The 56361-nt window shown below is 60.9% G+C and carries 59 protein-coding genes (1 of these 59 only partly in view); 38 read left to right on the plus strand and 21 right to left on the minus strand.

The window, feature by feature from the left end:
* Positions 1-149: 149 nt before the first annotated feature.
* The 4 genes from ACGLWX_RS12205 to flgA form a co-directional block, all read right to left on the minus strand.
* Positions 150-890, minus strand: coding sequence for an SDR family NAD(P)-dependent oxidoreductase (locus ACGLWX_RS12205; protein WP_396240060.1), 741 nt, complete (start codon positions 888-890; stop codon positions 150-152).
* A gap of 113 nt (positions 891-1003) precedes the next feature.
* Positions 1004-1453 carry a flagella synthesis protein FlgN gene (locus tag ACGLWX_RS12210; RefSeq protein ID WP_396240062.1) on the minus strand — a complete coding sequence of 150 codons (450 nt, stop codon included), beginning with the start codon at positions 1451-1453 and terminating at the stop codon, positions 1004-1006.
* A 6-nt stretch (positions 1454-1459) separates the two neighbouring features.
* Positions 1460-1723 carry a flagellar biosynthesis anti-sigma factor FlgM gene (flgM, locus tag ACGLWX_RS12215; RefSeq protein ID WP_252105771.1) on the minus strand — a complete coding sequence of 88 codons (264 nt, stop codon included), beginning with the start codon at positions 1721-1723 and terminating at the stop codon, positions 1460-1462.
* 102 nt (positions 1724-1825) lie between these two features.
* Positions 1826-2542: a flagellar basal body P-ring formation chaperone FlgA gene (gene flgA / locus ACGLWX_RS12220; RefSeq protein ID WP_396240064.1), complete on the minus strand. Its 717-nt coding sequence runs from the start codon at positions 2540-2542 to the stop codon at positions 1826-1828.
* Positions 2543-2743: 201 nt separating this feature from the next.
* Here flgA and flgB point away from each other — a divergent pair, with 201 nt between their 5' ends.
* From flgB to flgL, 11 genes are read left to right on the plus strand one after another with little or no spacing between them, the layout of a single operon-like run.
* Complete coding sequence (gene flgB, locus ACGLWX_RS12225) at positions 2744-3169, plus strand: flagellar basal body rod protein FlgB (RefSeq protein ID WP_252105773.1); 426 nt, start codon at positions 2744-2746, stop codon at positions 3167-3169.
* A 26-nt stretch (positions 3170-3195) separates the two neighbouring features.
* A complete protein-coding gene (flgC, locus tag ACGLWX_RS12230) occupies positions 3196-3606 on the plus strand; it encodes a flagellar basal body rod protein FlgC (protein ID WP_252105774.1) in 411 nt (136 codons plus the stop codon).
* 2 nt (positions 3607-3608) lie between these two features.
* The gene (locus tag ACGLWX_RS12235) at positions 3609-4307 is read left to right on the plus strand and encodes a flagellar hook assembly protein FlgD (RefSeq protein ID WP_396240066.1); all 699 of its coding nucleotides are present in this window, start codon (positions 3609-3611) and stop codon (positions 4305-4307) included.
* A 36-nt stretch (positions 4308-4343) separates the two neighbouring features.
* A complete protein-coding gene (flgE, locus tag ACGLWX_RS12240) occupies positions 4344-5582 on the plus strand; it encodes a flagellar hook protein FlgE (protein ID WP_252105776.1) in 1239 nt (412 codons plus the stop codon).
* A gap of 29 nt (positions 5583-5611) precedes the next feature.
* Complete coding sequence (locus ACGLWX_RS12245) at positions 5612-6370, plus strand: flagellar basal body rod protein FlgF (RefSeq protein WP_396240068.1); 759 nt, start codon at positions 5612-5614, stop codon at positions 6368-6370.
* A 30-nt stretch (positions 6371-6400) separates the two neighbouring features.
* Positions 6401-7183 carry a flagellar basal-body rod protein FlgG gene (gene flgG / locus ACGLWX_RS12250; protein WP_252105778.1) on the plus strand — a complete coding sequence of 261 codons (783 nt, stop codon included), beginning with the start codon at positions 6401-6403 and terminating at the stop codon, positions 7181-7183.
* 34 nt (positions 7184-7217) lie between these two features.
* The gene (locus tag ACGLWX_RS12255; protein ID WP_252105779.1) at positions 7218-7907 is read left to right on the plus strand and encodes a flagellar basal body L-ring protein FlgH; all 690 of its coding nucleotides are present in this window, start codon (positions 7218-7220) and stop codon (positions 7905-7907) included.
* 21 nt (positions 7908-7928) lie between these two features.
* Positions 7929-9047 (plus strand): flagellar basal body P-ring protein FlgI, encoded by a 1119-nt coding sequence (locus ACGLWX_RS12260; protein WP_396240070.1) that lies wholly within the window; start codon positions 7929-7931, stop codon positions 9045-9047.
* On the plus strand, positions 9047-10084 hold the full coding sequence (flgJ, locus tag ACGLWX_RS12265; protein WP_396240072.1) for a flagellar assembly peptidoglycan hydrolase FlgJ: 1038 nt from the start codon (positions 9047-9049) through the stop codon (positions 10082-10084). The genes ACGLWX_RS12260 and flgJ overlap by 1 nt, the downstream gene beginning before the upstream one ends.
* A gap of 60 nt (positions 10085-10144) precedes the next feature.
* On the plus strand, positions 10145-11767 hold the full coding sequence (flgK, locus tag ACGLWX_RS12270) for a flagellar hook-associated protein FlgK (protein WP_396240074.1): 1623 nt from the start codon (positions 10145-10147) through the stop codon (positions 11765-11767).
* Between the two features lie 14 nt (positions 11768-11781).
* Positions 11782-13041: a flagellar hook-associated protein FlgL gene (gene flgL / locus ACGLWX_RS12275; protein ID WP_396240076.1), complete on the plus strand. Its 1260-nt coding sequence runs from the start codon at positions 11782-11784 to the stop codon at positions 13039-13041.
* Positions 13042-13106: 65 nt separating this feature from the next.
* Here the strand turns inward: flgL and fliR are convergent, their stop codons facing one another.
* The 13 genes from fliR to fliF all read right to left on the minus strand — a co-directional run bounded on the left by fliR (position 13107) and on the right by fliF (position 24441).
* Complete coding sequence (fliR, locus tag ACGLWX_RS12280; protein WP_396240078.1) at positions 13107-13895, minus strand: flagellar biosynthetic protein FliR; 789 nt, start codon at positions 13893-13895, stop codon at positions 13107-13109.
* A gap of 1 nt (position 13896) precedes the next feature.
* Entirely contained in the window at positions 13897-14166 is a 270-nt protein-coding gene (fliQ, locus tag ACGLWX_RS12285) for a flagellar biosynthesis protein FliQ (protein ID WP_252105785.1), read from the minus strand.
* Positions 14167-14200: 34 nt separating this feature from the next.
* Positions 14201-14989: a flagellar type III secretion system pore protein FliP gene (gene fliP, locus ACGLWX_RS12290; RefSeq protein ID WP_252105786.1), complete on the minus strand. Its 789-nt coding sequence runs from the start codon at positions 14987-14989 to the stop codon at positions 14201-14203.
* 8 nt (positions 14990-14997) lie between these two features.
* Positions 14998-15420 (minus strand): flagellar biosynthetic protein FliO, encoded by a 423-nt coding sequence (gene fliO, locus ACGLWX_RS12295; protein WP_396240080.1) that lies wholly within the window; start codon positions 15418-15420, stop codon positions 14998-15000.
* The gene (fliN, locus tag ACGLWX_RS12300) at positions 15417-15923 is read right to left on the minus strand and encodes a flagellar motor switch protein FliN (RefSeq protein ID WP_252105788.1); all 507 of its coding nucleotides are present in this window, start codon (positions 15921-15923) and stop codon (positions 15417-15419) included. The genes fliO and fliN overlap by 4 nt, the downstream gene beginning before the upstream one ends.
* On the minus strand, positions 15916-16977 hold the full coding sequence (gene fliM / locus ACGLWX_RS12305; protein WP_252105789.1) for a flagellar motor switch protein FliM: 1062 nt from the start codon (positions 16975-16977) through the stop codon (positions 15916-15918). The genes fliN and fliM overlap by 8 nt, the downstream gene beginning before the upstream one ends.
* A gap of 21 nt (positions 16978-16998) precedes the next feature.
* On the minus strand, positions 16999-17472 hold the full coding sequence (gene fliL / locus ACGLWX_RS12310; protein WP_396240082.1) for a flagellar basal body-associated protein FliL: 474 nt from the start codon (positions 17470-17472) through the stop codon (positions 16999-17001).
* 148 nt (positions 17473-17620) lie between these two features.
* Positions 17621-19024 carry a flagellar hook-length control protein FliK gene (locus ACGLWX_RS12315; protein ID WP_396240084.1) on the minus strand — a complete coding sequence of 468 codons (1404 nt, stop codon included), beginning with the start codon at positions 19022-19024 and terminating at the stop codon, positions 17621-17623.
* Between the two features lie 45 nt (positions 19025-19069).
* Positions 19070-19522, minus strand: a complete 453-nt coding sequence (gene fliJ / locus ACGLWX_RS12320) for a flagellar export protein FliJ (RefSeq protein WP_396240086.1) — start codon at positions 19520-19522, stop codon at positions 19070-19072.
* Between the two features lies 1 nt (position 19523).
* Entirely contained in the window at positions 19524-20912 is a 1389-nt protein-coding gene (fliI, locus tag ACGLWX_RS12325; RefSeq protein ID WP_286086800.1) for a flagellar protein export ATPase FliI, read from the minus strand.
* Positions 20909-21676, minus strand: a complete 768-nt coding sequence (locus ACGLWX_RS12330; RefSeq protein WP_396240088.1) for a flagellar assembly protein FliH — start codon at positions 21674-21676, stop codon at positions 20909-20911. The genes fliI and ACGLWX_RS12330 overlap by 4 nt, the downstream gene beginning before the upstream one ends.
* A complete protein-coding gene (gene fliG / locus ACGLWX_RS12335; RefSeq protein WP_252105794.1) occupies positions 21669-22676 on the minus strand; it encodes a flagellar motor switch protein FliG in 1008 nt (335 codons plus the stop codon). The genes ACGLWX_RS12330 and fliG overlap by 8 nt, the downstream gene beginning before the upstream one ends.
* Positions 22669-24441: a flagellar basal-body MS-ring/collar protein FliF gene (fliF, locus tag ACGLWX_RS12340; protein ID WP_396240090.1), complete on the minus strand. Its 1773-nt coding sequence runs from the start codon at positions 24439-24441 to the stop codon at positions 22669-22671. Before fliF ends, fliG begins: the two co-directional genes overlap by 8 nt.
* Positions 24442-24714: 273 nt before the next feature.
* Between fliF and fliE the strand changes: the two genes are divergently transcribed.
* A complete protein-coding gene (fliE, locus tag ACGLWX_RS12345) occupies positions 24715-25050 on the plus strand; it encodes a flagellar hook-basal body complex protein FliE (protein ID WP_396240092.1) in 336 nt (111 codons plus the stop codon).
* Positions 25051-25183: 133 nt separating this feature from the next.
* Here fliE and ACGLWX_RS12350 read toward each other — a convergent pair whose 3' ends face one another.
* Positions 25184-25534 (minus strand): flagellar protein FlaG, encoded by a 351-nt coding sequence (locus tag ACGLWX_RS12350; protein ID WP_396240094.1) that lies wholly within the window; start codon positions 25532-25534, stop codon positions 25184-25186.
* A 271-nt stretch (positions 25535-25805) separates the two neighbouring features.
* Here ACGLWX_RS12350 and ACGLWX_RS12355 point away from each other — a divergent pair, with 271 nt between their 5' ends.
* From ACGLWX_RS12355 to ACGLWX_RS12480, 26 genes are all read left to right on the plus strand, one after another.
* Positions 25806-27500 (plus strand): HD domain-containing phosphohydrolase, encoded by a 1695-nt coding sequence (locus tag ACGLWX_RS12355; RefSeq protein ID WP_396240096.1) that lies wholly within the window; start codon positions 25806-25808, stop codon positions 27498-27500.
* 144 nt (positions 27501-27644) lie between these two features.
* The gene (gene fliS, locus ACGLWX_RS12360) at positions 27645-28061 is read left to right on the plus strand and encodes a flagellar export chaperone FliS (protein WP_252105799.1); all 417 of its coding nucleotides are present in this window, start codon (positions 27645-27647) and stop codon (positions 28059-28061) included.
* A gap of 7 nt (positions 28062-28068) precedes the next feature.
* Positions 28069-28455: a flagellar protein FliT gene (fliT, locus tag ACGLWX_RS12365; protein ID WP_252105800.1), complete on the plus strand. Its 387-nt coding sequence runs from the start codon at positions 28069-28071 to the stop codon at positions 28453-28455.
* Positions 28452-29756, plus strand: coding sequence for a flagellar hook-length control protein FliK (locus ACGLWX_RS12370; protein WP_396240098.1), 1305 nt, complete (start codon positions 28452-28454; stop codon positions 29754-29756). The genes fliT and ACGLWX_RS12370 overlap by 4 nt, the downstream gene beginning before the upstream one ends.
* Positions 29756-30049, plus strand: coding sequence for an EscU/YscU/HrcU family type III secretion system export apparatus switch protein (locus ACGLWX_RS12375; RefSeq protein ID WP_252105802.1), 294 nt, complete (start codon positions 29756-29758; stop codon positions 30047-30049). The genes ACGLWX_RS12370 and ACGLWX_RS12375 overlap by 1 nt, the downstream gene beginning before the upstream one ends.
* 102 nt (positions 30050-30151) lie before the next feature.
* Positions 30152-30484, plus strand: coding sequence for a flagellar transcriptional regulator FlhD (gene flhD, locus ACGLWX_RS12380; protein ID WP_252106723.1), 333 nt, complete (start codon positions 30152-30154; stop codon positions 30482-30484).
* Positions 30481-31005, plus strand: a complete 525-nt coding sequence (gene flhC, locus ACGLWX_RS12385) for a flagellar transcriptional regulator FlhC (RefSeq protein ID WP_252105803.1) — start codon at positions 30481-30483, stop codon at positions 31003-31005. Before flhD ends, flhC begins: the two co-directional genes overlap by 4 nt.
* A gap of 212 nt (positions 31006-31217) precedes the next feature.
* Positions 31218-32087, plus strand: coding sequence for a flagellar motor stator protein MotA (gene motA / locus ACGLWX_RS12390; protein ID WP_252105804.1), 870 nt, complete (start codon positions 31218-31220; stop codon positions 32085-32087).
* Positions 32084-33001, plus strand: coding sequence for a flagellar motor protein MotB (gene motB, locus ACGLWX_RS12395; protein ID WP_396240100.1), 918 nt, complete (start codon positions 32084-32086; stop codon positions 32999-33001). Before motA ends, motB begins: the two co-directional genes overlap by 4 nt.
* Before the next feature lie 44 nt (positions 33002-33045).
* Positions 33046-35160 (plus strand): chemotaxis protein CheA, encoded by a 2115-nt coding sequence (cheA, locus tag ACGLWX_RS12400; RefSeq protein ID WP_396240102.1) that lies wholly within the window; start codon positions 33046-33048, stop codon positions 35158-35160.
* Positions 35157-35657 (plus strand): chemotaxis protein CheW, encoded by a 501-nt coding sequence (gene cheW / locus ACGLWX_RS12405; RefSeq protein WP_252105807.1) that lies wholly within the window; start codon positions 35157-35159, stop codon positions 35655-35657. The genes cheA and cheW overlap by 4 nt, the downstream gene beginning before the upstream one ends.
* 90 nt (positions 35658-35747) lie before the next feature.
* Positions 35748-37028, plus strand: coding sequence for a methyl-accepting chemotaxis protein (locus tag ACGLWX_RS12410; RefSeq protein ID WP_396240104.1), 1281 nt, complete (start codon positions 35748-35750; stop codon positions 37026-37028).
* A gap of 96 nt (positions 37029-37124) precedes the next feature.
* Positions 37125-39287, plus strand: coding sequence for a methyl-accepting chemotaxis protein (locus ACGLWX_RS12415; RefSeq protein ID WP_396240106.1), 2163 nt, complete (start codon positions 37125-37127; stop codon positions 39285-39287).
* Positions 39284-40156, plus strand: coding sequence for a CheR family methyltransferase (locus ACGLWX_RS12420; RefSeq protein ID WP_396240108.1), 873 nt, complete (start codon positions 39284-39286; stop codon positions 40154-40156). Before ACGLWX_RS12415 ends, ACGLWX_RS12420 begins: the two co-directional genes overlap by 4 nt.
* A 63-nt stretch (positions 40157-40219) precedes the next feature.
* A complete protein-coding gene (locus ACGLWX_RS12425; RefSeq protein ID WP_252105811.1) occupies positions 40220-41278 on the plus strand; it encodes a chemotaxis response regulator protein-glutamate methylesterase in 1059 nt (352 codons plus the stop codon).
* 30 nt (positions 41279-41308) lie between these two features.
* Positions 41309-43009, plus strand: coding sequence for a methyl-accepting chemotaxis protein (locus ACGLWX_RS12430; RefSeq protein WP_396240110.1), 1701 nt, complete (start codon positions 41309-41311; stop codon positions 43007-43009).
* Positions 43010-43066: 57 nt separating this feature from the next.
* Entirely contained in the window at positions 43067-43456 is a 390-nt protein-coding gene (cheY, locus tag ACGLWX_RS12435) for a chemotaxis response regulator CheY (protein ID WP_252105813.1), read from the plus strand.
* Between the two features lie 39 nt (positions 43457-43495).
* Positions 43496-44188 carry a protein phosphatase CheZ gene (gene cheZ, locus ACGLWX_RS12440; protein ID WP_252105814.1) on the plus strand — a complete coding sequence of 231 codons (693 nt, stop codon included), beginning with the start codon at positions 43496-43498 and terminating at the stop codon, positions 44186-44188.
* Positions 44189-44303: 115 nt separating this feature from the next.
* Positions 44304-45470, plus strand: coding sequence for a flagellar biosynthesis protein FlhB (flhB, locus tag ACGLWX_RS12445; protein WP_396240111.1), 1167 nt, complete (start codon positions 44304-44306; stop codon positions 45468-45470).
* Entirely contained in the window at positions 45467-47551 is a 2085-nt protein-coding gene (flhA, locus tag ACGLWX_RS12450; protein ID WP_252105816.1) for a flagellar biosynthesis protein FlhA, read from the plus strand. The genes flhB and flhA overlap by 4 nt, the downstream gene beginning before the upstream one ends.
* Positions 47552-47591: 40 nt before the next feature.
* Positions 47592-49832: a flagellar biosynthesis protein FlhF gene (flhF, locus tag ACGLWX_RS12455; RefSeq protein WP_396240113.1), complete on the plus strand. Its 2241-nt coding sequence runs from the start codon at positions 47592-47594 to the stop codon at positions 49830-49832.
* Positions 49829-50410 carry a hypothetical protein gene (locus tag ACGLWX_RS12460; RefSeq protein WP_396240115.1) on the plus strand — a complete coding sequence of 194 codons (582 nt, stop codon included), beginning with the start codon at positions 49829-49831 and terminating at the stop codon, positions 50408-50410. The genes flhF and ACGLWX_RS12460 overlap by 4 nt, the downstream gene beginning before the upstream one ends.
* A 37-nt stretch (positions 50411-50447) precedes the next feature.
* Positions 50448-50852, plus strand: a complete 405-nt coding sequence (locus ACGLWX_RS12465) for a flagellar protein FlhE (RefSeq protein WP_396240117.1) — start codon at positions 50448-50450, stop codon at positions 50850-50852.
* A gap of 25 nt (positions 50853-50877) precedes the next feature.
* Positions 50878-51576: an RNA polymerase sigma factor FliA gene (locus ACGLWX_RS12470; protein ID WP_396240119.1), complete on the plus strand. Its 699-nt coding sequence runs from the start codon at positions 50878-50880 to the stop codon at positions 51574-51576.
* A gap of 40 nt (positions 51577-51616) precedes the next feature.
* Positions 51617-52432 carry a motility protein A gene (locus ACGLWX_RS12475; protein ID WP_396240120.1) on the plus strand — a complete coding sequence of 272 codons (816 nt, stop codon included), beginning with the start codon at positions 51617-51619 and terminating at the stop codon, positions 52430-52432.
* Positions 52433-52436: 4 nt separating this feature from the next.
* The gene (locus tag ACGLWX_RS12480; RefSeq protein ID WP_396240122.1) at positions 52437-53099 is read left to right on the plus strand and encodes a flagellar motor protein MotB; all 663 of its coding nucleotides are present in this window, start codon (positions 52437-52439) and stop codon (positions 53097-53099) included.
* On the opposite strand, the gene ACGLWX_RS12485 is transcribed toward ACGLWX_RS12480, so the two are convergent.
* The 3 genes from ACGLWX_RS12485 to uvrA all read right to left on the minus strand — a co-directional run.
* A complete protein-coding gene (locus ACGLWX_RS12485; protein WP_396240124.1) occupies positions 53096-53644 on the minus strand; it encodes a hypothetical protein in 549 nt (182 codons plus the stop codon). The two genes, ACGLWX_RS12480 and ACGLWX_RS12485, sit on opposite strands and share 4 nt — an antisense overlap.
* 41 nt (positions 53645-53685) lie before the next feature.
* On the minus strand, positions 53686-54429 hold the full coding sequence (locus ACGLWX_RS12490; RefSeq protein ID WP_396240126.1) for a Crp/Fnr family transcriptional regulator: 744 nt from the start codon (positions 54427-54429) through the stop codon (positions 53686-53688).
* A gap of 119 nt (positions 54430-54548) precedes the next feature.
* Positions 54549-56361 carry the 3' portion of an excinuclease ABC subunit UvrA gene (uvrA, locus tag ACGLWX_RS12495; RefSeq protein ID WP_396240128.1) on the minus strand. Its footprint extends 1019 nt past the window's final position, so the window shows 1813 of its 2832 coding nt (coding positions 1020-2832); its start codon lies beyond the right edge, outside the window; the stop codon is at positions 54549-54551.

A 56361-nucleotide genomic window follows, 5' to 3' on the forward strand; every position in this document is an offset into this window, starting at 1 on the left:
ATGGAAAAAAGCAAGGAAAAGGCCCGGCAGGCAGGGTGCCTGCCGCCCCACCCAAGCGACGCGGTGCGCCGCGTCGCTGGCTGACGCCTGCTCCTACGGAGACGGGTCACAGCATGTACGCTTAAAGTCCTGCCGTTAATTTACCTCCACTACCACTCGATGGGTTCTCCGGCCCAATCCCAAAAGCTGCCGGTATCTTCGGGCGTGCGCTGATCGATGACCTTCAAAAGGCTTTCGGCAACGAAGGTGGGCGTAAAGAGCTTATCCTGGGGAACACGCGCCTGAAACGGCTCGGAAAGCGACGTATCGGTCGTACCCGGATGCAGGCATAGAACGATTGCCTGCTTGTTGAGTCGGCCCAGTTCGATGGAGGCGGTTTTCATCAGCATGTTGTGCGCGGCCTTGCTGGCACGATAGCTGTACCAGCCGCCGAAGCCGTTATCGCCAATCGAGCCGACTCGCGCCGAAAGGCTGGCCACGATGGTAGGGTGTGAACCTTTGAGTGAGTCGTTGAGTACCGACAATAATCGTAGCGGAGTCGCGGCGTTTACGTGCATGACGTGAGCGAAAGCATCGACATCGAACTGCTCCAACCGCTTTTCCGGCTGAACGCCGTGCTCGTCATCGTGCAGTATGCCAACCGTATTGAAGAGAAGATGAAGCGGACGCCCTTCTGTCTCGGCGGCCAGCGCATCGAGTCCGGATTGCGTCGTGATATCCGCGGCAAGTGAGGTAACGCGCGCATCGTCTAAAGCGATATCGCGACGGCTAACGGCAATGACCCTGCCGATATGGGTCGAATCGAGAAGCGCTTTGACTAGGGCATGACCAATCCCACCATTGGCGCCGGTGACGACCGCGGTAAACTTTTCGGGTAGATGGTCGAGCATTCGACACTTCCTTGTAGAATATGAGTATTCTTATTGAAGCGTCTTGTACAGGATTTGTCTATTTATGGGCGCGTAGAAGAGGATGGCTTGCAAACAGAAGTGTAGAAGAAGCGTCAGGCAGAGGTATTGAGGCGGCTCGACTGTGCCTGATTGCGTCCGTTGGGCTGATAAAGCGTTTTCTCGGCAATTTGCTGAATGTAGTTCAACATATCCTGGTTGTGTTTCATGCGCACCGAGAGCATTTGCCCCGTCAGCGCGTTCATGCGGCCAGCGCGCTCGCTTTTATCCAAAAAGCGCTCCCAGTTTTCCTGACAGCCGGCATCAGACGCAGCCTTGAAGGCACCGCTGGCATCATCATCGTAGCCCAAACGATTCTGAGTAGTGCGCCGTAAGGTTTCCATTCGCTCCAACGCGCCCAACACCGTTTGCTTCGTCTCGGCGAGCGTGGCGAGAGCCTCACCGTCGATATCCCCTTGTGTCAGCAGCTGCTGCTCTTTGGCGAGTAGCTCAAGGAGTTCGTCCAAACGCTGATGCTGGTCGAAAAGCAAACGGGAAAGACTCATAAGCGATTACTCTTTGAGCTGAGCGATCAGGCCATCGGCGATACGGTCGGCGCGAATCTCGAGACGCCCTTCGCGAATAGCGTCGCGAATTTCATCCACTCGAGCCATATCGATGTCTTGGGAGTCGTCCATGTGCATCTGGCTCAAGCGCGTGGACTCGCGAGTGGTACTGCCTTCTGGCGATGACTGTGTGCCGCCGACTTTTTGCGTATCGTCACGCTGTTGCGTCTGATTAGTGCGCAGCAGCGGATTCAGGTTATCAATTTTCACGTTGTGTGACCCTCATCGTCAACGTTGAAGCGCTCTAAACGCCATGGCTTTATGCCGTTATAAAGAGTATCGGCGCTCTTTGAGAGGACTTTAGACGTTGACTCAAAAATCTACGGTGACAGTGCCATCGCCGGTAATACGGGCGGTCACGAGTTCACGCGTATCAAAGCGCACGCGTATCCGTGCATTCAAGGCGCCACCTTCGAGCGCCTCGCCTTCACGTGAAATACGAAACCCCGAGCCTTGAGCTATGACCGTTACGCGCTCGCCGCGTTCCACCATTTCCGGTGCCTTGAGAGCGTGCGCCTGAAAGGCGTCGCCGCTGCGGATAGGGCGCTGCGTTACCATGCCAATGATAGCATTTTCGTCGGTCAATGCGTTGCCTGCAAGATCTCCGAGGCTGCCTTGGCGCTGTGTCACCATGGCGGGCGTAATTATCGTATTGCGCGCGATATCCTGAGAGGCCACCGTGTAGCTTCCCATGACGTCTACCTGAGCCTGCATGTAGCGCACCTGCCGGCGCGCTTCGCCGCAGCGTACGCCTACCGATACGCGCCCTAAAGGCGCTTGGCTTGCATTGGGCAGAAAGGGCTCTGGCGCAACGCAGGTCGCCAAATGAGGCGAGGGCGGGGCAACCTCGATCACGACTTCCTGACCAAGCGATTGCGCCTGCTGATAGAGAAAGTTCTGCACCGTTTCGACCAGCGTTGGGTCCTCCGCTCTGGCTGATACTCCCCAAGCCATGGAAAGAACGACAGTCAAGCAAAGCGCTAGCGCACGAACCCAATTGGGGCGCACCTGAAACAGCGAATAGGGCATGTAAGTTATCGCTTGAGCAAAAGGATGGTTGGAACTTTAAACATTAACCAGTGAGCAAAAGCTTAATGCAATAGCTCATAGTGAATAATGCGAAATGATGGGTTAAAAGGCACTTGTTCCATGCTTTAGGCTGATGTGGCCTTCCCTATTATGCATCCTCAGAAATGCCCGAATTATCTTTGCCTCGCCAATGGGGGATGCATGTTCGATCAGCTGGAGTCTGCCTTCAACTTTCATCAGCGTGCGCTTGGCCTTCGTCAAGCGCGCCACGATGTGCTGGCGGCCAACATCGCCAACGCCGACACGCCCAACTTCAAGGCGCGTGATATCGACTTCGCCAGCGAGCTTAAAAAGGCCGTTAGCGCTGGAGCACCCGCCCAACAAGGCGGCGGGGTATCGCTTGCACGTACCTCCGAGCGCCATATCGAATCGCAGGGGCGCGCCTGGCAGAGTACCAGTACGGACCTTCTTTACCGGGTGCCCGACCAGCCGAGCCTCGATGGCAATACCGTCGATATGGACCGGGAGCGTTCACAGTTCACTGACAACGCCCTTCGCTATCAGGCGGGGCTGACGATCATGAACCGCCGCATTCAGGGCCTCAAAAACGCGATGCAGCCGGAATAATCCGGCGCAAGGAGAGATAACCCACGATGTCGATGTTCTCAGCCTTTGATATCGCAAGCTCAGCGCTTAGCGCCCAGGCCCAGCGGATGAACGTAACCGCCAGCAACATGGCCAACGCCGACAGTATCGCCGGCCCGGACGGTGAAACCTACCGCGCCAAGCAGGTGATGTTCGAAACCCAGGCCCAAAACAACCGTTATGGTGTGGGCGGTGTACGCGTCACCGAGGTCGTCGAAGACGAGTCGCCGCTGCGCCTCGAGTACATGCCCGGTCATCCGGCGGCGGATGAGGAGGGCTATGTGGCCAAGCCCAACGTCGAGCCGGTTCACGAAATGGTCAACATGATCTCCGCTTCGCGCTCGTATCAGGCCAATGTCGAGGTCTTCAATACGACCAAACAGATGATGATTCAGACACTCTCGCTCGGTGAGGGCTAAACATGAATATCGATTCAAGCGTGATTAATAGCATCAATGGCGCTAACGGCAGCGGCAGGCCCAATCTCTCCGCCAGCCAGTCCCAGGAAATGCGTGATAGCTTCATGACGCTGTTGATTACTCAGCTGCAAAATCAGGACCCGATGAATCCAATGGATAACTCGGAGATGACGTCCCAGCTGGCTCAGATCAATACCGTCAGCGGGATAGAGCAGCTCAACGATACGTTGAACGGCATTACCCAGCAGATGGATGCCGGGCGCGCACTTCAGGCGGCAGGGCTGATCGACAAAGCGGTGCTGGTGCCTGGCAATAACGTCATGGTCAGCTCCGATACGGAAAACGGCAGCTACGCCACACCGTTTGGGATCGAGCTCGATAAACCCGCCGAGCAGGTGGTGGCCACCGTCACCGGCCAGTCTGGCGAGGTCGTTTACACCCGCGAGCTGGGGCCGGTGAAGGCAGGCGTCGAGTCCTTTAGTTGGGGTGGGCTGACCAACGAGGGCGTGGCGGTACCGGCGGGCGCCTACAAAGTGAATTTCAGAGCGACCGATGCCGAAGGCGAGCTTCTCGAGTCGCGTGCGCTGAACTATGCGCTGGTGCTAGGCGTATCGCCCGGTAATGGCGGCAGTGACGTTCGCCTGGATCTTGGCGCTATTTATGGCCAGGTAGGACTCGACCAGATCAAACAGATTCTTTGATCGTTCGCTCAATACTCATATTAGCAGGAGAGCATCATGAGCTTTTCTCAAGCACTTAGCGGTTTGAACGCACAGCGCGAAAAGCTGGGCGCTATTGGTAACAATATCGCCAACTCGCAAACCGTAGGGTTCAAGAGTTCCAGCGTACAATTTGCCGATGTCTACGCGCAATCGCGTATTGGACTTGGGGTACGTACGGCGGGAGTCTTACAGGATTTTAGCCAAGGTAGTGTCGAATCTTCTTCACGCAACATGGACTTGGCGATTTCCGGCGAAGGGTTTTTTCGCTTCCAACAGCCCAGTGGTGATGTTGGCTACTCGCGCAACGGACAGCTTACCATGACGCCTACAGGCGAACTGGTAAATGCTCAAGGCGCGCAGATCATGGGCTACCCCGCAGACGCCTTGGGCAATGTCCTTGCCGGCGGCAACGTGGCGCCTCTGAGCGTGGACCCGGGTGATTTGGAAGCGAGTGCCACCAGCGAGCTTGGCTTGACACTGAACTTGAATAGTGGCCAGCCAGTTATCGGTGGCGCCGGACCGACTGAGCAAGAGCTAATTGACGGTATTGGTGCTGATAGCTACACCTTCTCCTCCAACCCAACGGTTTTCGACTCTCAGGGCAACGCACGTAATTTGACACTTTACTTCACTAAGACCGATGCCAACGAATGGAGAGTGGATGGCCGCTTATCCGGTGGCCCCGGCGGTGCTCAAACCTATGGATTGCCCAACCTGACAACACTTACATTCAATGAGAACGGTACGCTTGTCGGTGGTGGAGACGCGGGTTTGACTATCAATAATGGAGAGTTCGACGGCAACAATTTGGCGAACCTGGACATTGACCTCGCCTTTGCCGGTACTACCCAGTTTGCTAATACGTCGACAGTGAATGACATTACTCAGAATGGCTACACCTCGGGTTCTCTAGTAGGCATTAGCATCCAGCAGGACGGTACTGTGATGCGCAATTACTCCAATGAACAGTCGCGTGCGGCAGGCCAGATTTCGCTGGTAAGTTTCCGTAATCCGGAAGGCTTGCAGCCGATAGGTGACAACCTTTGGAGTGCGACATCCTCGTCAGGTCAAGAGCTCGTTGGCGCACCTGGCACGGGCCTTCGTGGTTTGATTCAACCCGGTGCCACTGAAAACTCTAACGTCGATTTGGCTCAGGAGCTGGTCGATATGATCGTTGCCCAGCGCGCCTACCAGGCGAACTCGCAGACCATCAGTACCCAGGATGAGCTCCTGCAGACCATTATCAACTTGTAATAGTGGGGCCGACTAGAGAGGAGTAGCGCGTGGATAGAATGCTGTATACCGCCATGAGCGGTGCCAAGAACGCGATGGATCAGCAGTCGGTAGTGAGCAACAACCTCTCCAACGTGTCGACGGCGGGGTTTCGCGCTCAGCTGCAGGCGGCGCGCTCGGTGCCCGTACTGGGCGCGGGCGCGCTCGAAACGCGCGTCTCGGCGGTGACCACCACGCCGGGCAGCGACTTTTCTCAAGGGCCTATCGAGCAGACCGGTCGCGGGCTGGACGTGGCCATGCAGGACGGTGCCTGGCTTGCGGTGCTGGCCGACGACGGTACCGAAGCCTACACCCGGCGCGGTGATCTGCAGGTGGATAGCGACGGCGTGCTGCTCAACATGGGGCGCCCGGTGATGGGCGACGGCGGGCCGATCGCGCTGCCCCAGGGCGCGCAGATCTCCATCGGCGCTGACGGCACCATTAGTGCCATTCCCCAAGGGGAAGGGCCGAATGCGCTGGTCGATGTAGGACGCATCAAGCTGGTGACGCCGGACGAGCCGACGCTGACCCGCGGTGACGACGGCCTGTTTCGTGCTCCGCTCAATGAAGAGGGTGTGCCCGGCGTGCTGCCTGGCGACGAGACCGCACGCTTGGTGAGCGGCGCGCTCGAGGGCAGTAACGTCAGCGCGGTGGACGCCATGGTGACGATGATCGATGTACAGCGTCGCTACGACATGCAGATGCGCGTGCTCAGCAATGCCGACGAGAACGCCCAGCGCGCCAACAGCATGCTTTCACTCCAGGGCTGACCCCAACCGCCCGATTAAAGGACAAACCTCATGATCAAATCGTTGTGGACGGCAAAGACGGGGCTCGAGTCGCAGCAGACCAAGCTCGACGTGATCTCCAACAACTTGGCCAACGTGAGCACCAACGGCTTCAAGCGTTCGCGCCCGGTATTCGAGGATTTGCTGTACCAAAACATGCGACAGCCCGGCGCTCAGAACAATATTCAGGATCGACTGCCCTCGGGTATGCAGGTGGGTACCGGCGTGCGCGCCGTGGCCACCGAGCGCTTGCATACTCAGGGCGGGCTGGAGCGCACCGATAACTCGCGCGACTTGGCCATCAGCGGCGACGGCTTTTTTCAGGTGCTGCTACCCGACGGTACGATCGGGTATACCCGCGATGGCGGCTTTCAGCTCAACGAAAACGGCCAGATGGTGACCGCCAACGGCTATCCGCTGGAACCGGCGATCTTCGTGCCACCCAATGCCCTGTCGATCGGTATCGGCGAAGACGGCACGGTGAGCGTACGTCAGCCCGGGGTCGCCCAGGATGCGGATATCGGCCAGATTACCGTAGCTTCCTTCATCAACCCGACGGGGCTCGAGAGCATCGGTGGCAACCTTTATTTGGAAACCGGGGCGTCCGGCGCGCCGAACCAGGATATTCCCGGCAACAACGGCGCCGGCCGGCTCTTCCAAGGCTACGTGGAGACCTCCAACGTCAACGTAGTGGAGGAGATGGTCAATATGATCCAGACCCAGCGCGCCTACGAAATCAACAGCCGTGCGGTCTCCACCAGCGACGAAATGCTGGCGCGGTTGAGCCAGCTGTAATCGCAGGAGTTCGGTCTTGAACACAGGGCGTTCGATGCACAAACAAACCGCGCTTTTTCGCCGTTTTGCGCAGCTAGCCGTGGCGCTGTTGATTCTTCTAATCGCCGGGTGCGCGCAGATTCCGCGTGCGTCGGTGGTCGGCGAGCAGGAGCAGATCAACATCATCGATCGGCCGCCGGCGGTGGCCAACGGCTCGATCTATCAATCGCGCCGCGGCTACCACCCGCTGTTCGAGGACCGCCGCCCGCGGGCGATTGGCGACATTTTGACCATCGTGCTCAACGAGCAGGTCAGCGCGAGCCAGAACTCGCAGTCGAGTGCCAACCGCAGCGGCTCTGGCTCGCTCGATATCGCCCAGATTCCCGAGATCATCGACTTTCTGGAAGATTACGGCTTCGATGTTGCTGGCGACAACGTCTTTGCCGGCAGCGGCACCACCCAGGCCAACAACACCATGACCGGCACGATCACCGTCTCGGTATTGGAAGTGCTCAACAACGGCTATCTTCGCGTGCGCGGCGAAAAGCAGATCGCGATCAACCAGGGCACCGAGTTCATCCGCTTCTCCGGCGTGGTCAATCCGCAAACGGTGACGGCGGCCAATACCGTTCCCTCCAATCAGGTCGCCGATGCGCGCATCGAGTACGTAGGCGATGGCTACATCAACGAAGCGCAGCACATGGGCTGGCTGCAGCGCTTTTTCCTCAACGTGTCGCCGTTCTAGGCGCTCGAGAAGAGAGTGATGATGACTTCATTGAACCTCAAGCGCCGGATTCAGACCGTTGTGCTGGTCGCGTTTTGCGTGCTGGCAGGCAGCGCCCAAGCTGAAAGCGTGCGCGAACTGGCCAACTTTGCCGGCGTGCGCGACAACCAGCTCGTAGGTTACGGCCTGGTGGTCGGCCTCGACAGCACTGGTGACCAAACGACCCAGGCACCGTTCACGAGCCAGAGCCTGACCAATATGCTCTCACAGCTTGGCGTCAGCGTACCGCCGGGCACCAATTTGCAGCTGCGTAACGTTGCCGCCGTTATGGTGACGGCGGATCTGCCGCCGTTTGCCCGGCCGGGGCAGCGTCTCGATATTGTCGTCTCCTCGATTGCCAACGCTCGGAGCCTGCGCGGCGGTACGCTGCTGATGACCCCGCTCAAGGGCGCCGACGGCGATACCTACGCCATCGCCCAAGGCAATATGCTGGTCGGTGGCGCCGGCGCCCAGGCTGGCGGTAGCAGCGTGCAGATCAACCAGCAGGCCGCTGGGCGTATTCCGGGCGGAGCACTGGTAGAGCGTGAGGTCGCGCTCAATTTGGGCGGCAACGGCGGTTTGCTCGAGCTTCAGCTCAACCAGGCGGATTTTGGCACCGCTCAGCGGATGGTGAGCGCGATCAACAGCGAATTCGGGCAATCGGTCGCCTACGCGCGTAATGGCGGTGTCATCGCTCTCGACGGGCCGATGGATGCGAACCAGCGGGTCAGTTTCATGGCGCGGGTCGAAAACGTACAGCTCACTCCGATGGAGGCCCCGGCGCGCGTGGTGCTCAATTCGCGTACCGGCTCCGTGGTCATGAACAGCGCCGTCACGCTACGCCAGGCCGCGGTCGCCCACGGCAACCTGTCGATCGTCATCGATAGCCAGTTCGGCGTCAGCCAGCCGGCGCCGTTGGGCCAAGGCGAAACCGTGGTGGTGCCCAATGCCGATATCGACATCAATCAGCGCGAGGCTTTCCTGCAGATCGTCGAAGGCGCTCAGCTCAACGAGGTGGTCAACGCCTTGAACGCACTGGGCGCCACGCCCCAGGATTTGATGTCGATTCTCGAAGCGCTCAAGGCTTCCGGGTCGCTGCGCGCCGAGCTCGAGGTGATTTGATGAGCATGACCAGCATGTCCAACCAGCTCGCCTTTGACATGAGCGGCTTTCAGCGCTTGCAGCACAATGCCCGCGTTGATCCGGAGGCCGGCGCTCAGGGCGCTGCCCAGCAGTTCGAGGCGCTGTTCGTGCAGATGATGATGAAGAGCATGCGCGACGCAACCCCCACCGGCGGGTTGTTGAACAGCAGCGCCGGCGACACCTACCAGCAGATGCTGGATCAGCAGTGGTCCCAGGTGATCGCCGAGAAGGGCGTAGGGCTTGCCGACGTGCTGGTCGAGCAGCTCACTCGCCAGGGGGCGATCAAGGGTAGCGCGCAAAACGACGATGACATTCAGGCGCTGATTGCCGGCATTCCCCGCGGCACGCCACGAGTACTCGACGACCCGTTACAGCCCCCGGGCCCCGGTAGTCAGGAGAGCGGGCGTTTCCTTAGAGAGCTCGAAGCGATCCGCCAGGGCCGAGCCGCATCGGAGCAGAATAGCGTTGAACACACGCAGACGCCGGCTGCCCTCGCCGCCGCGCCCCTCATCAATCCCAACGCACCGGATCACGTGAAGCGATTTATGGCCACGCTTGCTGGCCCTGCCCAAGCAGCCAGCCAAGCAAGTGGCGTGCCCGCCGAGCTGATTTTGGCCCAAGCGGCGCTGGAGACCGGCTGGGGACGACACGAAATCGCCACCCACGAAGGTCGGAATAGCCATAACCTTTTTGGCATTAAAGCGGGCAGCCATTGGCAGGGCGACACTACTGACATCACGACTCATGAGTATCTGAACGGTCAGCGTACCCAAATGGTGGATACTTTTAGGGTCTATGACTCCTTCGAACACGCCTTCACCGACTACGCCAACCTGATCGGTCAGAACCCGCGCTACGCCGGGGTAGTCGAGGCGCAAAACGCCGAGCAGGCCGCGCGCGCGTTGCAAAGCGGCGGCTACGCGACCGACCCGCGCTATGCCGAGAAGCTCGTCGCCATCATGAAGACCATGGGGCCGCTACCGGCCGGGCAGGAATTTTTGGCCGACGCGCGCTAACGCCGTTAAAGCTTTTTAACGAGCCGCCGATAATAAAAGCATCGGCTTGAGGACTGAACCATGAGCATGTTTTCAACGGGCCTTAGCGGCCTGAACGCGGCGCAAAACGCGCTGAGCGCGACCAGCAACAACATCAGCAACCTGTTTACGCCCGGCTATAACCGCGAACTGCCCAAACTAAGTGAAGCGGGCGTAGGCGGCGGCGTGCGCGTGGATACTATCGAGCGTCAGTTTAATACTTACGTGGCTAACCAGCTTAACAACGCCAAAACACAGTCGAGCGCGCTGGAAACCTACAACAACCAGATCGCCCAGATCGACAATTTGTTGGCGGATCGTGAGGCAGGGCTTTCGCCGCTCATCCAGGACTTCTTTTCCTCGCTGGACGCGCTGGCAAGCTCACCCTCGGACCCGGCGGCTCGTCAGGGTGTGCTCGGCGCGGCGGACACGCTAAGCGCACAGTTTCGCTCTTTCGACGGCTATCTGCAGGACATGCAGAACAACGTCAATAGCCAGATTCGTGACGAAGTCACTCAGATCAATAACACCCTCGGACAAATCGCCGATTTCAACCGCGAAATCTCCCTGGCCCGTGCGCGTACCGGCGAGGCGCCCAATGGTCTGCTCAATCAGCGCGACCAATTGGTCTCCGAACTCAATGAGCGCATGGACCTGCGCCTAAACGTTCAGGACGGCAAGACGTATAACGTCAGCCTGCCCAACGGCCAGCCGCTGGTCACCGGTACATCGAGTTTCAAACTGGAAGCTGTGCAAGCCGACAATGATCCTCAGCGCACCGTGGTGGGATATCGCGATGGAGGCAACAATCTCATCAAGCTCGACGAGTCCACCATTAAGGGCGGCTCGCTGGGCGGGTTGATGAGCTTCCGCGCCGAAACGCTGGATAAGACCCAGAACCAGATCGGCCAGTTGGCAGTGTCGTTATCGGTCGCTTTCAACGAACAGCACAAGCAAGGCATCGATCTTAATGGCGAAGACGGTCAGGACTTTTTCAACATCGGCCAACCGCAGGCGTACAGCTATCCCAACAACGGCGCCGAGGTGACGTCCATCGCCTTTGATGTTGAGGCTATTGATGAGCTTCGTGCAACGGATTATACCGTCAGATTTGGCGAAAGCGGCGAGCCTAGCGTTACCCGTAAGGACAATGGCCAAGCGGTCGATGTGAGTGAAGGTTGGGATAGCGCCACGAACACGCTCGCCTTCGGCGGCGTACGAATGGAGTTTAGTGCCCAGCCCGCTAACGGCGACCGTTTCGACGTTCAGCCGGTTCGCCGCGCCGGGGCCGGTATGGAAACCGCCTTCAATGATCTGGATAAAATTGCGGCGGGTGAAGAAGCCGCGACCGGCGACAACCGCAACGCGCGCAAACTGCAGGACCTGCAGGGAGAAAATATCGTGGGTGGGCGCGCCTCCCTGAGCGGCGCCTACGGGGCGCTGGTGTCGGATGTTGGTAACCGCACCAATATTACTCAGGTGAATCTTGAAGCTCGTCAAGGGCTTACAGAACAGCTTCGCGCCGTGCAGCAATCCGAATCTGGCGTCAATCTGGACGAAGAAGCGGCCAACCTGATTCGCTATCAGCAGTATTATGCGGCCAACGCGCGCGTGATCGACACGGCGGGCAGCCTGCTGGACACTATCTTGAATCTGCGTAGTTAAGGGAGGCATCTACCATGCGTATCAGTAGCGTCACCATGTACGAGCAGAGCTCTGCGTCCATCAATCGTCAGCAGGGCGACTTATTAAAGATTGGCCAACAGCTCTCCAGCGGGCGAAAGGTAGTCAACCCTTCGGACAACCCTCAGGCTGCCTCGCAGGCGGTAGGGGTTTCCCAATCCATGGCGATGTCCGAACAGTACGGCAACTCGCGTGTATCGGCGCGCACGTCTCTCGCGCAGAGCGAGAGCGTACTGAACAGCGTCAGCGATTCTATCACCAGCGCCAAAACGCTGCTGATCCAGGCCTCCAGCGATACGCTCAGCAACGCCGATCGCGAGTCAATTGCCAGTGAGCTAAAAGGTGTCTATCAGACTCTGATTGGTCAGGCCAACACCGCCGACGGCAACGGCCGCTATCTATTTGGTGGTCAAATCGATAACGCGCCGCCCTATGTGGCCAACGAACAGGGCGCCATGAAATATAACGGCAGTGACATCGTGCGTGAGCAGCGTATCGATAGTTCTCGCAACATGCCGGTGGCCGAAAGCGGTCGCGCGATTTTCCAGAAGGTGCCCAGCGGCGCAGGCTATATCGGTGAAGCAGTGCGTTCAGACGGCGTACGTAACGCCGGTAGCGTGATTCTTAGCGGCCCGCAGGTAAGCGATGTCAATGGCGAAGGCTATGGCGACGATTATCGAATCACTTTCGGGGGGGATACCGAAACGCCGACGCTAAGCGTTCAGCGGCTGACCCAAGACCAAGGCTGGCAGCCGGTCCCTGATATGACAGACATTGCCTACACTGGCGGTGACGCGCCTCAACGTCTCGTGTTCGGCGGGCTTAGTGTGTCGCTAAGCGGTGCCTCCGAGGCGGCTGACGAAGTCAACATCAGTCAGGCCAAAAACGCCCAGCGCGAGCCCGATCTGTTCAAGGCCATGGAGGAAGCTATTCGCGTGCTCGAAAACCCGGCATCAAGCGATGTCGAAAAGGCCGACCTTCGCAATACGCTGAATACTTCAATGCGCGATTTGGACAACGCGCTGGACAACGTGCTGACCGTACGCGCTTCGGCAGGCGCCAGACTTAACGAGCTGGACGTGATCGACTCCATCGCCAGCAACCGCATGATGAGCTATACCCAAACGATGTCTGATCTTGTCGATCTGGACTATGTAGAAGCTATCTCCGAGTACAGCTTACGCCAAGTTGGCATGCAGGCCTCTCAGCAAACCTTCATGAACATGAAGGGCATGTCGCTGTTCGACTACATGTAAGCCGTCCAGCCCCTTTTTTCATTACCATTTGGCCACCGCTCGCGGTGGCCTTTTTTATGGCGAACTCAATTATCCGCCATCGTTTCGATTAGGCTTTGCATAAAGCCAAGTCCTTGGCTAAAAAGCGGCTGCAAGAAGCGCCCGATATCGGTGACCAGCACCATTAAGAGCACCAGCCCGACGGTGAGTGAGGCGGGAAAGCCGATGTTGAACACGGTGAGCTGAGGTGCCGAGCGATTCAAAATGCCTAACGACAGGCTAATGATGAGAAGCGAGGCGACCAGCGGCAGGGCCAGCAAAAGCCCAGAGGCGAAGATGGTGCCGGCGTAGCGGGCCAGCAGTTCGAAGGCGTTGGGATTGATGCCGGCGAACCCCACCGGCAGGGTTTGAAAGCTCATGACCAGGGTTTCCATCACCATTAGATGGCCGTTGAGCGCGAGAAACATCAACAGCGTGATCATGTAGAGAATGCGCGAAAGCACCATGATGTTGGTGCCGCTGGAAGGGTCGAAAAAGCTGGCGAAGGCAAGCCCCATCTGCAGGCCGATGAACTCGCCCGCCGCCTGCACCACGGCAAAAACGATGTGCATAACAAGCCCGATGGCCAATCCGATCAGAAGCTGTTCGACCATGATGCCAAGGCTCGCCCAGGAGAGCATGGGCACCGCCGGCATGACGGGTAAAATCGGCGCGATGGCCACCACGATGAGCACCGCCAGCCCCACCTTGGCCTGATTGGGAATGCTCGAGTGCCCCCAAAGCGGCGCTACTGCCATGAAAGCGGTAATGCGCACGAAGGGCCAGAAAAACGCCACTAGCCAGGTTTGAAGCTGGTCGAAGGTGACCTCGACCACGCTACATCACCATTTGCGGAATATTGACGAATAGTCGGTGGGTGAAGTCGGTAATCAGGCCGATCAGCCAAGGGCCGGCGAGCACCAGCACGGCGAAGACCGCCAGAATCTTGGGAATGAAGGTCAGCGTCATCTCGTTGATCTGGGTCGCCGCTTGGAAAAGGCTCACGATCAAACCGGTGAATAGCGCCGCCAGTAGTACCGGCGCGCCCATGAACAGGGTCAGACGCATGCCTTGGTAGGCGATGCTCATTACGGTCTCGGGGGTCATGATCGCTCCTGTCGCCGAGGGTTACTCAGACGGCCTATAGCATGTAGAAGCTTTCGGCCAGTGAGCCGATCAAAAGCTGCCAGCCGTCGACCAGCACGAATAGCATCAGCTTGAAGGGCAGCGAAATGGTCACCGGCGGTACCATCATCATACCCAGCGCCATGAGTGTGCTGGCGACCACCAAATCGATGATCAAAAACGGAATGAAAATGGTAAAACCGATCTGGAACGCAGTCTTGAGCTCGCTGGTGACAAACGAGGGCAGCAGCACGCGCATCGGCAGATCCTCCGGACCCTGCATCGGGCCGATGTCCGCCAAGCGCGCGAACATGGCCAGATCCGGCTCGCGGGTTTGCGCCAGCATGAACTCACGAAACGGGATCTGAGCGCGTACCAGAAACTCCTCGAAGTTGATCGTCTCGTTTGATAGCGGCTGCCAGGCGGTCTCGTAGACCTGGGAGATCACCGGCGACATGATGAAAAACGTCATGAACAGCGCAATCCCCAGCAGTACCTGGTTGGGCGGCGTGGCCTGGGTGCCCATGGCCGTTCTCAAAAGGCTGAGCACGATGATGATGCGCGTAAAGCTAGTCATCATCAAAAGCATCGCGGGTAAAAACGCCAGCGAGCTCAATAGCAGCAGCGTTTGTAGCGACAGGGACCACTGCTGGCCGCCGCCTTCCATTGGCTGCGATATGAGCCCGGGTGGCAGCTGCTGCGCTTGGGCCGGCGCAATGAGGCCGATAAATACCAGCGCCACCAGCGTCAGTAGAACAAGTGTCGAAGGCAACCGCTCGCGAAAGGGGAGCCGATAGCAGGGCATGGCATCTCTCATGACGATGAAGGAGGCTCGGAAGTAGGGGCCGAGCGTTTCGACAGCGCCTTCGCCAGGCGTTTCGAGAAGCCAGCGGAGACGCTTACTTCGGGCGTTGGGCGGTCGAGCGGGGCAGCGCGCTCGTGCAGCTTGGTAATTCGCCCGCCGCCCACGCCCACCACCAGCCAGGTATCCTCGAGCTCCACCACCACGATACGCTCGCGCGCGCCTACTGCGGTGGAGCCGACAACCTTGAGACGCGCGCCGCTATCGAAGCGCTTTTGCTGAACGCGCTTTAAAAGCGCCGTGCAGAGCAAAATGATGGCGATGACCAGCGCTAACGCCGCGGCGGTCTTGCCTAGGGTGGCCATGCCCATCAAGGCATCCGAGCCCAGCGCGTCGATCGAGCCGGTCTGGTTAGTGGAAGCGGCGACACTCATCGGTTGAGCTTATGGATGCGCTCGGAGGGCGTGATGATCTCGGTAATACGAATACCGTACTTGTCTTCCACCACGACGACCTCGCCCTGGGCGATCAGGTAGCCGTTGATCAGAATGTCCATCGGCTCGCCGGCAAGCCCTTCGAGCTCGATGACCGACCCTTGGGCAAGCTCAAGGAGCTGCTTGATGGTCAGCTTTGCGCGGCCGAGCTCGACGGTGAGCTTGACCGGAATGTCCATGATCATTTCCAGGTCGCGCGAGACATTACCACCACTTTCACTGCTGAGCGGACGGAAAATATCGTCGCTCGCCGCTTTGGTAGGAGGCGGCGTGGGCGCCGGCGTCTCGTCGGCATCTGCCTGCTCGGAGGCTTCCTGTTCGGCCATGGCCGCCGCCCAAGGGTCGTCGTCACCGGCGGTATCGCTTTCGGTGTCCTGCTCCGACATGGCGCTTGCCCAGTCGTCATCGGATACGGATTGATCAGGCTTTTTGGGATCACTCATGCGTTGTTTCCTTGGCTTGGCGTCGCGGCGGGCTCTTGACGAAGTCCGGGGACGATGCGCTGTTCATGGCGCCGTGGTCGATCACCTGGAGCACACGCAGCGCACGGTGCTGCTGTTGACTGCCGTACTCACACTCCATGACCGGTACGCCGTCGACGCTGGCGGTCACGATGGAGGGGATCTCCATGGGCAGCACGTCGCCTTTTTTCAGCCCCATGACCTGCGCAATGCGGCTGGGAATTCGGGCAAACTCGGCGATCAGCTCCACTTCCGACTGGCGAAGCTCCGTGGCCATACGTCGCGTCCAGGTACCGTCCTGGTCGTGATTACTGTCGTTGATCGGATTGGCGAGCAGATCCCGCAGCGGCTCGATCATGGCGTAGGGCATGCAGATCTGAAAGCTGCTGGAGAGGTTACCCACCTCGATATTGAATTTGGTATTCACCACAATCTCGTTGGGCGAGTTGGTGATGTTGGCGAACTTGGCCTGCACTTCCGAGCGTAGAAAGTTGACCTCTAGCGGGTAGACGACCTTCCAGGCCTCCTGGTAGGCGTCGATCGCCAAATTGAGCAGGCGTTGAATAATACGCTGCTCGGTGTTGGTGAACTCGCGGCCATCGGACTTGGTCACGAAGCGCCCGTCGCCACCGAACAGGTTATCCACCACCATGAACACCAGGTTGGGTGGAAAGACCACTAGCGCTGAGCCGCGCAGCGGTCTCATCGAAACGATGTTCAAGTTGGTGGGCACCGGCACGTTACGTGAAAACTCGCTAAAGCTTTGGTAGCGCACCGACTCCACCGTGATATCGGCGCTGCGGCGAATCAGGTTGAACAGCCCGTTTCTGAAATAGCGAGCGAAGCGTTCGTTGATGAAGTCCAGCGCATGCAAGCGCTCGCGAATTACTCGATGCTGAGTCGCCGGGTCGTACGGGCGAATACGTTCATTGCCCGTAGCGGCGGACGAGGAAGCGCTCGAGGGCTCGTCGTCTCCGCTGACCCCTTTCAACAAGGCGTCGATTTCTTCCTGGGACAGTAGATCGTCCTGTGACATGAACGGCTCCCGCGCCCGAGGTTATTGCACGATGAAATCGGTGAACAGCACTTCCTGAAGATCCAGCGGCGGCTGATTTTCAGTGAGCGGAACGCTGAGCCGACTGATGATGGCTTGGGCGAGCGCTTCCTTTCCTTCGGTCGAGGTCAGCTCGCTGGCCTGTTTGCCGGAGAGCAGAATCAAAAGGCGGCTGCGAATCTGGGGCATGTGCTCTTCAATGATCGTCTTGCTTTGCTCGCCGCCGACGCGCAGCGTAATGCCGGTGTATAAAAGACGCGAGCCGTAGCGGTCATCGGCCAGGTTCACGGTGAACGGCTCGATGCGCGTAAAGACCGGCGGCTCGGGCTCGGCAACGGTTTCAGCTTGGGCCGATTCATTGTCATTTGAGTGGCCCAGCACCATGTAGACCGCGGCCGCGGCTCCCAGCGCCGACAAAACGACCAGTACGATCATGATATAAAGCAGTTTTTTCGATCCACCGCTTGCTTCTGCCATTTGCTGTTCCCATGGTTCTTACGCATGACGAATGCCATGCATTATGCCTAATGAGCAGGCCGATTAATAAATGAACAGGCTCATCAGGCGAGCCTATCTTTTGGCTTAGCTTTTAAGGCGTCGGGTTGAAAAGATCGGGTCGTAAGCGCTAGGCGTAAAGATCGACCCGCCCATCGAGCGTGAGCCGCACCGGCGTACTCACGCCGCTCTCTAGCGTCTCGCCTAAGTCATCGGCCGCGCCACTGCCGGCTTGAGCACCGGCGCCGTTTGCCTGAGCAAAGGCCTGCTCTTTTGGCTGGCCGTGCTCGCCAACCGAGGTTTCACCCAGCGCGATGCCCTGTTCGGCAAGCGCCTCGCGCAGCTGGGGGATCGCCTGCTCAACGATTTGACGTACCTGAGCGTGGGCGGAGAAGAACTGCGCTTGGGTGTGCTGCTCGCCCATCTTCAGCGTGATCGTCAGCGGGCCAAGCTCGGCCGGATGCAGCTCGAGCTTCACCTGCTGCTCGCCGCCGCGTTGGGTCAACTGAATGAGCTGCTGGCCAAGCTTTTCGGCAAAGGCGGGGTTGGTCACCGGCGTGGCGATGGCGCCGGCAACGGGACTCGCCGCCGTCGGGGCGGGCGGTGCGCCGGTCAGCACTTGCTCGACGCCGGTCGGGCTGGCTGATGCAAGCGCTCCCTGCATCGCACTGGCGCTGGCGCTAGTGGGCAGCGGTGCTGTGTCGGCATCGAGCGCAGCCGTGTCCAACGGGGCCGCTGCGTTATAAAGCGACGTTAGCGGCTGGGCGCTCCAGGTAGGGCGCGCATCGACGGTGGATCCCGTCCAGGATTTGGCGCTGGCCTCATTACCCGCCTGAAGGGCGTTGACCGCGCTTAATACGCGCGCGGCGGCATCACTCAGCGCTGGCGTCGCACTGTTGGTCGCTGTCTCGGTCAGGCTGGCCGCCGGGGAGGCCATTTTAGGCGTATCGGTAAACGCGGCCACCAGCGCCAGGCGCGCCTGGACCTCGTCCAGCGTGCCGGCAGACACTTGGCGCTGCGCGTTTTGTGCCGCTTCGAGCGGCAGCGCGGCGTTCGCCGGAGCCGCAAAAGCGGCAGACGCTTCGTTCAAGGCAGCCTTAAGCGTTTCGATGTTTTCAACCGGCGCAATATCGACGTTCTGTACCGGTGCAGCGTCGCTGTTCTGAGCCGGCACGGTCATATCGGCGGCGCTGAGTACCTGAGCAAAAATATCGACGCGGGCACCCTGGGAGAGCGCCTCGGTGGAGAGTGCCTGTTCGGTAGCGCTAAAAAGCGCGGCGAGCTCGGCGTCATCAAGCGCTTCGACATCAGCGCCGAGCGCGGCCAGCGCATCGCGAAAGGCGTCGAGCGAGTCGGACGACGGTGTGTCGAGATTTTCCGCTGAACTGCCCGTGCGGGTATCGAAGGCTTGGCGCAGCGCCGACTGAAAGCCCTCCGGCGTTCCCGGAAGACCCTGAGACGCTTGAGCGCTTGGCAGCGCAGAGAGTGCGCCGCGCAGGCCCTGGGTGGTTTGAAGCAGTAACGACATGGTCATGGCGGTTAACTCCTCGGTATTACTGCAAACGGCGACTGCGAACGTTTATTGAGAGCCATCCGGCGAGCGTCGTGCGGTCTGGGACGTCACGAACTCATCGTTGGCTTTTTGATCGGCGCGCTCCTGGCGGCGGTGCTCTTCGAGCGAGCGCCTGGAGGCCAGGGTATCAAACGAGGAGAGCTTGCGCTGCTCCTGCTGCCAGTGCTGCTGGCTCTGCTGGACGCGCTTTTGCTGCGCGGTCAGCGCCTGTCGGGCGCGGCTGAGCGCGGCGTCCAGCGAGGCTAGAAACTGCTGGTAGTTAAACATGGTGGCCGGGTCAATGCCGTCGCGCATGGCGGTTTGTAGGCGCTCTGCGTACTCAGCGCGGTAGCGGCTGAGCGAGTCGAGCTGTGCCTGGGTCTGGTGCTGGCTCTGGCGCTCTTCAGCCAAAAGTTTACCGGCTTGGTCGCGGGCGTCTCGCGCCAGATCCGTGAGAATATCGAGCTGGGAATGCTGCATATTAGCCTCCTACTACCTGCGCCAACGCTTGGCGTGACTCTTCAAGCGTGGCGCGTTCGTCGATACGCTGCTGCAAAAAACGCTCCAGTTCTGGAAAAAGATTCACCGCCTCGTCCAGTCGAGGGTCGTGCCCTGGGCTGTAAGCCCCCACGCTGATCAAATCGCGGTTGCGCTGATAGCGTGAAAACAGCTGCTTGAACGTGCGCGCCCGGCTGATCTGCTCGTCGGTCGCCACCGCGTTCATCGCCCGGCTGATCGAGGCTTCGATGTCGATCGCCGGGTAGTGGCCCGCTTCCGCCAGGCTCCGCGACAGCACGATGTGGCCGTCCAGAATCGCCCGGGCGGAGTCGGCGATCGGGTCCTGCTGATCGTCGCCTTCGGTCAATACCGTGTAGAACGCCGTGATCGAGCCGCCGCCGCGCTCAGCGTTACCAGCGCGCTCGACCAGCCCGGGGAGCTTGGCGAACACCGACGGCGGATAGCCCTTGGTCGCCGGCGGCTCGCCGATGGCCAGCGCAATCTCGCGCTGAGCCATGGCGTAACGCGTCAACGAATCCATGATCAACAGCACGTTACGTCCGCTGTCGCGAAAGCCTTCCGCCAAACGTGTGGCGTAGGCCGCGCCCTGCAAGCGCTGCAGCGGCGAGGTATCTGCCGGCGCGGCGACGACCACCGAGCGGCGCCGGCCTTCCGGGCCAAGAATGTTGTCGATAAAATCCTGTACTTCGCGGCCCCGTTCGCCGATCAGGCCGACTACGATGACGTCGGCTTGGGTGTAGCGAGCCATCATGCCCAGTAGCACCGACTTGCCTACGCCGGAGCCGGCGAACAGCCCCATGCGCTGCCCCTTGCCAACGCTCAACAGCGCGTTGATCGCGCGAATGCCGACGTCGATCGGCGTGTCGATCGGCGCCCGCGACAGCGGATTGAGCGGCGCGGTATGAAGCGTCGCCCGGGGCACCTCTTCGGTGCCTTCGCGGTCATCCAGCGGGTTGCCGTTGCCGTCGAGCACGCGACCCAGAAGCTCCTCGCCGATGGGAAAGCGCCGGGCGCTGTGGCCGACACCATCGGACAGCGGCGATACCCGCGCGCCGGGCATCAGCCCGGAAATTTGCTCCAGCGGCATCAGAAAGAGCTTGTCGCCGGAAAAGCCGACGACTTCGGCCTCGGCGTGAAGCGCGCTTTCGCCCAGGCGGCCGTCGGCGCCAGGCAGTTCGATTCGACAGGCGCTGCCCACGGCGACCTGCAAGCCCACGACCTCGATGACCATACCGGTGGCGCGCACGACCCGGCCGCTGCGGCGGTAGTTGGGCAGTTGACCCACGCGTTGGCCGGTGCGGCTAAGCGCCTTGCGCCAGCGCTGGGTGTGGCTCATCGAGGCGCTATTCATGCGTTGTCCTGGCTCGGGGTGTCGGGCTTATGGCGCTTGCGCATCTGAGCGGCCACGGCCTGCCAGCGGCTCTCAAAAGTGGCATCGAGTTCGCCCTGGGCGCTGGTCACCCGGCAGCCGCCGCGGGCGAGCTGATCATCGGGCTGTAGTGCCCAGCCCGCCGCGCTGAGTTCGTCGCCCAGATGCTCTTCGACCAGCATATGATCCTCCGGGTTGAGCCACAGCCGCTGCTGACCATTGAGCGGCGGCTCGGTATGTAAAAGCTCGCGTACCAGCTTGAGCACCTGCTCGGGCCGATCATTGAGCGTGTCGAGCGCGAGCTGGCGGCCGACCAGCATGGCGAGTTCGACCAGGTCGTCGGCGATGGTGTCATCGAGGCGCGAAAGGGCGCTTTCAAACTGTTTGCCGAGTGCCTCCATCGGGGCCACGACCTGATATATCTGCTCTTCAAGCGTCTTTTGCGCCTGCTCGCCCGCCTCTTTCATGCCCTGCTCGAAGCCCTCGGTGTGGCCTTTGGCAAACCCCGCCTCAAAGCCCTGCTGCTCGGCGTCCTTACGCACCCGGGCGTAAATTTCGTCGCGCTCCTGCTGCTCGCGCAGACGCGCCTGCTCGGCGGCCTTTTGCGCGGCGGCCACTCGGCGCTGGTGCGGACTGGGCGCGCCGCTCTCATTATCGGCACCGAAGGCGTCGTGCTTTAATTCGTCCATCTGCCAGCGCTGCCACTGGCCGTGACGGTCGAACTCGCTGGTGGACGAATTAGACATACTCGTCGTCTCCGCCGGCCAGGACTATCTCGCCGGAGTCGGCCAGGCGGCGTACCACCTGCAAAATGGCTTTCTGCTCGGTTTCGACCTGCGAGACCCGGATCGGGCCGCGCGCTTCCATGTCCTCGCGCACCAGGTCCGCGGCGCGCTGAGACATGTTGCGCAGGAACTTGTCCACCAGCGCCTCCGGCGCGCCCTTGAGGGCGACGACCAGTGAGTTGGTTTCGACCTCCTGAAGGACCATCTGGATCGCGCGGCTGTCCAGGTCGAGCAGGTTCTCGAACAGGAACATTTCGTCGATGATCTTCTGAGCCAGGTCCTCGTTGTGGGCGCGCACGGTATCGATGGCGCCCTCTTCCTGAGAGGAGTTCATCAGGTTGAGGATCTCGGCGGCGGTTCTCACGCCGCCCATCTTGCTGCGCTTGAGGTTCTGGCCGTCCAGCATGCTGGTCAGTACTTCGGTCAGCTCCTGAAGGGCGGCGGGCTGCACGCCGCTGAAGGTGGCGATACGCAGCACTACGTCGTTGCGCAGCTTTTCTTCGAACAGCTCGAGAATGTTGGCGGCCTGGTGGCGCTCCAGATGAATCAGGATGGTGGCGATGATCTGCGGGTGCTCGTCGCGGATCAGCTCGGAGACCATTGAGGCTTCCATCAGATTCAGCGAATCGATACCAGAGTTGCTGCCGGTGCTCTCGAGGATATCCTCGATCAAGCTCGATGCGCGTTCGCTGCCCAGCGCCTTGGTCAACACCGAGCGGATGTGGTCGCTGGAGTTCAAGTTGAGCGCCACGAAATCGTCGGTTTCACGCTGGAAGGCATCGAGCACGGCCTTCATGTCCTCGTGCGATATTTGATCGAGTTTGGCCATCTCGAGGCTGATCGCCTGCACCTCCGCGGCGTTTAGGTACTTGAACACCTCGGCGGCGCTGTCCTCATCCAGCGTCAAAAGAAGGATGGCGCTTTTACGGGCGCCGCTCATCTGTGCGATGGCGCTACTCATTGGCATTCATCCAGCTGCGAATAATCATGGCGACCATACGGGGGTCGTCCTTGGCCATATCCTGCAGATCCTTGAGGTTGTTCTCGTACAGCGAGGTCTTGCGCTGGCGCTTGGGCCGCTCGCCGTAGGTATCGCTGTCACCCGAGGCCTCGCCGTCGGCCTCGCTTTCGCTCTCATCGTCGTCTCCAACGCTTACGCGGAAGGTACCGTTTTGCGCACCAGACGCTTCGGCGGGTACCTGGGTATAGCGCTTGATCAGCGGGCGCAGGATCAGCAGATAGAGCAGTAGCGCGACGATGAATACCATCAGGTAGCGGCCCAGCGTCGATGCCAGCGCCAGCGTCTCGGGGCGCTGCCACCAGGCGATATCCTCTTCGACGTCGCTGGCGGCGCGCACGAACGGCGTATTGACCACTTCGATCTGGTCGCCGCGCGCTGCGGAGAAGCCCATTGCCTGCTGGATTAGCCGCTCGATCTGGGCGACCTCGTCTGGTGACAGGGCGATTTGCTCAGTCTCACCGTCGCCATTCACGACGCTTTTAAAATCGACCACCACCGCAGCGGAGAGGCGCTGTACCTGGCCCAGGCGCTGCTGAACGTGCTCGATGCTGCGATCCACTTCGTAGTTAACGACATCGTCCTGGCGCAGATTGGATAGCGGCGGCTCTTCTTCGGTGTTCTGACCATCGCCGCCGCCATCTTCGCCTTCATCAGGCTGGTTGATCAGCGAGGCCGCTACCCCCGGCGGGGTATTGCTTAGCGCGCCGGGGATGCCGTTGGCGAGCGGGTTTTCTCCATCAAAAGAGAGGCTTAGCTGGCGGCTTCTGACCGCGGCTTCGTTCGGTGGTTGGTTCGGACCGTAGCGCTCGGAGGTTTGTTCGCGGCGTGAAAAGTCGACCTGTGCGGCAACCTGGGCGCGCACGTTGCCGCTACCCAGAATGGGCGTCAGGATGTTTTCGATGCGCTGCTGATAGGAGCGCTCGACTTCGGCGATGTACTCAAGCTGAGAGCCGTCCAGATCGTTGCCCTGGGATACCTGGGCTGATAGCAGGCGTCCGCTCTGATCGACCACGGTCACATCCTGGGCGGCGAGCTCGGGCACGCTGCTTGAAACCATGTGCACGATGGCGCTGACTTGGCCCTCGCCGAGCACGCGGCCGGGCATCAGCGTCAACACCACCGACGCCTTGGCGGGCTCGCGATCGCGAATGAATACCGATGGCTTGGCCAGGGAGAGATGCACGCGCACGCGCTCGACCGGCCCCAAGGACTCGATGGAGCGAGCAAGCTCGCCTTCCAAGCCACGCTGGAAGTTGACCTGCTCGGCAAACTGGCTGATGCCAAATGCCTGGTTGTCCATGAGCTCAAGGCCCAGGTTACCGCCGCGGGGAAGCCCCTGTTCGGCCAACTGAAGGCGTAGAGTATGCACTTGGTCGGCGGGCACCAGCAGGGCTTGGCCGCTATCGCTGAAGCGGTAAGGAACGGCGCGGCTATCGAGTTCGGCAATGACGCGTCCGCCGTCGGCTTCATCGAGATTGCTGTAGAGCACCCGGTATTCGGGACTTCCCGCCCACATGAACAGCGCAGCGACCAAGGCGATAGATGCCGCCCCGGCCACAAGAAGTACCACTAGCGGGCTGGCGCGCATTTGCTGCTTGAGACGCGCGAGCGTGCTGTTATCTTTAGCACTCTCTGCCGCCGTACCGCGAGCGGTGTTGGAGGAAGAGTTGGTTTGACGGCCTGCCGTAGCGCCGGTTTCGCTCATGAAAGCCTCCAAAAGGCTGAGCAAAACAGGTCACGGTCAGGGCGCATCATCAATGAAGGCATGGGCAATATCCGTCAATCGCGGTGAGTCGTGAACAGACGTCCAAATCGATGAAATGATGCGGAACTTTGATTTGCGCCATTATGCTTAGGCGGGTCGAGCATGAACGAAGGAAAAGCTCAGCTTTTCTTACTTATTTGTTCGTATGAGTAATCTGCTGCTGATGATAGGGTGACGGTATTACTTTAACCGGCTTCTCAATGAGGTATGCGTATGAGCTCACCTGCCATTCAGTCGGCGCTACAGCAGATGCAGGGGCTGGCTTCTCAAGCCGCGGCGCCCTTGAAAAACGATCCGACAGCTTTAGGAGCCAGCGGTGTTGGGCAAAGCGGTTTCGGCAGCGAACTGCAGGCGTCGATTAGGCGTATCAATGAGTTACAGCAAAGCGCCGACACCAAAGCGATGGCATTCCAGGCCGGTGAACCGAATCTCGAGCTTAACGACGTCATGGTCGATATGCAAAAGGCGAGCGTCGCCTTTCAAATGGGAATGCAGGTGCGTAACCGCATGGTCAGCGCCTACCGCGATGTCATGAACATGCAGGTATAGCGCGTACCAGAGGAGCTGCCTTTTTGATCCTGTTTAAAAACTGTCTCAAAAACAGTTTTTAAATACAGCCGCTCAGGCCGGTGTAAATGACGTGTTCAAGCGCCTGTTCGGCTGTCTCTTTCAATGCCTCGATTTACGCCTCGAGCGAAATCAATCCCCCCTGCATTTCCTCGATGTGTCTAAAAACGGCCAGCACTTCCTCATTGGGAATCTGACGAATCACATCCCCTGTTTCGCGATCGATCACTCTCGTGATGAGCCGCGTTGGCTCCTCGCTAAGCTCGAACTCCAGCCCGCGCTGGCGCAACATTTCATTGATACGCGCCATCGGCTCCTCGATCTCCTCGCGGGAAGGCAGCGAGCTGGCGGCGGCGGGTTCCATCGAGAGCCCTTCCACGATCTGCTGACGTTGAGGGAGTGAGTTGTAAGGCGTTGTGCCGGTATTGGAGGCGGTTAGGGAACTATCCAGTGGTAAAGAGTCCATACGTAGATCCTTTTGTTGGGCTGTCAGGCGCGAAAAGTCCGCTTTCATTAAACCGAAGCCCAGCCACATACGCACGGGCCTCGACAGTAGCTATCGGCTATCTGCTGCATCACTTTAGCGTTCGTGAGTGATCAACTTTAGCAATTACTTGAATGCCTAAAATAGCCATGAGCGCTGCGCCATATAAGGCAATAGCGCTTGATAACCTTTGATATGCTAGCCGCATTGAGACCGGCGCCAACCGCTTGCGCCGACCGCGACGAGGTGGGTCATGGAAGTTGAGCAGGACGGGTTTGAAAGCGTCGACGACCAATCGGCGATGGGCGCTTTGCTGGATACAATGATCGAAACCGGAGGGGTGTCGATCTGTCTGTCGACCCCGGAGGCAGACCCCGAGCCGATCGTGTTAATGGAGCAGTATCCCGGCGAGGCGCTGGTCATGGACCTGTCAGCGGTGAGCCATCTTCTGCATCAGCTACAGGCCGGCGACTCCTTTTTTCTGCGCGGGCAGTCTCAGGGAAAGGTCATTCGCACCACGCCTTTAACGCTAATCGAAACCCGCCACTCTGGCGGGCGCTTTCTTTGTACCAGCGGCTATCCCGACGCGCTTTGGGTGCTCCAGCGGCGTGAATCGTTTCGCGCGCAGTTGCGTCTGGGGATGTCGGTCGCGGTGCGGGTGGTCGATGAGCGGGGCGATAGCGTTCGAGGTGAGCTTCGCGATTTGTCGCAAAGCGGCTGCCAGGTCGAGCTTCCGCTTAGTGCTAGTGGCCTTTTAACTCAATCCAGCTCGCCGCTGCGTTTGGAATTCACCTTTCCCGACGGCACGCACTTCGCGGTCGATGCCGAAGCGCGTCACCAGCAAACCGATGCCGAGCACCATCTGCTGCGCGTGGGCTTCGAACTGGTTGACCATACCGTCGATCAGTCGCGCAAGATCTGGTATTTCGTCTGCGAAATCGAGCGCGAAGCTACGCGCTATGACAAGGAGTCCGAGGTCGCCACGCGCCAATCGTCGCCGCTGTTCACTGCTCAGGGAATGGACAAGAGCGAGCAGGACCAGGTCGGTCGGCGTGATCTCAAGCACTACGCCACGCCCGCTGCCCGGCGGCTGGTTAAGGTGGCGGCGTATCTGGACGCCCAGCTTCTGCTGCTAACCCAGGGCAGTGATATCGACTCGCGCCAGCTGTCGCTCAACGCCGATCGCATCATTAGCCTGCATGAGGAGGACCGCCAAGCGCTTTTGTTCGCCTCTCGCTGTCTGTCGCTTGAGCCGGTACTCGTGCGTCACGGTATCGCGGTAGCGATCCATCTGCTCGATTGGATCGGAGGCGATCTACCGGTGGATGTGCGTAAGGCCCTGGTGGCAAGCGCGCTGGTGCACGATCTTGGTAAGGCGTTGATCCCGCAGGTGGTGTATACGGCGCCCCATTTCGAGGCGTCGCATCTCAAGACGTTGAGCGAGCACCCGGGGCTTTTGCTCGAGCGCCTCAAGAGCTGTCAATGGCTCTCGCAAAGCGTGGCGCACTCCGTCATCAAGGGTATCAACGAGCGTATGGATGGCAGTGGCTACCCGGATCGGCTGGGCGGTGTCGAGCTCGGCGAGCTTGCGCGCGCCTGTGCGATCATCGACGTGGTCGAGGCGATGCGCCGCGACCGACCTGACCGGCCCGCCAAAACGACTCAGGAGATCTACCGCTATCTGCTGAGTCACCCGGAGCAGTTCGATGCGCGCTGGGTCAAGCGCTGCATCGACCATTTTAAGGCGCTTCCTGTAGGGGCGCTGGTGCGTTTTTCGAGCGAGCAGCTTGGCTGGATCGTACGCCTTGACGACCAGGGAGCGCCTGCCGAGGTCGTGCTGACCGAGCAGGCCGTTGCGCCGTTGAGAGGGACGCTCAAATACAGCGTTGCCGGCGATGTCGCTGAGCGACTGGGAACGCCGAAGCGCGAGTTGGCGGTTTCTACCTGACGCGCCGCATTTGCGCTTAAAAAGGACGCTAACGATTAAAGTCACCGTTGACGGCGCCGATAGGTAAGGGTAGGCCGATAGCCTTTAAAAGTGCATTGAGCGCATCGCTGGCGGCGGCCATTTTTTCAATAAAGGAGCACACTTATGACATATTCTCGCAGCGGCGGCGCCTACGGCCGGGGAGCGAATGCCTACGCTCGCGTCGGCGTGGAGAGTGGCGTCATGTCTGCCGACCCGCACCAGCTCATTGTCATGCTGTTCGATGGCGCTCAAGCATCGATTCGCGCCGCACGCATCCACATGCAGGCGGGTAACGTTAACGAAAAAGGCCGCGCGATTTCGAAAGCGCTGGATATCGTCAATAACGGTTTGGCCGCCGCGCTCGATCAGGACAAGGGCGGCGAAATCGCAGAGCGGCTGGGGTCGCTTTACGACTATATTGCGCGTCTGCTGCTGACCGCTAATTTGCGCAATGACGAAGAAAGCCTGAACCAGGCGGAGCGCCTTTTAGAGGATGTCGCTTCGGCGTGGCGTGAAATCGGCCAACAACAAAGTGCGTGAGGCTCCCATGTCTGCTTTCGATGCGGCATCCGCCGATAGCCAGCAACTTCTGCTCGACACCTACACCAAGCTTTTGACCCGCGCTGCTCAAATGCAGGCGCTGGCAAGCAGCGAGCAGTGGGCGGAGCTTATCGAAGAGCGTACCCACTACGTCGTGCTGGTCGACAAACTGCGCAAGCTCGACGAGCGCGTCATGCTCGACGATGCCGGAAAGGCACGCAAAGCCGAGCTTCTCGAGCGCATACTCGAACACGATGTCGAGATTCGTCGGCGGTTGGTGACTCGGCGCGACGAACTTGGAAAGCTTATTGGCGTGTCGCAAAAACAGCGTGATTTGCACCGCGCCTACGCCCCTCAGCAAGGTAGCTCTTATCAGGATGAGCCCTCGCCGTGAGCGGCATCACGCCGTTGATCGATACGCTGATGCACCAGGTGCTGGGGCGTCAGGGCGAGTCATCGCTGCAGCGTTCGATCAATGCACCCGTTCAGCCGGTCACTCACGGCGATGGGCCCCGTGCGCTTTCGCGCGATGCTAGTCTCGACGGTCGTCCTCCCGCGCAGCCACTGATCGACGAACTCCGCCGCTTGCCTCCGTCGCTCGATCAGCGCGGTCGAGGGGCGGTCGATGCCCGCGGCGACGCGCCGCCTGGCTCCACGCAAACGCATTTTAGCCCTGCTGCGCGCAGTATCGCCGATGTGCTGCTGCGTTTTCCCGCCCCGCCCGCCGCGCTGCGGCCCGCCGCCCCCCTGATGCAACCCAATGAGCCGGTCAGCGTCGATACGCTTTCCAATCGCTTGAGCGCCAGTATCCGCGACAGCGGCCTTTTCTATGAGGCCCATCTAAAGCGCTGGTTTCAGGGCGATGTGCCCCGTTTGCAGTTAATGCGCGAGCCACAGATGCAGCTTGCCAGGCCCCAGGCAGCCGGCCAGGCACCCGCCATGGGGGCCTTTACCGGCCCCAGCGCTCAGTTCTCGACCCCCGGCGCCATTTTACCCAACACACCGTTGATGTTAGTACATGCACCCGCTCAAGAGGGCGGTCTGTCGCTGAGCGCCGCATCGCCTTTGGTAACGCCAGCTCGTCAAGCGGTTGCCGTGCCGGGCGAGATGCCGTTGCCTGCCAGCTCCAGCCAGACCGGCGCCTCGCCCAGCGGTATTCAGTCCGGTGTTTATGAGCGGCCGACAACAAGTCTGGCATCGACACCAGCACCGCTGACTGGCGGGGCGCTGGGAAATGGCACAACGGCTCAGGATGTCGAAGGGCTTCGCGATACTGACACCGCTTCCACGTTCAAGCGCGAGATCGTTCACGAAAGTCTCCAGCCGCTGGTACGTCAGCAGTTGGAGATGCTGGCGACGCCAGCCTTACGCTGGGAGGGGGACGTCTGGGCGGGCATCTTCATGGCACTGGTCATCAAGCTGCCCGGTAGCGGCCAGTTCGGCGAGTCCGGCGGCGAAGAGGGAGAGGCCAATCAGCGGTGGCATTCGCAAATGCACCTTGATGTCCCCGCGGTTGGCGCCTTCGACGTCGCCCTCACCCTCGTTCAATCCACCCTGGGGGTCGATGTGACCGCCCAGAATGTGGAGACTCATCAGCGTCTGACGCCCGCCGTGGAGGACCTCCGTACCCGTCTTGGTGCGCTCGACTTCCAGCATGTGCGCGTAACGCTTAAAGCAATGGCGGACGAGCTCTAATGGACGCCTCGAACGAGCGTCGCCGCCAGGCGGTCGCGCTTGCTTATCAGGATGGCGAACAGGCGCCGCGCGTCGTTGCCAAGGGCTACGGTGAGCTTGCCGAGCGGATCATGGCCGAAGCCGAGCGCCAGGGTATTTATGTTCATGATGCTCCTGAACTCGTCGCGCTTTTAATGCAACTCAACCTGGACAGCGAAATTCCTGCTAGCCTATATCAAGTGGTCGCCGAACTGCTGGTATGGGTATTCGAGCTCTCGGAGAGTGAGCCAACTCATATAGAAAGGCGCAAGTAGCCAATACCGACGTTGTGTGTAACCATGACAATGGTCAAACAACCGCAATGTTTTTACGTCAGTATTACAATTCTTTATCGCCTAGACGTTCGATGGAACATTATGAGTCAAACAAGCCTCTTCGATGAAATTCAGGAAATTAACCTCACGTACCTGTTGTTGGCCCAGAGGCTTTTGAGCGAAGACCGTGAGGCGGCGATGTTGCGTTTGAAGGTAGACAACGAGCTTGCCGATCTGCTCGTCTCCATGAACGCGCGTCAGTTATCCAGACTCGCCCGCACCAATCAACTGGTGTGTCGGTTCAGCCAAATAAGCGCGGGTCAATTGCGCCAGGTGATGGAAAACCCAAGGGATCAGGGCCTTTCAGGTCTTCATGCGTCGCTATTGATGGCCAGCGAGCCTTTCGATTCGCTGCCTGAGGGGGAGAACGAGTGAGCCAAAAAAGCCTCGTTGATGAAATGCATCAAGTGCAGTTGGCGATCGAGCTCATCGAGCTTGGCGCCCGCCTGCAGGTGCTGGAAACGGAGACTGAGCTCAGCCGCACGCGACTCATTAAACTGTACAAGGAAGTGCGTGGCGTCTCGCCGCCCAAGGGCATGCTTCCCTTTTCGACGGACTGGTTCGTAACTTGGCTTCCCAACGTTCATTCGTCGCTTTTCTATAATATTTATAAAAGCCTAAGGCAAAATACTGACTGTGAGCGGATCGATGCCTTCGTCAAGGCGTATCGTATTTATGAAGAGCAGATCAAACTCGAAAATGTCGACCCTGTGCTGGGTTTAACTCGTGCCTGGACGCTGGTGCGCTTTTTCGAGAGTGACCTTTTACAGCTCACCGCCTGTACCCGCTGCGAGGGCTATTTCGTCGCCCACGCCCATAGCCCCACCCGCGACTACGTGTGCGGTATTTGCCAGCCGCCGTCACGCGCTGGAAAGACGCGCAAATCCCTATCCTGAGTTGTCCACCACGCCTTTTATGTTTCTCTTTACCGCGCCCTGTCCGGTTTTAATCCTGGGATAAAGGTAAAAGGCGGCGGTACTTTATCATTAAGAATCGCCATTGCCCGGGTATGATAGCCCTAAGCGTTGCTTAGGCGAGAAGCAATTACGTTCATCATCGATGACGATAACTTCTCGAGTTACTCACTGTTATCGCAAGGAATGTGCGCGTGCTGATTCCCTTAGGTTATCTGGTGGTACTGCTGTCGGTATTCGGCGGGTATATGTTGGCGGGGGGAAGCCTTGGACCGATTTATCAGCCTCTCGAGCTATTAATTATCGGGGGGGCTGGCGTGGGCGCGTTCATTGCGGCCAATAACGGTAAAGCGATCAAGGCGACTTTCAAAGTGCTGCCCCGGCTCAAGCGGGCCAAAAAGTATAACAAGGCGCTCTATATGGAGCTCATGGCGCTTCAGTTCAAGATTCTGTCGAAGATACGTCGTGAAGGGATGCTCGGCATCGAGCGCGATATCGACACGCCCGCAGAGAGTCCGCTGTTTCAAGAACACCCCACGGTGCTTGCCGACCCGCACATCATGAACTTTCTGACCGACTATCTGCGCCTGATGGTCAGCGGTGGCATGGAGCCCATGGAAATCGACGAGCTAATGCTGCACGAAATCGAAGTGTTCGAGCAGGAAATGCACGTGCCGATCGATGCGATCAACAAGGTGGGCGACGCCATGCCCGCCTTCGGTATCGTGGCCGCGGTCATGGGCGTAGTGAAGGCGTTGACCTACGCCGATGCGAGCCCCGACGAAATGGGCGAAATGATCGCCCACGCGCTAGTCGGTACCTTCCTGGGCATTTTGCTGGGTTACGGCTTCATTAGCCCCATCGCCAGCTACGCCGACCGCCAGGCCCGCGAGGCAGAGAAGATGCTTCAGTGTATCCGCGTGACGCTGTTGGCAAGCCTGCACGGCTACGCCCCGCAACTGGCCGTGGAGTTTGGCCGTAAAGCGCTGCACACCGCCGAGCGCCCAAGCTTTAGCGAGCTTGAAGAGTACGTTCGCGATGCCAAAAAGGGTGGCGCTGCATGAGTAAAGGGGCCGACAAGCGCCCGATCGTCATCCGGCGCAAGAAAGTGGTTCACGCCCACCACGGCGGTGCGTGGAAGATCGCGTTGGCAGACTTCATGACCGCGCTGATGGCGCTTTTTTTGGTGCTCTGGATTTTGAGCGTGGCAAGTGACGAGCAGCGCCAAGGGGTGGCCGAATACTTTAGCGCGCCGCTTGCCACCGCGATCACCGGTGGCGATCGCTCCGGCAGCACCAACGTCATTCCCGGCGGCGGCCCTGACCCGACGCATACCGACGGTGAGCGTGCGCGAATCGATACGCTCCAGCGCACCCGTCCCAGCAGCCAGGAGCGGCGCTTTTTCGAGGAGCTGCAGGCGCGTATAGAGCGCGCGATCGAGCAGGACCCGGAGCTTCGCCAGCTGCGCTCCCAAATGCGCTTCGACCTGACCCGCGAAGGGCTTCGCATCCAGCTTTTGGATACCGACCAGCGGCCGATGTTCGAGCTCGGCAGCGACCAGGTCGCCTCCTACATGCGAAGTCTTCTACGCACCATGGCGCCGCTTTTGAACGAACTGCCCAACGAACTCAGCATCAGTGGCCACACCGACAGCGTGCCCTACGCCGGCGGCTACCGGGGCTACAGCAACTGGGAGCTCTCCAACGACCGTGCCAACGCCTCGCGCCGCGAGCTCGTCGCGGGTGGGCTCGACCCGGACCAGCTTCTGCGCGTCTCTGGCTTCGCTGACCGCGTGCTGCTGCCGGAAACCGAATCCGTCGATCCGCGTAACCGTCGGATCGAGCTGGTTGTGCTGCTGCCCGAAATCGCCGAGGCGATCCGCAACCCGAGCATTTTGAGTCAGGGCGATCCGGTGTCGGACGAAAATAGCCTCGAAGAGACTTTAGAAAATCTGCAGCAGGCCGATACAGCCCAATAAGCAAGGCTTGTCATAACAACTATGACGCTAATGTGGAGCAGTGCATGGATATAGCGGATTTTTTTGACACCTTTTTCGAAGAGGCGGAAGAGCTCCTTGCGGATATGGAACAGCACTTGCTGGAGCTGGATGTCGATGATCCAGATAGCGAGCAGCTAAACGCCATCTTCCGCGCCGCCCATTCGATCAAGGGCGGAGCGGGCACGTTCGGCTTCAGCGTGTTGCAGAAAACCACGCACATTCTGGAAAACCTGCTGGACAGCGCGCGTAAGGGAGAGCTTTCGCTGCGAGCCGACCTCGTCGATACGTTTTTAGAGGCCAAGGACATTATGCACGAACAGCTCAACGCCTACCGCAGTGAGTCGGAACCCGATCAGCAGGCCTTCGAGCGTATTTGCCACACGCTTCAACAAATCGCGCTCGAGGAGATTGGTGAACCGCTGGCGATCGCTCCGGTCGCCGCTTCCGAGCCCCGCCCCGAAGCTTCTCCCGAGCCCGCTGTAGCAACGAGCGAGCCGGCCGCGAGTGGTCAGCTTCTCGTTGCGCTGTTGAACGTCAAGGAAAAGGATCGCACGCTGCTGGTCGAAGAGCTCGAGCAGCTCGGCGAGATCCAGAGCCAGTCCGGCGACGAGCAGCGCTTCGAGGTCGTGATGACGGCAAGCGTCAGCGCCGACGACATCGAGGCGGTGATGTGCTTCATCATCGAGCCCGAGCAGATCAGCATCAGCGCTGCACCCTCCAGTGCGTCCACCCCGGACAGCGCCGCCACCCCGGCGACGCCCCCGGCACCCACGCCGTCTGCACCTACTGAAAAGCCCGCCGCCCCGCCAGCGCCCGCCGCCAGCAAGCCGTCGGCGCCGAAAAGCGCCGGCGAAAAAGGCGGTGAGAAGGCGGGTGAGAAGGGCGGCAAGAAAGGCGCATCGGAGTCGAGCTCGATTCGCGTATCGGTAGACAAGGTCGACCAGATCATCAATTTGGTGGGCGAGCTGATCATCACCCAGTCCATGCTTGATCAGACGGTGAGCGATTTAAGCGACCAATCGGCGTCAAGTGGCTCGCTGCAAAACGGCATGAGCCTTCTGCAGCGCAACGCCCGAGACCTGCAGGAAGCGGTGATGTCGATTCGCATGATTCCCATGGAGTTCGTCTTCAGCCGTTTCCCGCGCGTGGTGCGCGATACCGCCGGCAAGCTGGGTAAAGAGATCGAGCTGATCACCGAGGGCAAATCCACCGAACTCGACAAGAGTTTGGTCGAGCGGATCACCGACCCGCTGACCCACCTGGTGCGTAACAGCCTCGATCACGGCATCGAAATGCCCGACAAGCGCGAAGCGTTGGGCAAGCCCCGCCAAGGCAAGCTGACGCTAGCCGCGCGTCATCAGGGCGGTAACATTCTGATCGAAGTGAAGGATGACGGTGCCGGCATGGACCGCGAGCGGCTGCTCGCCAAGGCGCGGGAAAACGGCCTGAATGTCTCCGACACCATGTCGGATGAAGAAGTGTATCAGCTCATTTTCGCACCGGGCTTCTCCACCGCCGCTGAGGTAACCGACGTGTCCGGGCGCGGCGTCGGCATGGACGTGGTCAAGCGTAATATTCAAGGCATGGGCGGACGTGTCGAGATCCAATCGAAGCTTGGCGAGGGCACCAACACGCGGATCGTGCTGCCATTGACGCTAGCCATCCTGGACGGCATGTCGATCAAGGTGGGTAGTGAAACCTTTATTTTGCCGCTTTCCACGGTGCTCGAGTCGCTTCAGCCCGCGAAAGGTGACATGTACGCCATGGCCGGTGACGACGTCGTCCTCAAGGTGCGCGACGAGTACCTGCCGGTGATCGCTATTCACGAAGCGCTCGACGTGGCAGACGCCATCACTGACCCGACCCGTAGTATCGCCGTGATCGTACAGGGCGAAGGCCGGCGCTATGCGCTGCTGGTCGACGAGTTGGTCGGACAGCAGCAGGTGGTGGTCAAGAATCTGGAAGACAACTACCGCAAAGTACCTGGTGTTTCCGCTGCCACGATCCTGGGCGACGGAAGCGTCGCGCTGATTCTGGACATTACCGGGCTGCATCGACTGTGCCGTGCCAAGAAGGAAGCGGGAAAATCCGCTTACGCCCAATACCTTTCGTATGACAAGGAGATCGAACTGTCATGACCCAAGCCAATAGTGATGCGGTACTGTCCGCCGCCGAAGCGGACAACAGCGAATTTCTGGTGTTCTCGCTAGGCGAGGAAGAGTACGCCATCGACATCCTGAAGGTTCAGGAGATCCGCGGTTACGAAAACGTCACCCGTATCGCCAACGCGCCGGACTTCATCAAGGGCGTAACCAATTTGCGCGGTGTGATCGTGCCGATCGTCGATCTGCGCATCAAGTTCCACCTCGATAACGTCGAGTACGGCGGCCAGACGGTGGTCATCGTCGTCAACGTGGCCGACCGCGTGGTGGGCATCGTGGTGGACGGCGTGTCGGACGTGATGACGCTGACGCCGGATCAGATCAAGCCGGCACCGGAGTTCGGCGTCACGCTCTCCTCGGACTTTTTGAGTGGGCTTGGCAGCCTCGAGGATCGCATGCTGGTGCTGGTGGACATCGACAAGCTGTTGACCAGCGAAGAGATGGCGCTGGTCGATACTACCCGTCACGCCTGATAGCCGCCGGCGCGATAGCGCTCGGTCACGACCTGGACTTTGAAAGCGCCGATGCGGCGAGTGCCGCGGGCGTAAAAGGGGCGATTGTTGATGCACACCCTGTTGAGCAACATGACCGTTCGACTGAGCTGGACGCTGGTTCTGGTCACCTTTTCCGGTCTGACCGTCGCCGCCTGCGCCACCGGGCTTTACGCGCTGGATAAAAGCGGTGCACTCGTGGCCAGCGCGGCCGATGGCGCCGCTCAGCAGCGTTTCGACACCTTCGCCGACCTTGCGCGCTGGGCGCTGATCGCCATTTTGGTGATCACAGCGCTGACCGTGGCGGTCGTAGCCTGGGGCGTGAGCGCGAACGTGTTGCGCCCGCTGAGCCGTCTGGTGGGCTACTTCGAGCGTATGGCCGATGGCGATTTGAACCAGTCGATCACCGCGCCCGGCAACAACGAAATCGGGCGGCTCTACCTCGCCATGGCGGCGATGCAGGGGGCGCTTTCGCAGACCGTTGGGGTGGTGCGCCAAAGCGGAACGCTGATTTTCGAGCGCGCCCACGATATCGCCAGCAGCAACGGTGACCTGTCTGCGCGCACCGAGCAGCAAGCCTCGTCGCTCGAGGAGACCGCCTCCAGTATGGAGGAGCTCGCTTCCACGGTAAACCACAACGCGGACAACGCGCGCCAGGCTAGTCGGCTGGCCAGCGATGCCACCCTCACCGCGCGTCAAAGCGGCGAGGAAGTGAGCCGGATCGTCGAGACCATGGAAGAGATTAGCTCGAGCTCGCACCGGGTAGCCGACATCATCACGCTCATCGATACCATCGCGTTTCAAACCAACATTCTGGCGCTCAACGCCTCTGTCGAAGCGGCGCGTGCCGGCGAGCATGGCCGTGGTTTCGCCGTGGTCGCCCAGGAGGTCCGTAGCCTGGCCAGCCGCTCCGCCTCCGCCGCCCAGGAGATCCGCACCCTCATCGATACCTCGCTTGCCAAGGTGGATAGCGGCACGGCGCGGGTCAACCAGGCCGGTGAGACCATGCAAGGGTTGGTCAGCGCGGTGCAGCGGGTTAGCGACATCATGGACGAAATCGCATCGGCTTCTTCTGAGCAGAGCAACGGGATCGGCCAAGTGAACCAAGCGGTGACCCAAATGGATGATGTCGTGCAGCAAAACGCGCGGCTTGTTCAGCAGGCCGCCGAACGCGCAAGGGAGCTGGAAGGCGATGCGGCACGACTGCGTGACGCGGTCGAGCGTTTCAAGGTTGCCGAGGGGGGGGGGCATGGCGCCGCGCCGATAGCGAAGCCTGCGCTGCCCGCTGCGCCCATCGTGCGGGCAAAGCCGGTAGGCTCGGCGCCGGCCGTCGAAGAGTGGGAGGCGTTTTAAACCGGCATCGTTCTGGTCGTTAACAGTACCCCGGGAGAACGCGGTTTAGCCGTGCTCACTATCGGGATCATTTTCAAAAAAAGAACAAGGTAGAGCATGCGCAATAATCAGCCCGTCACGCAGCGCGAAGTCGAACTGGGAAGCGACGATTTTCTGGTCTCGCGAACGGACCTTGAAGGCAACATCACTTATGCCAATCCGGCGTTTGTCGAGATCAGCGGCTACACGCGCGATGAATTGATCGGGGCGCCGCACAACATTATTCGCCACCCGGATATGCCGCCGGCGGCGTTCAAGGATTTGTGGCAGACCGCCAGGGCGCAAAAGACCTGGCGTGGGCTGGTCAAAAATCGCTGCAAAAACGGCGATCACTACTGGGTCGAAGCCAGCGTCACCCCGATTATCGAAAACGATGACGTTGTGGGTTACACCTCCGTGCGTGTACAGGCGAGCCGCAAGGCGATCGATCACGCCCAACACGTTTACGCTGAGGTGAGCGCCGGGCGTGGCAAGGCGATTTATCTCGACAAGGGTCGTATTCGCCGGCGCGGCGCGCTGCAGCGGCTAAAACGACTCCGCTTGGCAACCATCCGAGCGAAACTCGTCGGCATGATCGTAATTGGCAGTACGCTTTTGCTGCTTAGCGGCGGACTCGGGCTTTTCGGTATCAACGCCGCTGGTGATCGGTTGACGCAGCTTCATGAGAACGGATTGCGTGACGTCATCCGTTTGCAGCAGATCGATCAAGGTATCGCGCTGACGCGCCAGTCGCTGGTCCAGTCTAACCGGATGGAGCTGGTCGATCGTCGCTTCGACATCGGGGATGAGATCGCTCAGCGAGCTGAGGAGATCAGTGCGACCTGGCAGGCCTTTTTCGATCGAGAGGCGAACGCGATCGGGCTTGCGGCCGAGTTCGATGCGCAGTTGCAAACGTTTGTCGAAGGCGGCGTGGCGAGCGCCGTTAGGGTACTGCAGTCTGACGATGCGCTGGACGTGTTTACCCAACTGGGCGATATCACCACGCAAATCAACGAAGAAGGGCGGGCGCTGTCGCTGATGGTGAACGAGCTGATCGGGCAGGAGCAGCGCGCCGCCGAGGCGATGGCCGCGGAAGGAGAACAGGCCCAAGTGAGCATGCTGGCCACTCAGGCCGTCGTCATGGTGGTTGGGCTGCTCGCACTGATTCTGCTGGGTGTGATGATTCTGCGTTCGATCATCAGGCCGCTCAACGACGCCTCGCGCTTCACCCTGCAAATCGCTGGCGGCAATCTCGCGGCCCGCGCGCCCTCGACGCGTCGCGATGAGATCGGCCACCTGCTGGGTTCGCTGAACACCATGCGCAAGAGCCTTGGCAGCATCATCGGTGACGTCAAGGACGGGATCGAAGTGGTCACACCGGCGGCGCGCAATATCGCCAGCGGCAACGAAGAGCTCTCGGCGCGTACCGAGCAGCAGGCGGCGTCGCTTGCTCAAACCGCCTCCAGCATGGAGCAGATGACCGCAACGGTACGTCAAAATAGCGATAACGCTCAAAAAGCGCGCCGTTTGGCCGATAACAATGCTGAGCGGGTTAGTCAAACCGGCGACCTGATGACCGAGCTTGTTAGCAACATGCAGCGCATTACGCAAAGTTCACAAAAGATGACCGATATTATCGATGTCATCGACGGCATCGCGTTTCAGACCAATATTCTGGCGCTGAATGCCTCCGTCGAGGCGGCGCGGGCTGGCGAACACGGTCGCGGTTTCGCTGTGGTGGCAGAAGAGGTGAGAAATCTTGCCGGTCGCTCCGCCGCCGCCGCTCAGGAAATTCGCGGTTTGATCGACAGCTCGCATCAGGATGTCACCACCGGCGCCACGCTGGTCGAGCAGGCCGAGGGGGCGATCAACGAGGTGGTCGACGCTGCTCGCAGCGTAACCGACATCATGCACCAGATTTCGTCGGCATCAGAAGAGCAGAGCAGCGGCATTAGTGAGGTCAACCAGTCGGTGACCGAAATGGATCAGGCCACGCAGCAAAACGCCGTGCGTGTGCAGCAAACGGCGCAGGCCGCCCTTGCGCTGGAGCACCAGGCAAGCCTTCTGTCGATGTCGGTCGAAGCGTTTCGACTGCAGCGGCAAACCCAACAAGCCCACGCGAGCGCGACTTATAAAATGCCTTCGCCGACGCTTTCCACCGGGAAGTCATCTTCCCTACCGCCGGCTGTCAGCCCCGCTAAACGGCAGATCGCGGTTGCAGAGGAGTGGCAGGAATTTTGAACGAATCACGCGTTGAGTCGGGAGAAAAAAGCACCTGGACAACGGGCAGTCAAGTCGAGCGTGATCTGATTCTCACGGACGCCGACTTCTTGCGCGTTAGGGAGCTGATCTATCAGCGGGCCGGTATCGTGCTGGCCGAACATAAGCGGGAGATGGTTTATAGCCGCCTGGCGCGGCGATTACGCCACCACGGCCTAACGCGCTTTACCGACTATTTGACGCGGCTCGAGCGCCAGCCGGACGCGAGCGAGTGGGAAGCGTTCACCAATTCGCTCACCACCAACCTGACCGCGTTCTTTCGCGAGGCGCACCATTTTCCGCTGCTGGCCCAGCACCTGAAGGACCGCACCGGCCCTATCACTATCTGGTGCGCGGCGGCGTCCACCGGTGAGGAGCCTTACTCGATCGCCATGACGCTTCTGGAGGTGCTCGGTTCGCGCGTGTCGAACGCAAAGGTGATCGCCACGGATATCGACACCGACGCGCTGGCGAAGGCGCGAGCGGGTATCTACCCCCAGGAGCAGGTGCGCAAGCTCGACGAAGCGCGCGTGAAGCGTTTTTTCCAGAAGGGAACGGGCAATCATGAGGGCCTTGCCCGGGTGCGCCCGGAAGTGGCGGCGCTGGTGGAGTTTCAGTCGCTCAATTTGCTGGCGCCGTCCTGGTCGGTGAAGGGCCCCTTTGATGCCATATTTTGCCGCAACATAATGATTTATTTCGATAAAGAGACGCAGTCAAAAATTTTATCGCGCTTCGCCCCGGTAATGAAAAGCGATGGTTTGCTGTTTGCCGGCCACTCGGAGAATTTTTCCTACATCAGCGACGCCTTCAAGCTGCGTGGCCAAACGGTCTACACCAAGGCCGTGCGGTGAGCGCCGCGCCGTGGCTCTGCTTGAAAGGCGTGTAGCGATGAATTCACTAACAGGAGGCGGACCTTGAGTACTGCCAAAATCAAAGTGCTGTGCGTCGACGACTCGGCGCTGATTCGTGATCTGCTCACCACGATCATCAACGAGCAGCCGGATATGCAAGTGGTCGCCACCGCCCCGGACCCGCTCGTGGCTCGCGATTTGATCAAGCAGCACAACCCGGACGTGCTGACCCTCGATGTTGAAATGCCGCGCATGGACGGGCTCGATTTTCTCGACCGGCTAATGCGCCTGCGCCCGATGCCGGTGCTGATGGTGTCGTCGCTGACCCAAAGCGGCTCGGAGATCACCCTGCGTGCGCTGGAGCTCGGCGCGCTGGATTTCGTTGCCAAGCCGAGCATCGGGGTGCGCAGCGGCATGATGGACTACGCCAACGAAATCGCCGAAAAAATCCGCGCCGCCGCGCGCTCTCGCCCGCGTCAGGCGCGCAAGACCACGTCGGCGCCGGCGGCGCTTAGCGCGCCGATGATCACCAGCGAAAAACTGATCATCATCGGCGCATCGACCGGCGGCACCGAAGCGATTCGCGCCGTGCTCGAGCCGCTGCCCGCTAACACGCCGGCTATCATGATCACCCAGCACATGCCCGGCGGCTTTACCAAGTCGTTTGCCGAGCGCCTGAACCGGCTGTGCCGTATCACAGTAAAGGAGGCCTCTGAAGGTGAGCGCGTGCTCCCAGGGCACGCCTATATCGCCCCCGGCGGCCAGCATTTGGAACTGGCCCGCAGTGGCGCCAACTACGTCGTGCGACTGCACGAGGGTGAACCGGTCAACCGGCACCGCCCCTCGGTCGACGTACTGTTTGATTCCGCCTCGAAGTATGCCGGCAAGAACGCCATTGGCGTCATTCTGACCGGCATGGGTAAGGACGGAGCGACGGGGCTTTTGAAGATGCGCCAAGCCGGCGCGCCAACGATCGCCCAAAACGAGCAGAGCTGCGTGGTGTTCGGTATGCCCCGCGAAGCGATTGCCGTAGGCGGCGCCACCGAAGTGCTGGCGCTGGATGACATTCCTGAGCGTTTGATGGCGCTGGTCGCTGCATCGGGCCGCGCGCAACGCGTTTAAATCAACGTAGCTACTTATAGGGATCACGCAATGGGACGGTTCGCTCGTAACGTCAGTATCCACACAGCGGTCTTAGCGGCATTGGTGAGCTTCATCGTTTTGATCCTGGCGCTGATTGCGCTCAACATCATGACGGATCGGTCCACCGAAAATAACGTCAATACGCTTAACCGTATCAGTCGCGATCAGCTCAATGAGCTTAACCGTGGCGATTCTTTGCTCAATCAGGCGCTGGTAGAAATGGAGCGTGCTGCCAGCTATATCATGGTGGGCCGCAGCAATTTGGCCGAAGAATCGATTACGTTAGCAGCGGATCGCATCGAACGAGCCGAGGAGCGTTTTGAACACTTCATCGCGACTCCGCGCACCCCCCAAGGCGAAGTGCTGGCTATCCCGATGATTGAAGACTACCAGCAGATCATGCCACTCATCAGACAGCAGCTGGAGAGTCTTGAGGACCGGGATACGGTGGCGTTCGATCAGCTACGTAGTGACATGAAAAGTGCACTTTTGGAGATGGCGGAGAGTGTTACAGCGTTCACACGCTATGGATTTAGCCGGGTGGATGGCATTCAGGAAGATCTTCAATCGCAACGCTCTTTTTTCAATATGCTTTACGTGGGGGCCTTGGTCGTTACGATTCTAGTTGCATTGGCTGTATATCTGGGGCTGCGCCGGATCGTTACGGCGCCGCTCAACGATGCGGTGCGCCGGCTCAACAAGATCGCCGAAGCGGATCTTACCGAGCCACTGCCGCCCTCGAGCAACAACGAAATCGGTCGTCTGTTCGCGGCCATGGGCATCATGCAGCAAAACCTGACCGGACTGGTCGAACGCGTACGCGGCGGCAGTAGCGAGATCCACCACGGCACCCGGGAAATTAGCCAGGGTAACACCGAGCTCTCCTCGCGCACCGAGCAGCAGGCGGCCTCCATCGAGGAGACCGCGGCGAGCATGGAAGAGATGACCGCCACCGTGAAGCAGAACGCGGACAACGCGCGCCAGGCCAGCACCCTGGCCGGTGAAGCGTCCACTACGGCGGAGCAGGGTGGTCAGGTCGTCGAGCAGGTGGTTCAAACCATGCACGGCATTTCGCAAAGCTCGCAAAAGGTGGCGGACATCACCAGCGTGATCGACTCGATCGCCTTTCAAACCAACATTCTGGCGCTAAACGCGTCGGTCGAAGCGGCGCGGGCCGGTGAGCAGGGCCGCGGCTTCGCCGTGGTCGCCGGTGAAGTGCGCAATCTGGCGAGCCGCAGTGCCGACGCCGCCAAGGAGATCAAGACGCTGATCGACAGCTCCGTCAAACAGATCAGCGAAGGCTCGACCCTGGTCGAGCAGGCAGGCTCCACCATGACCGACGTCGTCAGCGCGGTGCGCCGGGTAGCGGACATCATGGACGAAATCTCCGCCGCCTCTCAGGAGCAGAGCGACGGTATCGAGCAGGTCAGCCAGGCGGTTGGTCAGATGGATGAGGTAACGCAGCAAAACGCAGCGCTGGTTCAGCAAGCCGCCGCCGCAGCAGCCTCGCTCGAAGAGCAGGCCAGCCGCCTCGAAGAGGCGGTCGCGGTATTCAAAGTGATGGACGGCGGGCGCGGCTACGCATCGGCTTCCACCGCCAGTGCGCGCCCCAAGCCGGCCGCAGCACCTCAGCCCGTCCAGCAAATTGCTCAACGACCCGAGACCGCGCGAGCGCGTGTAAGCCAAGTCGAAGAGTGGGAATCCTTTTAATTTAACGCCCCCGACGCTGGTCGGGGGCCAATGCCCCCTATAGAGAGAGAACGAGCAATGGCCGATAAGAACATGAGCTTTCTGGTCGTGGACGATTTTCCGACCATGCGTCGCATCGTGCGGAGTTTGTTGAAAGAGCTGGGCTTTACCAATGTCGATGAAGCTGAGGACGGTCAGGACGCCCTCAACAAGCTGCGCGCGGGTAGCTTTGAGTTCGTCGTCTCTGACTGGAATATGCCGAATCTGGACGGACTCGAGATGCTCAAGGAAATTCGCCAGGATGCGGCGCTCAAGGAATTGCCGGTATTGATGGTGACCGCCGAAGCGAAAAAGGAAAATATCATCGCTGCTGCTCAAGCCGGTGCCAACGGCTATGTCGTCAAGCCGTTCACCGCTGCGACCCTCGAGGAAAAACTTAACAAAATCTTTGAAAAGATGGGCAAATAAAGTGACCGGGCTTCGCGCTTGGCTCACGAGGAGAGCACCATGAGTCAGAATGAGCAGGCAGGCGACAAAGCGCTGCCCGAAGACGCCGATGATTTGATTCTCCGGATTGGTAAGCTGACCCGCATGCTGCGAGACAACATGCGCGAGCTCGGTTTGGACAAGGAGATCGAGAGAGCGGCGGTGGCCATTCCCGACGCCCGTGACCGGCTGCACTACGTTGCCACCATGACCGAGCAGGCCGCCGACCGCGCACTCAACGCCATCGACCGCGCGCAGCCCTTGCAGGACGAGCTCTCGGAACGGGCGGAGGCGCTCGACAAACGCTGGGCCGCCTGGTTCGAAGAGCCCAAAGAGCTCGATGAGGCGAAGGAACTGGTCAAACAGACCCGCGGCTACTTGAGTGAGGTGCCCGCGATGACCGCGGCTACCAACAAGGAGCTTCTGGATATCATGATGGCCCAGGATTTCCAGGATCTGACCGGTCAGGTCATCAAGAAGATGATGGATGTGATCCGCGAAATCGAGCACCAGCTTGTCCAGGTACTGATCGATAGCGTTCCCGGCGCAGAGGCGCGCGAAAGCATGCAGCGCAAGGCCCAGGATCAGTGGGAAAGCGAGAGCGTACGGCGCAAGGAAGATCTGCTAAACGGTCCGCAGATCAAGGATAACGCGCCGGATATCGTGACAGACCAGGATCAGGTGGACGACTTATTGGACGAATTAGGCTTTTAATACCTTGTTATTGAGACATTGTTAAACGTCTCATCTGGCACACTAGGCACCTTACTCAGCCGTCCTTCGGGGCGGCTGACTTTTGGTGCGCCGTCCAGGATGAGCCGGATGACTCATGGCAGACAACGATAGCGATCAGGAAAAAACCGAAGAGGCCACGCCCAGGCGAAAGGAAAAAGCCCGTGAAGAGGGGCAGGTTCCCCGCTCGCGCGAGCTCACGACTTTTCTACTGCTGATGGCCGGTGTCATCGGGCTTTGGGGCATGGGGCAGATGCTCTACGACCAGCTCGGCATGGTAATGGAGCGGGCGTTTTTGTTCGACCGCCATCAGGCCTTCGACCCAATGCCTATGCTGACCAACGCGCTCGATCTCGGCGAGCGCACGCTGATCGCGATGATCCCACTGTTCGTGCTTCTCGGCGCCGTGGCGCTGGTGGCGCCGGCGCTGCTGGGCGGCTGGCTGGTCTCGGCCAAGTCGATGCAGCCCAAGTTCTCCAAGCTCAACCCGATTTCGGGCGTCAAACGCATCTTCTCGAGCCAGGCGCTGATCGAGCTTGCCAAGGCAATCGCCAAATCGACTCTGGTCGGCGGCATCGCCAGCGCCTTTATCTATTTCAACATCGACCGACTTTTGGGTTTAGCCGATCAGCCGGTGCAGCAAGCCCTGGCGAGTGCTCTGAACCTGGCAGCGTTGGCGGCGGCGCTGGCGATTGCATCGCTAGTGGTGGTGATTCTGATCGACGTGCCTTTTCAGCTTTGGAGCAATGCCAAGAAGCTGCGCATGAGCCAGGAAGAGGTCAAGCGCGAGCACAAGGAGTCCGAGGGCGACCCGCACGTCAAAGGGCGCATTCGCCAGCAGCAGCAGGCCATGGCGCGCGGGCGCATGATGAGCAAGGTGCCCGAGGCCGACGTTATCATCACTAACCCCACGCACTACGCCGTTGCGCTCTCCTATCAGGAAGGGCAAATGGGCGCGCCGCGTGTGGTGGCCAAGGGCGCCGACGCAGTAGCCGCGCGTATTCGCGATATTGCCCAAGAGGCTAACGTGCCACGGCTGGAGGCAGCGCCGCTGGCACGGGCGCTCTATCACCACGTCGACCTCGACGCCGAAGTGCCGGCGGAACTTTACACCGCCGTGGCCGAGGTCATGGCCTGGGCGTACCGCTTGAAGAGCGTAGCGCAAGACGGTGGCGAAACGCCGCCGACCCCCGATAACTTACCGGTTCCCGACGAGATGACCTATCCCGCCCGCGGTCCCGGTGCTTTTGAGGCACGTTCATGAAGGCTTTTAGCCAGTTGATCAGTCGACGCAATCCCTTTGGCGATGTGCCGATCAAGCTGTTGGCCGGCCCGCTGCTGATCCTCATGATCCTTGGCATGATGATCGTGCCGCTGCCGCCTTTCGCGCTGGATCTGCTGTTCACCTTCAACATTGCGCTGGCCATCATGGTGCTGTTGGTGAGCATGTTTGCCGAAAAGCCGCTCGACTTCGCCGCGTTTCCAGCGGTGCTTTTGTTCACCACGCTGCTTCGGCTATCGCTGAATGTCGCCTCGACCCGCGTGGTGTTGATGGAGGGCCATCAGGGCGGCGCCTCGGCAGGCAAGGTGATCGAAGCCTTCGGCACGTTTTTGGTCGGCGGCAACTTCGCCGTGGGCCTGGTAGTATTTCTGATTCTGGTCATCATCAACTTCATGGTCATCACCAAGGGTGCTGGGCGCATCGCCGAGGTTGGCGCGCGCTTCACCCTGGACGCCATGCCCGGCAAACAGATGGCGATCGATGCCGACCTGAACGCGGGCTTGATCGGCGAGGAGGACGCCAAGAAGCGTCGCGCTGAAGTCGCCCAGGAAGCCGACTTCTACGGTTCCATGGATGGTGCCAGTAAATTCGTGCGCGGCGACGCCATGGCGGGGCTGGTCATCATGGTAGTCAACATCATCGGCGGGCTGGTCATCGGCATGATGCAGCACGGCATGGGCTTCGCCGACGCCGGGCGTACCTATACGCTTTTGACCATCGGCGACGGTTTGGTCGCACAGATTCCAGCACTGGTGATCTCCACTGCCGCCGGTGTGACGGTCTCGCGGGTCAACACCGAGCAGGACGTGGGCCAGCAGATGCTCAGTCAGCTCTTCGTCAATCCACAGGTGATGATTCTCGCCGCCGCGGTGATGGGACTTCTGGGCATGGTACCGGGTATGCCCAACCTGGTGTTCTTGATCTTCACCGCGCTGCTCGGTGGGCTCGCCTGGTATCTCAAGCGTCATCAGGAGAAGGTACTGGTGCGCGAAGATATGGTTGATGTGCCGGTGTCGGTGCAGGAAACCCCGGAGGCGAGCTGGGAGGACGTGCAGTTGGTCGATACTCTGGGTCTCGAGGTTGGTCACCGCTTGATTCCGCTGGTCGACTCGCGCCAGAAGGGCGAGCTTTTGGCGCGCATCAAGAGCGTGCGCAAGAAGTTTGCCCAGGAGGTCGGTTTTCTGCCGCCGGTGGTGCACATTCGCGACAACCTCGAGCTTTCGTCGAATGCCTATGTGCTGTCGCTCAAGGGCGCCGAGATCGGCCGCGCCGAGGCGCAGCCGGGCAAGTGGCTGGCGATCAACCCAGGCCAAGTCTCTGGCGAGCTCGCCGGCACCCCTACCGAGGATCCGGCCTTTGGCCTGCCGGCGGTGTGGATCGATGCCAGCCAGCGCGAACACGCCCAGGTATTCGGCTATACGGTGGTCGACGCCAGCACCGTGATCGCCACGCACTTGAACCATCTTTTACACCGCCACTCGCCGGAAATGCTCGGCCGTCAGGAGGTGCAGAAGCTGCTCGACAAGCTCGGCGACGAGCAGAAATCCCTGGTCGAGGAGGTCGTGCCGAAGGCGATCTCGCTCACCGCGCTCCAGCGCATTTTGCAGAACCTGCTCGAAGAGGACGTCTCGATTCGCGATATGCGCACGATTCTGGATACCTTGGCCGACGTCGCCGGTCAGCAGAAGGACGTGGGCGAGCTGACCGCTCAGGTGCGCATTAGCCTGGGCCGCTCGATTACCCAGCAGTGGTTCGCAGGACAGGAGGCGCTTCACGTGATCGGCCTGGACGCCCAGCTCGAGCAGGTCTTAATACAGGCCATGAACGGCAACGGCGCCATGGAACCGGGGCTTGCCGATACGCTGATGAACCAGACCCAGCAGGCGCTGGAGCGCCAGGAAGCCAGCGGCGAGCCGCCGGTGCTGGTGGTTCAGCACTCGCTGCGTCCGATCGTTGCGCGCTTTTTGCGCCGTCGGTTACGCCACCTGGTGGTCATGTCCCAAGCCGAAATTCCCGACGACCGCACGCTGAGAATCACCACGCTGGTAGGCGGGGCGCGATGAGACGAGACGGGCGCGCTTTGACTAACGAAGGGGGAGACCCATGAGCGTAAGACGCTTTATCGGTGCCAACAGCCGCGATGTCATGCGCCAGGTACGCGCGGCGCTGGGCGACGAGGCGCTGATCGTCGCCAACCGGCGCACGGATACCGGCGTGGAAATTCTGGCCATGGCCGAGGACGCCGCGCTGGATCACGCCGTACCGACGATGCCTCAACCGGCCGTCGAGCCATATAAGGAAAACCCCGCCGACGTCGACCGCCCCTACGCGCGCGTTGCCGCGGCGCTCGAGGCGTCGCCTCCCGCCGCGCCGGCAAGCGCGAGCCAGCCTTTCGAAGCGGTCAGCGAGCGTCTTTTGCAGGAAATGCAGGACATGCGCGCGCTGCTCGCCCGCACCCACGTGGCGAGCGCGCCGGCGCCGTCGACCGCGCAAACGCTCAACACCCTGCTCGCCCGGGTAGGCTTTGGCAACGAGCTTTGCGAAGAAGTCAGCGCGGCGCTGCCCGACTCCCTCAGCGCGCTGTCGCCCCAGGACGAACGAGTCCTCGAGTGGCTGCATCGCCAGCTCATCGCGCGGCTCAAGGTGCAAAAAAGCGAAGAGGCGTTTTTCGACCAGACCGGCATCGTGGCGCTGGTCGGCCCGACCGGCGTGGGTAAGACCACCACCACCGCCAAGCTCGCCGCGCGCTTCGTCATGCGCCACGGCACGCGGCCGGTGGCGTTGGTCACCACCGACAGCTTTCGTATCGGCGCCCACGAGCAGCTGCGTATCTACGCCCGCCTGCTCGACACGCCCATGTACGCCCTCGACCACGAACAGCCGATCGACGACCTGCTCGGGCGCCTTGGCGGCAAGCAGTGGGTGATTATCGACACCGTCGGCATGAGCCAGCGCGACCAGCGCGTCATCACCCAGATCGACCAGCTTCAGGGCGGCGGCTCGAAGGTGCGCCTGGTGCTGGTGCTTAACGCCGCCAGCCAGCCGGAAACCCTGGAAGAGGTGGTGCTGCGCTACCGCCAGGCGGCACGAGCGGCGGGCGCGGAGCTCGACGACTGCATCATTACCAAACAGGACGAGGCGGGCCGGCTGGCGCCGCTTCTGGATATCGTCATGCGCTTTGGCCTGCGCGTGCTGTTCTGCTCCAACGGCCAGCGCGTGCCGGAGGACATGCAGCTCGCCGAGCCAACGGCGCTGGTGGACCAGGCGCTGACCCACGCCATGACCGACGCGCATACAAGCGAGCCCGCCCGCCCGGCCTGGTCGAGCGAGGCGCTGGCGCCGCGCTGGTCGCGGGAGGTGCTGGGCCAAGGGCGGCGCCTGAGCTTGCTGATGGCGAGCCTTCGCGAGCGCGTGGCCGGCTTTTCGCTACTGGAGGCGAGCTGGGATATCGCCGCGCTGCCCGGCGTACTCCACGACCAGCGTCTGGCGGCGCTTGCCGACCGCAGCCAAGAGCAGCGCGCGCTGGGGGTGGTGTGGTCGCCGCGGCGTGCCGAGCGCGGCATGGAGTGGTCGATGCCTGATCTGAATCTCGATGCTGACGGCCGCCTCTGCGCGCTGACGCTTTTGCAGCACCGCCAGAGCGCCGGATGGCCGGCGCGCATCGACGCTCAGCGCCAGGCAGCGGTGCATCTGCTGCCCACTTTGGTTGAGGGCGACACGCTGGACGCGCTGGAAGCCGAGCGCTTGACCTGGGTCAGCCGGGTCAGCGCCAGTCAGCGGGTATACTGGCAAGGCGAGCGCTACGCCATGACCGCACTGTTCGACGAGGCGACCCTGGGCCACCACGTGCCCGTACGCTTTCGCGGCCAGTCGCTCGCGCTCTACAGCGCCCACGCCGAGGTCACCGACGCCGCGGGCCGGACGCTGCTCGCCTGGAGCGGCGAGTTGCGCGACCCGGAAACCTCCCGGCGGGTCGCCAAACGCTACTGGCTCACGCCGGCGCGGCTGGGTAGCGAGGCGCTGTCACTTTTGATCACCCAGCTGCAAGGTGAAGGCACGATAGCGCTGACCAAGCGCGTTTGGCGCGCGCTCAAGGAGTCGGACGGCGGCGAGGTCAGCGCCGAGTTACGGCTCTTGATGGCCAGCGGCGTGGCGTGCGTAGCCGCTCACCTGGACAGCGCCGACGACGAAGAGGCCCGAGTGTTGCAGCAGGATTTGCTTCGCCTTCTGGGTAGCCCGCGTAAGCGCCGCGATAGCGCGCTGGCGGACGCGCTGATGCACCTTCTGATGACTCGCGACGCAATCCGCCAGTTTGGTAGCGTCAGCCGCGAGGCCTTTGCATGAGCGGCCAGGACCAGGCCGCGGGGCTGCGCCAGTGGGCGAATTTGCGCACCGGCCAGTCGGTAGGCTCGCAAGACGACAACGCGCAGCAAGTGCATACGTTGGAAGCGCACGCGGATGACGCGCACGCTGTTGATGCGCCCGTCGCGGACGCACACGTCGCAAACGCGCATGTCGCCAACGCGCACGTCGCCAACGCGCATGCCGCCAAAATCCCACTCGTCGTCGTCGGGCTTGGATCGAAGCAGCGCGAGCCGGTGATCGCGCGCCTCGACGAGTGGGCGCGGCTCGGCCGGCGCTGGGCAGCGACGTCAGAGAGCTGGGAGGTCGTGCCGGTGGACGCCGATGCGCCGCTCCAGGCGCTCTGCGCGCGCTACTCACGCTGGGCGCTGTGGGTGCGAAGCGACGCCGAGGCGTTCGCCGCCATGTACCGCACGCTGCGGCTGGTCAGCGAGCACCAGGGGCCCAAGCGACTGTTGGCGCTGCACGAGCCAAACCTGCCCCGCGCCGGGCTGCTCGAGAACCTGCACGCCGCGGCGGCGACGTATTTGGGAATCGAACTGCTGCTTTTAGCCAGGTAGGCCATACTGATTGAGCCACTATAGTTAGGTTATGCTAATGAGAAACGTCATTCTCGCAGCACTGAGTGGGGTGGTCGCCGGCGGGATTTCGCTGTCGGCTCTGGCAGGGGGAGGCAGTTGGAGCATCGACGCGACCGGGCTGATGGTCGCCATGAGCGACCGGGCAAGCGTTAGCCAGGCGCTCGCGCCGCCGCCCAGCGCCGAGATTCGTCAGGGGCGCATTGAGCGCGTCAACTGGCGCTTTGAAGCGCCGCCCGGGGCCGATATTCTCGCCTGGCTTTGCCACCCGGAGCGCTGCGTCGCCCTCGACGGCCAGCGCGGCAGCTCCACCGGCCTTGCCGGGCTCGGCGCCGGCGCGCCGCTCGCGTTTCGTTTCGCCTTGGGGCGCGGTCAGCCGCCGGTGAGGGTGAAAGGGCTTCAAGTGATTGTGAACTATCAGTGACCAGCGATTAGCCAGGGGCACGCCGATGTATACAGCAAAGGGAAGAATCCAACACAGCGAGATGGTCAACCAGCACATGCCGCTGGTGCGTCGCCAGGCGCTGGCGTTGCAAGTTCGTTTGCCGGCCAGCATCGAGCTCGACGATCTGATCCAGGCCGGCATGGTGGGGCTACTGGAGGCGCTCGGGCGTTTTGATGCCGCCCAGGGGGCGAGCTTCGCCACCTTCGCCAGCCAACGAATTCGCGGCGCAATGGTCGACGAGCTGCGTACCCGGGACTGGCTACCGCGCAGTGTGCGCCGCTCCGCCCGGGCCATGGACGAGTCCGTGCGCCGGCTGGAGCAAAGCCTTGGCCGCGCTCCGGAAGAGAGCGAGATCGCCCGCGATCTGGATATCCCGCTCGACGAGTACCAGCAGCTTCTCGCGGATACCAACAGCGGCCACCTGCTGCCCTTCGAGGAGCTTCTGGAGGAGGGCGGCGAGCCGGTTCAGGAGTCGCTGAACGCGCCTTTCGAGGAACTTCTGGACGGCCAACAGCGCGAAACCCTGATCGCCGCGATCGAAGCGCTGCCGGAGCGCGAAAAGCTGTTGATGGCGCTCTACTACCAGGAAGAGCTCAACCTCAAGGAGGTAGGGGCCGTGCTGGGCGTCACCGAGTCGCGGGTATCGCAGCTGCACAGCCAAGCCATTAGCCGATTGCGGGCGCGCCTGCACGAGCCAGACTGAGACACTTTCACCCTTACAACCAACCGGCGAGGAGCCGTCGATGAACCCCTCTACCCTGATCGGAATAGGCGCCAGCATCCTCTTGCTGGTGAGCGTGCTGTTCTTTACCGCGGAGTCCCCGGAAAGCTTCATCAACCTGCCCGGGCTTGCCATCGTCATCACCGGCACGCTGGCGGCGACGTTCATCAGCTATCCGCTCAAGGAAGTGGTGCGCGTGGTGCGTCTGGTGGGGCTGGTATTTCGCCGTGAGAATACCTTCGTTCGCGACGACATCGACGAGCTGGTCTCGATGGCCAGGCTCTGGTTCAAGGGCGACGTGCGCGCGGTCGAGCGCGAGCTCGAGCACACCCGCAACCCGTTTCTGCGTACCGGCATCCAGCTCGTCATCGCCAACACCAAGGAAGACGAGATCTTCGACATGCTGCGCTGGCGCATCGCCAGGCTCAAGGCACGCGAGCACGCCGAGGCGCAGATCTTTCGCACCATGGCGACCTACGCCCCGGCGTTTGGCATGATCGGAACGCTCGTCGGGCTGGTCAACATGCTCGAAGTGATGGACGCGGGGGATCTCGAGGTGATTGGGCCACGCATGGCGGTGGCGCTCTTGACCACCTTCTACGGCATCCTGCTGGCCAATCTGGTGTTCAAGCCGGTGGCGGTGAAGCTCGAGCGGCGCACCGAGGAGCGTTTGATCACCATGAACATGGTACTCGAAGGCATTTCGCTGATCACCAAGCGCCGGCTGCCGTCGTTCATCGAAGAGACGCTGAACTCGTTCGTGGCCAACTATCACGACGAGATCAACGACCCGCACGTGAAGCCGCGCCCGGGCAGCGGCGTCGCGGCGAAAGGGTAGCGTCATGCTGAACCGCGACGCCCGCCACGCGTTGGAATCGCCCTTCACCGGTGGCGACGGTGAGGAGGGGTGGCTGACCAGCTACCTCGACGTGCTAACACTTCTGATCACGTTGTTCGTGCTGCTGCTGGCGCTGACACCGGCGGGCAGCGGCGGCGAGGCGACGGACGAAGGCCACGGGCTCACACCGCTCTCCTCCGGCATCCTGCCGCGCGACAGCGGTCTGTCGCCGGCAATGGCGGCGCTCGACATCCAGGGCGTGAGCGTGAGCCAGGGGCGCGAAGGCGTGACCCTGCGCATCGATGACAGCCTGCTGTTCGACAGCGGCGCCGCCGAGTTGACCGCCCAGGGTGAAGCCGTACTCGAGCGATTGAGCGAGGTGATCGATACCTTCGATGGCGAGGTGTCGGTGGAAGGGCACACCGATAACGTGCCGATATCGACCGCAGCGTTCGCCTCCAACTGGGAGCTTTCGACCGGGCGGGCGATCGCGGTGGTGCGCCATCTCGAGCAGGAGGGCGTGGCACGACAGCGGCTACGCGCCGTGGGTTACGCCGACACGCGCCCGCTCACCGGCAACGACACGCTCGAGGGTCGCGCCGCCAACCGCCGCGTCGAGTTCGTGCTGCGAACGCCCGCCCCGGAATCGGTGGCGCTGACGCTTTAAGCCCCGGCGCAGCGCCGCTGCATTTCCTGAATGGCTTGCCCGGCGCCGTCGAGATCAAACGTCATGGTCCAGGGCGCGGCGTTGCCCTGCTCGAAGCCGATGAAGAGCTGCTCGCCTTCGCTCATGCGCGCCAGCAGCGCGTCGAGCTCGCCAAGATAGAAGTGGCTGTAGAAGCCGTCGTCCCCCTGTTCGACGATGAACTCCGCCATGGTTTCCATGATCGGCGTCTGGTCGACGCGCAGCCGCGCCGGGACCAGGTTCACCGCGAGGCTCTCGGGCTGCGCCTCATCCAAAGTCACGCGCAGTTCGAGCCAGGGCAGATGGCACACACCTTCGGTGGCGTTCACGCTCAAAATGGCGTCCGAATAGCTTTCGGCCTCCAGCGCGCGAAAGTGGCGCTGGCCGGCATCGGTGGTGGTCACAGCGTGCCAGCCGCCGAAGGCCGTTTCGTCGCTGACCGGGTAGCGCGCCGCCTGGGCGGCAGTGGCAAGCGTTAAGAGCCCGGCGGCGCTGAGCGCGGCCGCGGAAAAAGGGAGACGCGTCATGGGACGGTGCGCCGAGTAGTGATGTCGAGAAAAGATACGCATTACTCCGTCTGGCCGAGCAGCGGCCGCACGTTGTCGCTTAAGTAGCAGTCGTCGAACTCGCCTTCGGCGGCAAGTGCCGCCAGGTCCGGAATATTAATGTGATGGCGGTCGCGATAAATGAGCCCCGCCTCGCTAAGCGCGGTGAAGGTGCGGCTGACGTGCACCGGGCTCAGTCCCAGCACGTCGGCAAGCTGCTCTTGCGAGAGCGGCAGGCGAAACTGGCCGGTCAAATCCGGGTTGGTCTGGCTCAGGCGCACGTACATCTCGTGGATGAAGTGAGCCATTTTCTGGCGGGCGGTGCGCCTGGCCAGGTTCACCAGCCGCTCGGTCAGAAGCGACTGCTGGCGGCTGCTGATGGCGAACATGACCGAGGTCAGCGGCAGCGACGCGCTGAACAAATCGATCATGCGCTTGTGCGGGAAGCGGCATACGACGCTATCGGTGATGAAGCGCACGTTTTCCAGCCGTTGGGAGAAGGCAAATTCGCGCAGGCCGATGATGTCGCCGGGAAGGTAGACCTCCATGATGTGACGGTCGCCGTTTTCCAAATGGCGGTAGGAGTAGGCCCAGCCGCTTCGCAGCGTACAAAACTCCTGGGCGGGATCCTTCATCTCCCATAGAAGCGACCCCGCTTTTTGATCGAGCGGGCTCTCTTCGAGCGAATCAAGCAGCTGCTCTTCGTCTTTCGACAACGAGTAATAATGGTTGAAGTGGCGAACAATACAGCTCTTTTCCTGACTCATGCTCGGTGTCTCCTTCTCTAGAATCGCGTGCGCGAGCCGGCGCTCGCCATATCGCCGCCGGCTCAAAAGTGACGATACGGCGGTTGGTCCTTCATTGCCTTATCGTTTTTTTTATTTTTTCACTTCTTTTTTTGCAACAGCGGCGCCAAAAATTGCCCAGTGTGGGAGCCTTTTTTCTTCACCAACTGCTCCGGGGTGCCCTCGGCGATGATCCGACCGCCGCCGGAGCCGCCTTCCGGGCCCAGGTCGACGATCCAGTCCGCGGTCTTGATCACGTCGAGGTTGTGCTCGATCACCACGATCGTGTTGCCGTGATCGCGCAGGCGGTGGAGCACCGTCAGAAGCTGGCGGATGTCCTCGAAGTGCAGGCCCGTGGTCGGCTCGTCCAGAATGTAGAGCGTCTGGCCGGTGTCGCGCTTGGCCAGCTCCCGGGCGAGCTTGACCCGCTGCGCCTCGCCGCCGGAGAGCGTGGTCGCGCTCTGGCCCAGGCGAATGTAGGAGAGCCCGACGTCCAAAAGCGTTTGAAGGCGCCGCGCGATGGCCGGCACCGGGCTGAAGAACTCAAGGCCCTCTTCGACGGTCATTTCCAGCACGTCGTGGATGTTCTTGCCCTTGTAGTGGATGTCCAGGGTTTCGCGGTTGTAGCGCTTGCCCTTGCAGACGTCGCAGGGTACGTAGATGTCCGGCAGAAAGTGCATCTCTACCTTGATCATGCCCTCGCCCTGGCACGCTTCGCAGCGCCCGCCCTTGACGTTGAAGCTGAATCGGCCGGGCTTATAGCCGCGCGAGCGCGCCTCCTGGGTGCCGGCGAACAGCTCGCGAATCGGGGTGAAAATGCCGGTGTAGGTCGCCGGGTTCGAGCGCGGCGTGCGCCCGATCGGGCTCTGGTCGATGTCGATGACCTTGTCGAGCTGATCGAGGCCTTCGATGGCGCTGTAAGGCGCCGGGGTCATGGTGGTGGCCCGGTTGAGATCGCGCGCGGCGATCGGCATCAAAGTGCCGTTGATCAGCGTCGACTTGCCCGAGCCGGATACGCCGGTGATGGCGATGAACAGCCCCAGCGGCAGTTTGAGCGTGACGTTTTGCAGGTTATTGCCCGTCGCTCCGCGCACCACCAGTTCCTTCTCCGGGTTGCCGGGGATGCGATACGGCGGCACGGCGATTTCGCGAGTGCCGCACAGGTACTGCCCGGTCAGAGAGTCCGGGTTGTCCATGATGTCCTGTGGGGTGCCTTGGGCGACGATTTCGCCGCCGTGAACACCGGCGCCGGGGCCGATATCGAGCACGTGGTCGGCGGCGCGGATCGCATCCTCGTCGTGCTCGACGACGATCACGGTATTGCCCAGGTCGCGCAGCCGCTCCAGCGTCTTCAAAAGCCGGTCGTTGTCGCGCTGGTGCAGGCCGATCGAGGGCTCGTCGAGAATGTACATCACCCCGACCAGCCCGGCACCGATCTGGCTCGCCAAACGGATACGCTGGGCCTCGCCGCCGGAGAGCGTATCGGCGCTGCGCTCCAGATTGAGGTAGTCGAGCCCGACATTGACTAGAAACTCCAGGCGCGAGTGGATTTCGTTGACGATCTTGTCGGCGATCTCGCCCTTGCGCCCGGGCAGCGCCAGCTTGGCAAAGTAGTCCCAGGCCTCGCCGATTGGCGTGCGCACGATATCGGCGATATTGCGATCGTCGACGAACACGTGGCGCGACTCCTTACGCAGGCGCGTGCCGTTACACGAGGTGCAGGGCTTCATGGCGATGTACTTGGCCAAGTCGTCGCGCACCATGTTCGATTCGGTTTCGCGGTAGCGGCGCTGCATATTGGGCAACACGCCCTCAAACGCGTGCTCGCGGGTCACCTTGCGGCCGCGGTCGCTGACGTAGCTAAACGGTACCGGTTCGCTTCCGCTGCCGTTGAGAATGACGTCGCGCTGATGT

Source organism: Halomonas sp. HMF6819, assembly GCF_044335525.1.
Classification (GTDB): domain Bacteria; phylum Pseudomonadota; class Gammaproteobacteria; order Pseudomonadales; family Halomonadaceae; genus Vreelandella.

Coding starts and splice junctions, on each gene's coding strand:
- cheY (WP_252105813.1), top strand. CDS start 43,067: ATGGCCGATAAGAACATGAGCTTTCTGGTCGTGGACGATTTTCCGACC.
- flhA (WP_252105816.1), top strand. CDS start 45,467: ATGAAGGCTTTTAGCCAGTTGATCAGTCGACGCAATCCCTTTGGCGAT.
- fliJ (WP_396240086.1), bottom strand. CDS start 19,522: ATGCAGCATTCCCAGCTCGATATTCTCACGGATCTGGCGCGAGACGCC.
- fliT (WP_252105800.1), top strand. CDS start 28,069: ATGTCTGCTTTCGATGCGGCATCCGCCGATAGCCAGCAACTTCTGCTC.
- flgK (WP_396240074.1), top strand. CDS start 10,145: ATGAGCATGTTTTCAACGGGCCTTAGCGGCCTGAACGCGGCGCAAAAC.
- fliI (WP_286086800.1), bottom strand. CDS start 20,912: ATGAATAGCGCCTCGATGAGCCACACCCAGCGCTGGCGCAAGGCGCTT.
- fliL (WP_396240082.1), bottom strand. CDS start 17,472: ATGGCAGAAGCAAGCGGTGGATCGAAAAAACTGCTTTATATCATGATC.
- ACGLWX_RS12415 (WP_396240106.1), top strand. CDS start 37,125: ATGCGCAATAATCAGCCCGTCACGCAGCGCGAAGTCGAACTGGGAAGC.
- ACGLWX_RS12235 (WP_396240066.1), top strand. CDS start 3,609: ATGAATATCGATTCAAGCGTGATTAATAGCATCAATGGCGCTAACGGC.
- flgC (WP_252105774.1), top strand. CDS start 3,196: ATGTCGATGTTCTCAGCCTTTGATATCGCAAGCTCAGCGCTTAGCGCC.
- ACGLWX_RS12480 (WP_396240122.1), top strand. CDS start 52,437: ATGCTGAACCGCGACGCCCGCCACGCGTTGGAATCGCCCTTCACCGGT.
- fliF (WP_396240090.1), bottom strand. CDS start 24,441: ATGAGCGAAACCGGCGCTACGGCAGGCCGTCAAACCAACTCTTCCTCC.
- flgG (WP_252105778.1), top strand. CDS start 6,401: ATGATCAAATCGTTGTGGACGGCAAAGACGGGGCTCGAGTCGCAGCAG.
- ACGLWX_RS12475 (WP_396240120.1), top strand. CDS start 51,617: ATGAACCCCTCTACCCTGATCGGAATAGGCGCCAGCATCCTCTTGCTG.
- fliS (WP_252105799.1), top strand. CDS start 27,645: ATGACATATTCTCGCAGCGGCGGCGCCTACGGCCGGGGAGCGAATGCC.
- ACGLWX_RS12255 (WP_252105779.1), top strand. CDS start 7,218: ATGCACAAACAAACCGCGCTTTTTCGCCGTTTTGCGCAGCTAGCCGTG.
- cheZ (WP_252105814.1), top strand. CDS start 43,496: ATGAGTCAGAATGAGCAGGCAGGCGACAAAGCGCTGCCCGAAGACGCC.
- fliQ (WP_252105785.1), bottom strand. CDS start 14,166: ATGACCCCCGAGACCGTAATGAGCATCGCCTACCAAGGCATGCGTCTG.
- fliP (WP_252105786.1), bottom strand. CDS start 14,989: ATGCCCTGCTATCGGCTCCCCTTTCGCGAGCGGTTGCCTTCGACACTT.
- ACGLWX_RS12205 (WP_396240060.1), bottom strand. CDS start 890: ATGCTCGACCATCTACCCGAAAAGTTTACCGCGGTCGTCACCGGCGCC.
- ACGLWX_RS12260 (WP_396240070.1), top strand. CDS start 7,929: ATGACTTCATTGAACCTCAAGCGCCGGATTCAGACCGTTGTGCTGGTC.
- flgE (WP_252105776.1), top strand. CDS start 4,344: ATGAGCTTTTCTCAAGCACTTAGCGGTTTGAACGCACAGCGCGAAAAG.
- fliM (WP_252105789.1), bottom strand. CDS start 16,977: ATGTCACAGGACGATCTACTGTCCCAGGAAGAAATCGACGCCTTGTTG.
- ACGLWX_RS12485 (WP_396240124.1), bottom strand. CDS start 53,644: ATGACGCGTCTCCCTTTTTCCGCGGCCGCGCTCAGCGCCGCCGGGCTC.
- fliG (WP_252105794.1), bottom strand. CDS start 22,676: ATGAGTAGCGCCATCGCACAGATGAGCGGCGCCCGTAAAAGCGCCATC.
- ACGLWX_RS12430 (WP_396240110.1), top strand. CDS start 41,309: ATGGGACGGTTCGCTCGTAACGTCAGTATCCACACAGCGGTCTTAGCG.
- ACGLWX_RS12470 (WP_396240119.1), top strand. CDS start 50,878: ATGTATACAGCAAAGGGAAGAATCCAACACAGCGAGATGGTCAACCAG.
- cheW (WP_252105807.1), top strand. CDS start 35,157: ATGACCCAAGCCAATAGTGATGCGGTACTGTCCGCCGCCGAAGCGGAC.
- flhF (WP_396240113.1), top strand. CDS start 47,592: ATGAGCGTAAGACGCTTTATCGGTGCCAACAGCCGCGATGTCATGCGC.
- ACGLWX_RS12460 (WP_396240115.1), top strand. CDS start 49,829: ATGAGCGGCCAGGACCAGGCCGCGGGGCTGCGCCAGTGGGCGAATTTG.
- fliN (WP_252105788.1), bottom strand. CDS start 15,923: ATGAGTGATCCCAAAAAGCCTGATCAATCCGTATCCGATGACGACTGG.
- ACGLWX_RS12350 (WP_396240094.1), bottom strand. CDS start 25,534: ATGGACTCTTTACCACTGGATAGTTCCCTAACCGCCTCCAATACCGGC.
- flhB (WP_396240111.1), top strand. CDS start 44,304: ATGGCAGACAACGATAGCGATCAGGAAAAAACCGAAGAGGCCACGCCC.
- flgA (WP_396240064.1), bottom strand. CDS start 2,542: ATGCCCTATTCGCTGTTTCAGGTGCGCCCCAATTGGGTTCGTGCGCTA.
- ACGLWX_RS12210 (WP_396240062.1), bottom strand. CDS start 1,453: ATGAGTCTTTCCCGTTTGCTTTTCGACCAGCATCAGCGTTTGGACGAA.
- ACGLWX_RS12465 (WP_396240117.1), top strand. CDS start 50,448: ATGAGAAACGTCATTCTCGCAGCACTGAGTGGGGTGGTCGCCGGCGGG.
- ACGLWX_RS12375 (WP_252105802.1), top strand. CDS start 29,756: ATGGACGCCTCGAACGAGCGTCGCCGCCAGGCGGTCGCGCTTGCTTAT.
- flhD (WP_252106723.1), top strand. CDS start 30,152: ATGAGTCAAACAAGCCTCTTCGATGAAATTCAGGAAATTAACCTCACG.
- ACGLWX_RS12490 (WP_396240126.1), bottom strand. CDS start 54,429: ATGAGTCAGGAAAAGAGCTGTATTGTTCGCCACTTCAACCATTATTAC.
- ACGLWX_RS12315 (WP_396240084.1), bottom strand. CDS start 19,024: ATGACCATGTCGTTACTGCTTCAAACCACCCAGGGCCTGCGCGGCGCA.
- fliE (WP_396240092.1), top strand. CDS start 24,715: ATGAGCTCACCTGCCATTCAGTCGGCGCTACAGCAGATGCAGGGGCTG.
- cheA (WP_396240102.1), top strand. CDS start 33,046: ATGGATATAGCGGATTTTTTTGACACCTTTTTCGAAGAGGCGGAAGAG.
- ACGLWX_RS12355 (WP_396240096.1), top strand. CDS start 25,806: ATGGAAGTTGAGCAGGACGGGTTTGAAAGCGTCGACGACCAATCGGCG.
- motB (WP_396240100.1), top strand. CDS start 32,084: ATGAGTAAAGGGGCCGACAAGCGCCCGATCGTCATCCGGCGCAAGAAA.
- ACGLWX_RS12330 (WP_396240088.1), bottom strand. CDS start 21,676: ATGTCTAATTCGTCCACCAGCGAGTTCGACCGTCACGGCCAGTGGCAG.
- fliO (WP_396240080.1), bottom strand. CDS start 15,420: ATGAGTGTCGCCGCTTCCACTAACCAGACCGGCTCGATCGACGCGCTG.
- ACGLWX_RS12410 (WP_396240104.1), top strand. CDS start 35,748: ATGCACACCCTGTTGAGCAACATGACCGTTCGACTGAGCTGGACGCTG.
- flgB (WP_252105773.1), top strand. CDS start 2,744: ATGTTCGATCAGCTGGAGTCTGCCTTCAACTTTCATCAGCGTGCGCTT.
- flgJ (WP_396240072.1), top strand. CDS start 9,047: ATGAGCATGACCAGCATGTCCAACCAGCTCGCCTTTGACATGAGCGGC.
- flgL (WP_396240076.1), top strand. CDS start 11,782: ATGCGTATCAGTAGCGTCACCATGTACGAGCAGAGCTCTGCGTCCATC.